Genomic DNA, 48,557 nt, shown 5'->3' with positions numbered 1-48,557 from the left:
TTTTCATTCTTTTTTCGAAGCCCTTTCGGCTTCTGTCTCTTGCGTGGCCCGGCTTTCCGCCGCGCCGCCGCAGCGACAAGTAATAATTTATCACGGATCTTGTCCTGGGTCAAGCACTTTTTTCAATTACTTTTACCGGTGGATCGTTATCTTATACCTCCCATCCTTTTTCATAAAACATGACCGATCAAACTGACTGGTCGGTCATATCCAAGACCCGTGATGGATCAGGAGAATTCTCATTGAATGACGAGAACTTCTCCTCTTATTGTTTCCGAATGTATATAACAAGAATTCACTGGTTAACGAGGCTGAGCAACAATGCCATTGTGAACTTTAATGAAACCATGACGAAGAATATCAAATCCGTTTTCGTACACGTAGAGGCCCATCTGTTCAATATTCATTAATTCCCGGTACATATAATTCATCACATCCGCCATGACATGATAATAAAAGCGAGTTCTCCATTGATTGCGTGGGGTAGTGAGAATTGCATAACCACCTGGCTTTAGGAACTTACGGTGCCACTCCATAACTTCATTTTTAATTTCATCAGGGAAATGTTCCAGCAATCCTACACTGATAACAATATCAAACTCCTTCCCAAAGGAAAGGTTACGGATATCATCCACAATATAGTGGATGTTCATTTCGTCCTTATACCACACCTTTGCATTCCCTGTTACGGGATTACTTCCTAAGAAAGGATACGTATTAGGGAAATCCCCATAGCGATCCGTTTTACAAAATTCATCATAATCCACGAGGACAACCTCTCCCCCTGGATACATCGCTGTTAATTGCATCGCTTCGTAACCCTCTGCTGCACCTAAGAAGAGAATCCGAGGTTTATGAACATCCAGCCCTTGAAATAACGCGCGTTTTCCACGGGGATCCCATACACCATCTTCAATACGCTGCGCATAATTCCAGAGGGAGAGACGCAATGTCTCACCTAATCCTGCCTTCACTTCCTTTAGATTAAAACGAAGCAGGTGGCGGGCAAGGGAGGATCGATTTTCTTTAAACTCTTTGGGTACATCTTTAACAAACCATTCATGGAAGGACCGATTAAAGTGCTCCCAAGAGTGATGCACAGACATCGTTTTTTGATGGGATGACTCCCAATCGGTTCTTGTTTTAGCCATCTCCTCTACACGGTGAGGACGTCCAACATCCTTCCAGGTGAGAAGGGACCAGTCATGTACTTGGTTTGCTTTAATGAAACGATCGAGCCCAGCGGGATCTGGATTTCGTAGGTCCATCCGGAAGTCCGGTAAAAGCTCTGTCATCCCAATATGCTCCTCCGTAAAAGGACGAGCCTCTTTTTGTTCCAGCCTTTCGGCGGATGGCATCTTCATAGCCATACGATCTCCTCCTGGTTCATCCAAATTCGAATTATTCTATACCTATTCTGTTTATTCCAATAAAAATCCTGCTGTTACTTTGTTACCAATGGATCAGAAATGGACGCCACTTTTTTCATTCCTATGTCACAAAACCCTCCCCTTATTCGTCTACGAGTGTGAACGCTAAATACAAATAGGAGTGATTCTTCATGAATACCCTGGACAATAAAAACTTTAACCCTTCATCTGACGATCAAAAACCATGGGACCTGACCATAATTGGAGCGGGATTGGCAGGGCTAACCGCTGCCATCACCTCCGCCCAGGCCGGTTTAAAAACCCTTCTTCTAGAAAGTGGCAAGCGCGCTGGAGGAAGAGCTGGAACAGTCGAAAAAGAGGGGGCTCTTTTTAACTTGGGTCCCCATGCCCTCTATAAGGAGGGAGTAGGCCTAAAGATTTTGCACCAACTTGGCATTCAGCCGCAAGGAAATATGCCGCAAGGAAACGGAAAGCTTGTCACCAATCAAGGTCTTTACCCCCTTCCCTTTTCACCTTCCTCCCTTCTCACACATTCCTTCTTTAATTGGAAGGATAAAAAAGAAATCATTCGCTTGTTTAGCCGGCTTTCTAAAATCGACACTGTACCCCTCAATCACATTAGCGTCAAAGATTGGGCAAATTCTTTCTTTCAGAGAGACCGGGCACGACAGTACTTCTTTATGATGTGCCGACTCAGCAGTTATTCCAACTCTCCAGATATAGCAAGCGCCGGGGCAGCACTTCGTCAGCTTCAAGATGCAAACGGTGGCGTTATTTATTTAGATGGTGGGTGGCAAAGCCTGGTTGATCAAATGACAGAACGCGCACTGAAAGTAGGTGTCACCATCGTAAAGGAAGAGACCGTGCATTCAATTGCTGGTTTCTTTCCACAGATGACGATCACGACCAAAAACCATCCACAACCTATCGAAACACGCTATGTCGTGTCGACCATAAACCCCAAGGCAACCTGTGCCTTAATGGGAGAAAAAGCCCCTGCTTCCTTCATGGAACTCGCGGAATCCTTACTGCCCATCCGGGGTGCAAGCTTCGATCTTTCTTTAAAAGGCCTTCCCCTACCCAAGCAAACCTTTGGTATTCATTTTGATCAACCGTTCTATTTTTCTAGCCACTCTCACTATGCCAAACTAACCAAAGATCCCAGTCATTTCGTTGTTCATGTCTATCGTTATCTTACAACAGGTGAAACCCTTCAAGCTGTCGAACTCAAAAAGGAACTTGAACACTTTCTCGATCAACTACAACCGGGGTGGCGCGACCGCGTGGTCACGAGCCGGTTTATGCCCCAGATCACCGTGACTCAAGGGTTACCCACCGCCTCCACCCTATCCAGTGATCCTGAGGTTCATGATTACCCGGGTCTGTATATGGCAGGAGACTGGCTCACGCGTGATGGGCAATTAGCTGATGCTTCAATTTCTAGCGCTCAACGTGCCATTCAAAAAATCCTCAACCATCAGCAACAAGGAGGGGCTCCTCATTCAACTCGAAAATCTATATCAAACGTATAAACCACTCTTGTTTTCCATCGCTTATCAAATGTTAGGCACCGTCTCTGACGCTGAAGATATGGTACAAGATACGTTCCTTGCCTTATCGCGAGTCCCTTCTGAAAGGATTACCCATTGGAAAGCCTACTTGTGTAAGTCATTGACGAATCGTTGTCTAGACCGTTTAAAATCGGCATCTTCACAAAGAGAACAGTACATCGGACCCTGGCTACCCGAGCCCATCGTGACGGAAGCAGGTCCTGAGGAGGTCACGTTGCAACATGATCACCTCTCCCTTGCTTACCTTCACCTTCTAGAACGATTGTCCCCAATCGAACGAATTGCCTTTGTATTACGGGAAGCACTGGGGCTTGACTACCCACAAATTGCAGAGATGATGGGGAAAACAACGGCTAATTGCCGCAAGCTCGTCAGTCGAGCCAAAGGAAAAATGGAGCAAAAAATTACAACAAAGGCCCCTGGCCCGAACCGGGAAACCCTCCCTTTTTTCAAACAATTTCTCGATGCACTCTATAAAGGAGATGCGCAACAACTTACCCATTTACTCGCTGAAGAACCCTCCCTTTATTCCGATGGGGGAGGAAAAGCTCGTGCAGCCCTTCGTCCTCTCTTTGGCCAACAACGGATTACAGCCTTTTTACTTGGCATCAATAACAAAATGACAAAGCCATTCAATGTGACACTGGTTAATGTTAATGGTCAACCGGGAATTTTAAAGCAGAGTGATGATGGGATCGATTGGATCATGACTTGCCACTGGGAGAATCATCAAATTAAAGATCTCTATTTTTACCTCAACCCTGATAAAATGAAGCACATTTTCTCCTCCTATGAAGTTACTGGAACCACGATCACGATTCAATGACCAACAAAAGCAGAAAATGAACATCACATCCATCCCATGAACAAAGCCCCCTTTTCTAAGAAGGGGGCTTTGTTCATGGTGTTCAATCGATTTGGTTAGGGAGTACCCGTTTTTTGCGATTCCTTATCCGCATCCACCCGCTTTAACCAGTCGAACCACCGTTGTTCCAATGTCGGTAACTTGGCATGGTAAACCTTTTCCACTGCGGAACGGGTTCGTTGATTAATTAGGGGTAGCTTCTCGGCACTATCCTGATCGATTGTTGAATGCAATTTCAATACACTAAAGAGTTGCTTCATCTTGGCGTAACCTTCTTCTTCGATTAAAAAACGATAAAACTGATAGCATTGTGCATAGTAAGCCGTCGCTTCTTTCGAAGGCAACCGTTCCAAGTTCAATGCTTCAAGCTGGGTCATTGACCAATGGGGTTTGAAGTCCACCGCTTCTTCTTCACTACGAATTCCTGGGAGGAGATGGGATTGAAAATATTCCGCAGCCCCTTCTTGTAACCAGTATGCCGCATTATCTCCCGATAGTTCACTAACCATCTGATGGGTGACCTCATGAACAATACTGGAGGAGAATAGTTTTGAGTCGGTTACCTCCGTCGATCCTATCAATTTGACAGCTTGCCCTGCTTCATGCCAACCACCCGCCCATTGCGGCAATGAAAGTTTTACGGATTGTCGGAAGATCTCAGGGCGAGAATACAACTTCACTTCCACCCTCTCTTGAGGGTGCCAACCAAAGCGTCTTCCCAACACCCCCACACCTCGATCCGCCGCTTCCAAAGCAATATGGGCTTGTTCCTGTAAAGTAGGGTCAGAATAACGAACCAGAATGGATCCCCGCCGTAGATGCTCAAAGGGAATATCCGCCTCTTTCCATCCCTTCTCGGTCTCTTGATAAGTAACGGGGAATTTGACCGTATAGACCTTTCCATGATGAGAGTATTGCTGTTCTAGCAATGCACGCACTTGATGATCTTTTTTATCAGGAATAATGGAGAGCAATTTTAAATGATAGGACCCTGAATCCACCCAATGAATCGCATCGTCGAACCAACGCTTTTGCTCCTGACGAAAGGTATTCATTTCAGGATGAAGGCTAGCAAGAAAAGCTTTTCGGTCATGATGGTTCACTGCAAAAGCCTTTCTCGTGATTAATTGTTTCACTTCCCGTTCAACCAGGGATGAATCTGCAACAACGACACTCGATCCAAGACTCCCAGGTAAGAAAGCGCTACCCAATAAAGAAAGCAGCAAGGTACCAAGTACCAGTCGATGATGATGTTTTCTAAATCCCCTAATCAACAAAATCCCTCCCACTGAAACCATCATCGATTAGTTTCATTCCATGAGGGGGGTCTTTATACACGGCTCCAACAAAAAAAAGGTCTAGACCTGTCCAAAATAGTGAAAGCGTCCAATCACTCTACTTTGCCAATCATATAATAGAGTAGCGTTATAGAGAAAAGAGGTGACTCTTTTGAACAAATGCTCCTTTAACGCTAAAAGTAGCAATGCTAACACTGCAAGCTGTGGCTCATCCAAAGGTTGTTCCTCCAAGAAGTGCTGTTGCTGTAAATGTTGTCGCTGTGACTGTTGTTGTAAATGTTGTTGCTGCAACTGGTGTTGGCGCCCCTCCCCATGCGGTTGGTGGTAAGTCGTAGATAACCTATGGTCATCTCAATTGTTCCTATTGGTCAGCCCCCCCACTCACCCTTATTCAGCTGATTCTGATGTTCAGATATCAGCTTTTTTTATGATGACATACTCCCTCGCCGTGCCCCCTCTCATTTATGGCAACTATAATACCGTGAAACTTTTGGGGACATCCCACACGAGGAGGATCAGGTCGATGGCACAGAACCATATTATTCGTGTTCCACAAGATGTCCGGACGATCCAAGGAGCCATCAATCAAGCAAAGCCATGTACTTTAATTAAGGTGGCACCTGGCATTTACCATGAATCGCTCAACTTTCGCAATCAATCCCGCTTAAAACTTCAAGGGGCTGGTAGAGGACGAACGATTATCGATGGAAAAGGCCTAAAAAACAGGAGTGGCATCACCCTCCAAAACACAGCCAGCCAGATCATTATTGAAGGACTCACCCTGCGAAACTTTGTCAACAATGGGGTCGAAGTATTGGGTACCCAGAATGTCCTTCGTCATCTAACCATTAGCAACAACGGGAAAGATGGTATCCTGATCGGTCAAGTAGTGACTCAAAGAGGCAATGCTGTCGTACTAGGAAATAATAACGTCGTCTATCAAAGTCAAATTGCCAACAACAGCGACGAAGGCATCGACATCCGAAGTAATTATAATCAAGTGATCCAATGCAACGTATCACGAAATGATGAAAGAGGCATCCAAATCGCTGCTGATGCCAATTTATTGGACGGTTCAGGCATCGGAAACACCCTTTATATGAATCAGGTCAACCGAAATGGTAGCGACGGCATCGATGTAAACGCCACTCGAAATACTGTTATAAGAAACCGTTGTAGTAACAATGTGAAAGATGGCATTTCATTAGATTTTGTAAACAATACCTCGATCGATAATATTGCACAGGAGAATGAAACGGGAATTGATGTAAATGATTCAGAGAATGTTTTGATCGGTAACCAAACCACAAGAAATCAAGACGGGGTTACGGTTGATATTACAAAACGATGCCTTCTCATTCATAATCGTTCATCCTTTAATAAGAATAGCGGCATCATCGTTGAATCAGAAAATAGCTTGATTGATCGCAATCGTTTTAATAACAATGGTCAGTTTGGAATTGATGCCTTCAAAGTGAGCAAAAATAACTGCTTTATTTCCAATACCACTAGAAATAATCCTGTAAATATTCGGGATCAAGGAAGCAATAATGTCTTTATTCCCCCACGCAACCAACGAGTGACACCATCACCCTCTTCGAAGGTCTCTGAAAAAAAACGTACGAAGAGCCCTTTCATTGGCATGAAGTGCCTTCAGCAACGTCCCTAAAAATCCAGATAAAAACCTTGATCGACGGAGTAACAAAAAAGGGCGTGCTGGATAACCCCTTCCTTGAAAGGTCTCCCACGCACGTCCCTAAAAACAATGAGAAAATACAGCGCTACATCTAGCCTTGTAATCTCCTTAATAATCACCCTTATTCCAAGATCATTCCCACTCAATCGTTGACGGTGGTTTGGATGTAATATCATAGACCACTCGGTTGACCCCATCGACTTCATTCACGATCCGGGTTGAGATCTTTTCAAGGACATCATAGGGAATTCGCGCCCAGTCGGCTGTCATCCCATCAATCGAGGTGACAGCACGGATCCCTACTGTATACGCATAGGTACGAATGTCTCCCATGACACCCACGCTCTTAAAGTCAGGAAGAGCGGTGAAATATTGCCAAACCTCTCCTTCAAGGCCAGCCAATGCAATTTCTTCGCGAAGAATGGCATCCGATTCACGGACGATCATGAGCTTTTCTTCGGTAACTTCTCCAATCACACGAATCCCAAGTCCAGGACCTGGGAAGGGCTGACGCCAAACGATTTCCTTAGGAAGACCCAGTTCCTCACCTACGCGACGCACTTCATCTTTAAATAAGGTATTGAGTGGTTCAACCAAATCCATCTCCATATCTTCCGGTAACCCACCTACATTATGGTGGGATTTAATAGTTTGGGCGGTATCGGTTCCTGATTCGATGATATCGGTATACAGGGTCCCTTGACCGAGGAAGTGGTGCTTACCCAGTTCTTGTACTTCGTGCTCAAATACACGGATAAACTCATTCCCGATAATTTTACGCTTTTGTTCTGGGTCGGTCACCCCTACTAATTTGGAAAGGAATCGTTCCTTCGCATCCACTTTAATAAAGTTCATTTGGAAGTGATCACTAAAGGTGCGCACCACACTATCGGCCTCATCTTTTCGCAATAGCCCATGGTCCACAAACATACAGGTGAGTTGATCCCCAATGGCACGATGGATCAGCGCGGCTACCACCGAGGAATCTACTCCCCCGGACAATGCACAAAGCACCCGCTTATCACCAATCTTATCGCGTAACTCTGTGATGGTGTCGTCGATAAAGGTCTCCATACTCCAATTGCCCTCACAACGACAAACTTCATAAAGAAAACGGCGGATCATTTCATTTCCATTCTCCGTATGTTGCACTTCCGGATGGAATTGAACCGCATACACCTGACGAACAGGATCACTCATCGCTGCTACCGGCGCTGATTGGGTGCGTCCATCCACGAGAAAACCTTCCGGGGGAGCTACAACCACATCGCTATGACTCATCCACACACGTTGTTCCTTGGCCATTCCCTTAAATAAAAGGGAATCGGATACTACTTCAACATTCGCTTTGCCATACTCCCGTTTTCCCGCGCGTTCTACTTCCGCCCCATAATGGGCAGAAATCATCTGCATCCCATAACAGATTCCCAAAATGGGAATCCCTAAATCAAAAATTCCAGGGTCACAAGTGGGGGATCCAGGTGTGTAAACACTATTGGGCCCTCCTGAGAAAACAATTCCCATCGGAGCCATCTCCTTGATTTCCTCCGCCGTCATGCTTGGGGAAATCAACTCACTGAAAACTCCTAGATCACGAATACGACGTGTAATTAGCTGATTGTATTGCCCACCAAAATCGATTACTACCACACGCTCCATCGGCTTTTCCATCGACAGTCCCACCTTTTCCCCCAGAAGTAACAGATTAATTAAAAAGACCGGTCCATGTACCGCTACTTACAAGCGATACAGGACGCCGGTCTTCGCTCCATACACCGGTGACCTACAAGCTCGTAGTCCAGCTTTTTACGGTAGCCGGGTAGAAACGTTCAGGCCCTATTCCTGAATATATACGAGATAACGTAAGCCTATAACAAGTTAAAATCATCCCAAACATCATAACAAGTGGTGAAATTAGGGTCAAGGGAAGGACTTTCCAGACATTGTTAACCCTTTCCCTGAACCATAGCCCATTCTTTTAGTTCTAATGTACGGGCTCCTTTTACGATATACGGATCTTCTAAAGCATAGCGCTTCACTTCTTCTTCCGTTTCTCCACGATAGATAATCATGCCACCCGTACCATCGACAAAGCGTCCATACCCCACAATCTGACCTGCCTGATTTAACGCTTCCAAATAGGATAAGTGCTCTTCACGATAATCAGCACTCTTCTTTTCATCCAGCATGTGAAGCCTTGCAACATACACCTTCATGAAAAAAGACCCTCCTTATGTTATGGTTTTTTTCATCAACTTCTCATCTTGTTCATCATACCTCGACCCCCTCCGATGAAGCAAAGTTGAGGGGATGCAAGTCTTTGTCGTCCACCCACGGATCCTTCCTTCTCCCAATACTCTTGCTATAGACCCACTCGCTATTCATCGATTACTCTATGAATGACCTTAAAACAGGGAAGGAAGAATCGGATGAAAAGCCAAGCAGAAGCTGGAGCATGGCTCAGCATCCTGGCGTATGTTCTCTTAAGCATCCTAAAAGTGTGGGTTGGAACCTCAACAAACTCACAAGCTCTTACGGCGGATGGATTAAACAATACCACCGATGTGATCACCTCCATCGGTGTACTCATCGGATTACGCATTGCAAAAAAGCCCCGCGATAACGACCATCCTTATGGTCACTCCCGCGCAGAAACCGTCTCGACCTTAATCGCTTCCATTGTGATGGCCATTATCGGACTGCAAGTCTTAGTCGATGCTGCATACGTCACCTTTTGGGGCCACCGAGTGGCACCCAATGGATTTGCTGGAATCATTGCCATCCTTGCTGCAGGTTTTATGTTCTTGATCTATCTCATCAATTCACATCTTGCAAAAAAAAGTAAGAGTCACGCCATTCATGCTATTGCAAAGGACAATCTTTCTGATGCCATCGTCAGTCTAGGAGCTGCGATTGGTATTTTTGGCGCTCGTCTGGGTATGCCTTGGCTTGATCCGCTTGCCGCCGCTGTTGTCGGTCTGATCATATTAAAAACGGCCTGGGAGATCTTTGCTGAAATGTCCCATCATTTAACCGATGGGTTTGAAGAGACAAAGTTAGCCGCCTATCGCATCACGATGGAACAAACAGAGGGCGTACAAACCGTCGTCGATTTAAAGGGGCGAATGCAAGGGGATCAGGTGATTGTCGATGTCGTGATCGAAGTCAATGCACAATTGAGTGTACAAGAAAGCCATCAGATCACCGACCGACTCGAACTAGAAATGCAACGCGTTCACCAGGTAAACACCACTCACATCCATGTTGAACCGGACTCGTCCCACTGTTCAACCTACAGATGATCCCATGGAAAAAAGCGTGCGGAAAAAATCCACATGCTTTTTGTCTCATGATTATGAAATGAACTTCCTGGTTTAAAGCACCTTTTTTGCCCGTGAACAATCTTCAAACTTTCCTTTATGTCCTCCATCGCAGAAGGGTTTATTCTCAGAGAGACCACAGCGGCATAGAGCAAATTGCTGCTTGGTTTCAAAGACGTTCCCCTCTGCATCCGTCAGTTCGACATTTCCCTTGACAATGAACGGTCCATGATCCATCGTTTGCACTTTAACATCAGCCATTTAACTGATCCCCTCCTAAAGTTTCTTACAATAATCCCTTTCACTTTTTCGACAAAGAGAGCCCAATTCCTTGATTCTTACCGAGTTCCCAGGGAACGGATACGATTTTCATATAAAATCGCATTTAATTGCCCCCCCATAATGAGGATCATCGCGGATAGATAAAACCATACAATCAGAATGATCAACCCTCCGAGATTGCCATAGATAAGTGAATAGTTCCCAAGCGTCACATAAAAAGCAAACCCCAAGGAAATTAACTGCCAACCAATTGTCGCAAAAAAAGCTCCTGGTGCCGCTTCTGCAGGTTGAAGACGTACATTGGGGGCAAAAAAATACAAACAAAAAAACACTAAGAACAAAACAATTCCTGATAACACCCAACGAAAGAGGGACCATAGCGAAGTTGACCATGCGGACAAACCTAATTCAGGCAAAAAGAATCCGCGAAGGATTTCTCCAAAAACAGGCAGAAGAAGTGTCACGATCACTGCAATGAATAGCCCTAGCATTAATAGAGCTCCTTCGATGACTCGATACATAAATGGACGACTTTCATCAGTAGAAAACGTTCGATTTAACATACGGATGATCGATTGGATACCAATATACGTTAACCATAAGGTTACCAAAATACTAAAGGAAAGTAGGTTCCTTCGTTCTACCCCAATAATGCTGATCAACGTATTTTTAATCAATTGATGGGTATGTGCAGGTGCGTATGGCTTAATAAACTCAAGGATATTTTCCGGTGAGATCGGTAAGAAACCAAGCAAAGTAATGACAACGAGCAAAAACGGAAACACCGATAAGAGAAAATAATAGGCCAACTGGGCAGAAAGGTCGAAAACTCCTTCCCGATAAAAGCGAAGACTCATCTCTTTTAATACATCCCATAAACCCATCTTTTTGCTCCTTTATCTATCCCCTCATAGAGAACCTGTACAAAAACCATATGATGTGAAATTCTGTAACATACCCTTCGTAGCGTAATAGCATGGGGGGTGACCAAGATCATACGGTCTGCATCCGGAGGGATGTGAGAGAAATGTAAAAAGGCTACCCTTTAGGATAGCCTTTTTACAAGGACCTTACCCATGGTGCTTATTAAACGGGTTGGGGTACAGTTCATCCCCATCTGATCAGCAGATGGGGATGAACGGATTGAACAAGGTTGTGGAACCCGACAGGTAACGGGTAGGGAGTTTTGCGCTTAACTCTTCGCTTTTTCTCAAACCCCATTTTAATCAGGGGTCTCTTTCACTTTGAGTGAAAGATACTTGATTTCTAAATACTCCTCTAAACCGTATTTACCACCTTCACGTCCCAGGCCACTCTCCTTTAAGCCTCCAAAAGGAGCTTGAGCCGCAGAAGGCTGGCCATCATTAACCCCAATGATCCCATATTGTAAGCTTTCTGCTACACGAATCGCACGTGAGATATCCCGCGTGTAAAAGTAGGCCCCTAATCCATATGGAGAATCATTGGCACTTTGAATGACTTCTTCTTCTGTTTGAAAGGATTGAATCGGTACCACCGGACCAAATGTCTCTTCATGTGTGATTACCATATCATTTGTTACATTGGTTAAAACAGTTGGTTCATAGAAGAAAACATGTTGATCGGCTTTTTCAGGTTCATGGAACTTACCACCTACTGCAACCACTGCTCCTTTATTGACCGCATCCTGCACTTGTTGATCCACTTTTTCAGCAGCAGCTTGATCAATGAGTGGCCCAATATCCACATTGGGTTCCATTCCATTTCCCACACGCAAGTTTTTTACAACCTCGACAAATTTGTCTGTAAACGTATCGATAATGCGCTCATGCACATAGATCCGATTGGTACAGAGACAAGTTTGACCCGCATTTCGAAACTTTGATTCCACAACCTCTTTCACAGCCTGATCAATATCCGCATCCTCAAATATAATTGAGGGAGCATGTCCACCTAACTCTAAGCTTACTTTTTTCATCGTGTCTGCCGCTTTTTTCATAATGATCTTACCTACCGGTGTTGAGCCGGTAAAAGTGACTTTTTTGACACGATCATCTTTTAACAATACGTCTCCAATTGCACTTGCACTTGAACCCGTGACTAAATTGATCACCCCAGCAGGCACCCCAGCTTGTTCAAATACCTCTACCAATCGACAGGCCGATAGGGGTGTCTGCTTTCCAGGTTTTACAACAACTGTGCAACCTGCAGCAAGAGCAGGAGCCACTTTTCTTGTAATCATCGATGCAGGGAAGTTCCAAGGTGTAATCGCCGCTACAACACCGACGGCTTCTTTGATCACCATGATGCGTTTAGAAGGATGAGAGGACGGAATGGTGTCCCCATATATCCGTTTGGCTTCCTCACTGTACCATGAGACAAAATCAGCAGCGTATTGGATTTCATTTCGTGCTTCATGTAAAGGCTTCCCTTGCTCTAATGTCATGATTTTAGCAAGATCTTCTTTTTGATCCATCATGATATCATAAGCATTCCGTAGAATCTCCGATCGTTTGGGCGCAGGAAGTGAAGACCATGATTTAAAAGCGTTATCCGCAGCTGTGATCGCAGCATCAACATCTTCGTCGCTTGCATCTCCAACTTGTGCAATTAAATCCCCTGTAGCTGGATTAAAGACGTCAAATGTTTTTTGATTTTGCGAATTTACCCACTTGCCATCAATATAAAGCTTATAATTTATCATTTTTCATCTCCCAATCGAAGGGTCATTTCAACAATTTGATCACTTCGTTTGCTACTTTTGTACTCGATTGTGGGTTTTGACCCGTCACTAGATTGCCATCGACTTCTACATGTGGATGCCAATCTTCAGCGGTATGAATCTGCGCACCCAGTTCACGTAATCTGCTTTCTAACAAAAATGGCATGTACTCTACCATTTGTACAGCAGCTTCTTCTGAATCCGTAAAAGCAGCTACATTTTTCCCAGCTACAAGTGGCTTCCCATTTTGATCCTTCACGTTGACCAGCCCAGCAGGACCATGGCAAACAGCAGCAATTACTTTTCCTGCTACTGCATAGGATTCAATCGCTTGAACCAAATGGGGATTATCAGGAAAATCAAACATGGTACCATGTCCACCTGGTAAGAAAATGGCGTCATAGTCCGCTGTATTAACCTCATGAAGTGGCAAAGTGTTTTCACATCGATCAATTACTTCTTTTGATTTTCTTAACTCCTCTTCTCCACTAATGCTTTTAGGGTCAATTGGAACTTTTCCTCCAAGGGGACTTGCCAAAGTAAGTTCATACCCCTGTTCTTTAAATGCATAATACGGGGCTGCTAATTCTTCCAACCAAAACCCGGTCACGATATCCTCTGTAATTTTGTCATGACTTGTAATCACAAATAGAATTTTTTTCGACATGAATAACAACTCCCTGTTTTATATGAATACTTTTCTACTTTTGAATCAAGATTGGCTACAGTAAAAGCAATGGGTTATAATGATAACCCGTTTATCCATTCATCATTCTATCCACTCTACAATTTCAGTAAGTGGCAGCCTTGTTTTAGGACGTGGTTCTTTCATACGATAGCCAAAAGCAACCATCACGGCTACGCCAAAATGTTCGGGTGATATCACTTTTCTTTCAGTCAGAATGGCTTCCAGTTTTTCCTTATCAAATCCTTCGATCGGACAAGAGTCTATCTCCATTTGTGCAGCCGTATTCATCATATTGGAGACTGCAATATAAGTCTGCTTACATGCCCAGTCAAACATGCGGCGCTCGTCTTCCAATAGCTTAAAATCGGATTCTTGAAAATTCCGGAAAAACGAATGCCGTGCCAGTAATGCTTCTTCTGGAAGGTGATGGATATCTCTCATCATATGCATCACATAATCTGAATCGTAGCGTAAATCTTTTGCCGTTCGTGCTAGCGCAATGATAAAATGACTCGCTGTGGGGAGTTGATTCTTCGCTCCCCATGCATAAGGGACTAGCTGTTCCCTTAGTTCTTTATTTTGGACGACAACAAATTTCCAGGGCTCAAATCCAAAAGAAGAAGGTGCTAGGCGAGCAGACTCTAGAATCAAATTAAAATCATCTTCTGCAATTTTTTTATTTGGATCGAACATCTTCGTAGCATGACGAAAATGCAAAGCTTCCCTGATCGTTGTATGAATCGTTGTTTTGTCCAATTTGTACACCGACCCCCTCTCAGTCAATCTTACTCAATGGATAAACTTCTCGCTCATCGAGTAAATCACTCATCTTCTCTCGGTATCTTAAAATGTGTTCCGATTGCGTATGTGCCTGAAACGCTTCTTCTGACGCCCAAACTTCATAGAAGAAAAAAGCCTTGGGGTTATCCGGTTGTCGATGTAAATTATAAAGAATATTCCCATCTTCTTCTTGTGTCGGCTTAATCAACTTTTTCAATACCTGAAAAGTTTCTTCTTCTTTTCCTTCTTTCGCAATCATTTTAGCTATAATCGTTAGCATCGGTACTCTCTCCCTATCATATGAGATATAAAATAAGCGTGGTGCTGGTTAATTACAATCCATGTTCAAAAGCGATTAAGCACATTTGTTAAATGCTTGAAATCCTATTCGTAACAGGGATGAAAATTACTAGCACCACGCGTACAGAATTTATTTCTTTTCCATTTGGTAGAGTTCCCAGGATTCAACGATATCCCCAGAAACTTTACCCCACTCTTTTAGGTGATCGGCTTCCATATGATTTTCCCATAGCTCTTTTGACTCCCAATTTTCATAGAAGATAAAGACAGCAGGGTCCTCGATAGACTGATGCAAATCATATTGAATGTTACCTTCTTCAGCGCGTGTCGGTGCAATTAATTTCTCCAATTCTGCCTGCACACGGTCTTCCATTCCTTTTTTCGCGACCATCTTCGCAACAATTGTAAGCATGTTATTAACCTCCATTAATTACGAAAAATTTTCAACGACGGTTTTTCCAATCGCATTTTCTTGTTCAAGCAGTTGATGCGCTTTGCGTAAATTCTCCGCATTGATTGGTGAAAGTCGATTGGTGAGTGTCGTTTTAACAACCTTGTTATCCACTAAATCCGCCACTTTATTCAATAAGTGATGCTGTTCAATCATATCCTCTGTTTGATACATGGGCCTTGTAAACATCAGCTCCCAAGCAAACGTTGCACTTTTACTTTTTAGAAGCGTCAAATCAAGGGGGGTATCCGTTTCAACGATGGAACAAATTTTACCTTGGGGCGCAATTACTTTGGCCATATTTACCCAATGCTTATCCGTCGCATTTAAGCAGAGAATATAATCCACCGTCTCGTGTCCTACTTCTTGCAACTGGGGGAAGAATTCCTCATAGTGATTGATTGTATGATCAGCGCCCTGCTCTTTCACCCAGGCAATGGACTCTGCTCTTGAAGCTGTACCGATCACCTTGAGTCCCGCCCACTTTGCAAGTTGTATTGCGATAGAACCAACGCCCCCTGCAGCACCAATGATCAACAAGGATTTATTCTTATTCTTCGTTGGTTCGGAAGGGATATTCATTCGATCAAACAGCGCTTCATATGCTGTGATCGTCGTCAATGGTAACGCTGCGGCTTCCGCATCGTTTAACGATGAAGGTTTTTTTCCCACAATCCGTTCATCCACCAAGTGGAATTGGCTGTTCCCACCTGGGCGAGTAATATCGCCGGCATAATAAACCGCGTCCCCTGGCTTAAATAAGGTCGTATCGGGACCGACTTCTTCGATTACCCCGGCAACATCCCAGCCTAAGATTTTAGGGCTTTTCTCTACCTTCTCTTTGGGCGATCGAACCTTATAATCTACTGGATTCACCGCAATGGCGTTCACTCGCACCAATACGTCTCGGCCCTTTGGACGGGGTTTTTCGATCTTAAGATCTAATAAACTTTCCGGGTCTTCTATCGGAAGATACCGATAGAAACCCACAGCCTTCATCATTTCCATTTCTTTGTCATCCTTTATCGTTACTTGCTGGTTTTGCAATTAAAAGGTTTCCTTCACAATCATTTGCTCCACTGGGAAGCGACCTGAACCATGGGCAGCAGCCGCAGCTTTACCGATGGAAATCAGCATTACGGGTACATAACGCTCAGGAACCTTAAATTCCTCCACAAACTTCACTGGGTCATAACCACCCATCGCACACGTATCATACCCTTTGGCCTTTGCTGCAAGCATCAATTGCATCGATGCGAGGGATGCATTTCGAATCGCTTCATCTCGTGCGATTTGAGGATTGGCTTCATAAGCGCCATTGATCTGACCGACCAATCCCTCTTTTACCTCTTGATTCATAAACCCGTGTTCCACTGCTGCAGAATAAATAATTTCGGCGTTGGTGTTCGCTTCTAAATCACCGAGAACCGCGACGACTACCGAGCTATCTACCACTTGTTCTTGATTATAAGCAATGGGTAACAAGCGCTCTTTTGTTTCCTGGTTTTGGATCACGAGAAACTTCCAATGCTGCAGGTTCCAGGAAGATGGAGCCATCACAGCACTTTCCAAAATGGCTTGCAGATCTTCCTCAGGCATTTGAATACCCGGTTGATATTTCCTGACTGAATGACGATCCTTGATTACTGAAAAAAAGTCTTGTTCATTGGTATTGATAGTCATTGTAATTCCTCCTTATAATGAAACCATGGGGTCATTGCTATGCTAGTACCATTCCCTTTGTTGGGATTGGTTCATTCGTACATATCAAGTACCTATGGAATGATTGCCCCTCCGCGGATTACTGTAATTATATATGATACAGTTTAAGATTTGCAAGGGGGGTTCCTTGATCTTTTTTGTTTATTAATCCATGTTTTAAAAACGAATTATTTTATTAAATTGATTAATAAATATAAAAATAACATTAAATATTAATTTTTTACTTTATTATATACTTTTTATTTTCTTGTATTTATTATTTAATAGATCATTTCCACTTTATTCATTCAGGACATCACGTCAAAAGGGGGCGGATCGAAAAAATGACCCGTCCCCTTTAAACATCACGCTTGATCATCCTCTCATTATGGAAAAGTTCCCGCCACAGCCAGTCCATTGAAACTAATAGGACCATCCAAAAAGACATCCGTTGCCGATTGCGCTTGAACAAACAATCGATACACTAACTGGCCATTCGTTGGAAAAGTGGGTTGGAAGTCGGCGGCTGTAAACCCTGTAATAACATTAGCGCTACCTGCTATCACTTGATTCCCTTGAAAGACCACCGTGGTCACCCCATTGGAAATCCGATGCACTCGTAGCGTAACAATATCCCCCATAGTTGAAGACATCCCCACGCTTGCATCGAGTTCCACCCGAATGTCATTTTTGTTGCCCGCTAACACATCTTTTACAATGAGACCCACTCCACCTACTTGGGTACCCGGTGAAGTATTGGATACAAGTTCACCGGTATTTAACGGCAAACCATAACTAATAGCCTGGGAGGTTCTCAAATCCAAAAACTGAATCGACACCTTCTCACCCTCTCTCCCTTCATGGCGATGTCCCAGTCGCTGCTGTGCCATTAAAACTAACAGGTCCATCTAAATGAATCACGTTTGCCAAGTTTGCCTGTACATAGGTTTGGTAGACAATTTGCCCATTGGTAGGAAACGGTGGCTGAAAATCTGAAGCGACAATTCCTGCGATAATGGTTGCAGGCGGTACGACCTGATTTCCTTGAAAGATGAGGGTGGTCACTCCATTTGAAATTCGATAAACACGAAAGGTAACAAAATTTTCGCTAATCTCAGAAGTAACTCCCGCACTCAGACGCAATTGTACACGAATATCATTTTTGTTCTGTTGTAAAGCTCCCTTCGTGATTACACCGATCCCCCCTAGAAAGGTCCCAGGTGCCACATCAGAAATAAAGGAACCCGTACCAGAGGGCACCCCATTGCTAATGGCTTGGGAAGTACGAATGTCTAAAAATTGAATCGGCATACTGATCTCCCTTCTAGGAAAAGGTACCTGCCGCTGCACTACCATTAAAGCTGACAGGTCCATCTAAATGGACTGTATTGGCTGTCGTCGCTTGCACAAATGCTTGGTATACCAACTGTCCATTGGCAGGAAGCGTAGGATGAAAGTCCGCAGCAGTAAAACCGGCGATAATCGGAACGGAAGGAACGATTTGATTTCCTTGGAACACCAGTGTCGTCACTCCATTGGCGATTCGAAAAAGACGAAAGGTAACATAGTCGACGGTTTCACTGGGACAAGATAATCCAATACTCGCTCGTAGCACGACACGGATATCAGTTTGATTAGCCTGAGAGACTCCCTTTGTGATCACGCCAATACTCGCCACCTGGGTACCTGGTTCAGTGATAGGAACTACAGGGCCCGTATTATAAGGGAGCGAATAGCTATTGGGTTGTGATACCCTCATATCCAAGAATTGAATAGACAATCAACCGATCTCCCCTTTCCGTCACCGTTCAAAATAAGAATAGTTCATTATATATCGGAGAAAACTCCGTTATGAACGATCCTTTTTCATGATGCATACACAGCAAATTCAACATCTGGTTAGCACTTTTCCACACATGTACTTCCGATTACTTCGCAATCCCAACAATTAAAATGGTCCTTCATTCGTATCACGTGATGAGGGTCATTTTTTCCCTCTACCAAAAAACCTTATACCATCCTATTTTGCTAGATTCCAGCACAAGCAAAACCATCACCTCTTGCATCTACTAGAAAAAAAGAGGTGATGGTTTTTATGCCAAATGGTGTTGAGGTAAGGAAGAATACCTTTGTCTTAAAGCAAAAACCCATTAGTTTTTGTGGTTTCCGGTGTCTTCCCTTACCGTTCCCAACATGTTTTTTACGAACCCAATGCTATTGTGTCTCTCCTCCAGTATGTACAAATAGATCGCCTTCTCTCATATCGAATGCGCACATTCAAGTAAGACCCGATGGCGAATTCATTTTTCGTCCGACTCGATTTGTCACATTCTCCATCTTAAGCAGCCCGAAAGTTGGACATTTGAATATCCTAACGTTTCGATATCCTGGCATTAAAAACACGGACCAAGCGAATTATTTTGTTCAAGCCCTGGCTAGAGGATCGAGATTAGAAAGTTTTAAGGTTCCCTTTAATCGCCAAAATGCTTCTTGTAAAAATCCAGGATCATTAAAGCCCTCACTTCTAGCATCTCTTAAAAGAAAAGAAGATAATCCAACATCAAATGCTGTGAGTGTGAAGAGGCGGACGTTTAACTTGAGGACTGTTTCTGCCTCATGCGAAAGAAAGGGTTGTTTTCCCCCTTTTAGTAATTGCGCTCGTCCTTGTGATTGCGTACAAGTATTCCCCACTGGAGAGTGTCGCCATTATGGGGTCATTTCAAACGCAAATGTGAATTACTCCTCTCGTAACAATGCAGTGCTGTTATCACCCAGTGAAAATATTCAATTTACCATTTTCAATACACCGAGAAATAATCTAAAATCGTTCACCACATTTGTGTTTCCGATTAAAAACACCAATAAACGCCTAGCCTTTGTTGAAAGTCAAAATCGTATTGGGAATCTACAAACCGGTAGAGTCCTATTTAACCAAGCCGGTACACCCATCACCTTGAATCCAAGTTAATGTAGAGACTAATTCCTCCTAAACAATAGATTTGGAACAGCTTCACTCACCCTCTTCTTTACAAACGAAAATGCTCTTGTAAGATCGCTCTCGACACAGAGGATTTTTTTCACTTTGATTCTATCCTATATAACTTCCTACTGCCTCTGCGATATTTGGACGCCGCTTTCTATTGTTTAGTCTCAAGCACAAGCAAAACCATCACCTCTTGCATCTACTAGAAAAAAAGAGGTGATGGTTTTTATGCCAAATGGTGTTGAGGTAAGGAAGAATACGTTTGTCTTAAGGCAAAAACCCATTAGTATTTGTGGTTCACGGTGTCTTCCCGTACAGTTCTGTTTTACTGGACCCGATTGCTATTGTGCCTCTTATCCAATATGTGGAAATAGATCCCCTTCTCTCATATCGAATGCGCACATTCAAGTAAGACCCGATGGCGAATTCATTTTTCGTCCGACTCAATGTGTCACATTCTCCATCTTAAGCAGCCCGAAAGTTGGACATTTGAATATCCTAACGTTTCGATATCCTGGCATTAAAAACACGGACCAAGCGAATTATTTTGTTCAAGCCCTGGCTAGAGGATCGAGATTAGAAAGTTTTAAGGTTCCCTTTAATCGCCAAAATGCTTCTTGTAAAAATCCAGGATCATTAAAGCCCTCACTTCTAGCATCTCTTAAAAGAAAAGAAGATAATCCAACATCAAATGCTGTGAGTGTGAAGAGGCGGACGTTTAACTTGAGGACTGTTTCTGCCTCATGCGAAAGAAAGGGTTGTTTTCCCCCTTTTAGTAATTGCGCTCGTCCTTGTGATTGCGTACAAGTATTCCCCACTGGAGAGTGTCGCCATTATGGGGTCATTTCAAACGCAAATGTGAATTACTCCTCTCGTAACAATGCAGTGCTGTTATCACCCAGTGAAAATATTCAATTTACCATTTTCAATACACCGAGAAATAATCTAAAATCGTTCACCACATTTGTGTTTCCGATTAAAAACACCAATAAACGCCTAGCCTTTGTTGAAAGTCAAAATCGTATTGGGAATCTACAAACCGGTAGAGTCCTATTTAACCAAGCCGGTACACCCATCACCTTGAATCCAAGTTAATGTAGAGACTAATTCCTCCTAAACAATAGATTTGGAACAGCTTCACCTACCTTCTCCTATAAAACGAAAATGTTTGTGTAAGATCCCCTCAACACAGAGGGTTTTTTTTCTTGATTGAACGACACCCTCATCTGCCCCCAACTACATTAATTCAATCACACGTGGTAATTATCCGAAATTTTGGTGATCGGAGACCGCCTGGGTGCACAAGAGACTTACCACTGACTAGGACGGCTAAAATGCACTGTCCACTTCGGGTTGCTAAGGACGGGCAGGGGGCAAACTCCCCTTCGAGAAGCGAATTCGAGCCCCTAAACGCTCGACCTCGAACCCTCCGCTTTGTCCATGACAAAGCTCTTTTGTCCCTCACACAGCTCCTCTACACATCCAAAAACAGCTTAATCAACACACCTGTGATTCAATGATAAAACTAAAATCTATCGCTTGTTATATTAAATAATTATAATAAAAATAACTTAATTTTAAATTTAACAGCTTCATATCATCTTATTCATTCAAAAAATAACCATCCTAATATACCGAAAATCATATATAATAAAAAGTATTGATTAGGTGAACCGACATCACATTCATCTGGAGGGGGAAAATTGAACACATCGGATCGAGAACAATTGGGGTTCTTATCTGTCGTATCCATCGGAATTGGTGGGATGGTTGGCGGCGGGATTTTTGCCGTATTGGGTCTTTCTGTTGAATATGCCAAAGGAGGAACACCCGTTGCTTTTCTACTGGCAGGGATCGTTGCCTTGATAACCTCCTACTCATACGCCAAACTTTCCGTTCGCTACCCATCCGAAGGCGGAACCGTTGAATTTTTAATCCAATCCTATGGAAAGGGAATTTTTAGCGGGGGCTTAAACATCTTGCTTTGGGTGAGTTACATCATCATGCTGTCCCTTTACGCCAGTGCCTTTGGCAGCTATGGGTCCGTTTTTTTCTCAGGTGACCATCAGGAACTATGGAAGCATGTCCTTATCACCGGGATCATTATCTTATTAACCATCGTAAATGCCTTAAGCGTGAAAGCAGTGGGAAAAGCCGAAGAGTGGATTGTATTTTTTAAAATTGCTATCTTGCTCTTTTTTGTGTTCATCGGTATCTGGTTCATACACGGATCCAACTTGCATGTCGACCAATGGGCGAATCCGATTCAATTGATCGCAGGCGGCATGATCATTTTTCTTGCCTATGAGGGATTTGAACTGATTGCCAATACAGCCAAAGACGTCAAAAATGCTCAAAAAACGTTACCGCGCGCCTATTATACAGCAGTAGGCTTTGTGATTATCCTTTATATCCTGATTGCCATTGTAACGGTGGGTAACCTTTCATTATCAGAAATACTCCATGCAGAAGATTACGCGTTAGCGATGGCGGCCAAACCATTTTTAGGGGATGCGGGTTTTATTCTCATCGCAGTAGCCGCCTTATTATCCACCGCTTCTGCAATTAATGCGACCTTATATGGCGCATCACGCGTCAGCTATATTATTGCGAAAGAGGGAGAGCTCCCTAGGATGTTAGAGAAGAATATTTGGCACCGCCCCATCGAAGGTCTTCTCATCACGAGTGTATTTACCATAATGGCTGCTAACTTTTTTGATTTATCCAGTATCTCAACGATGGGAAGCGCCGGATTTCTGATCATATTTGCTGCGGTCAATGGAGCCAATGTTCGTTTGAACAAGGAAACCGATTCGGTTCAATGGATTTCCATGACAGGATTGGTGTTTTGTTTACTGGCACTCGGCATTCTCCTCTGGCACACTGCGGTCAACCATCCGAATCAAATATGGGTACTGATTATCATGGTTGCCTTCTCCTTTGTCATCGAATGGCGTTATTTAAGGAAAATGCGCCAGATTAAAAGTAATATGACAGACAACTTTTAGAAAATACATAGAAAGAGGCTTCCCAAAAGTTCACTGAACTCATGAGAAACCTCTCACTTATAAAAAGCGTTCCCCTCATGGCCGTTAGGAATGGGGGGAACGCTTTTTATAAAGCATAATATTTAATAAAATTACAATTTCGAAACCACTCCATGCCCCTCGGTGTGGGGTTTTTGTTTTTTGAAATTATTAAAATTTATTATTTTCATAAATATATTGTATTATCACAAAAAAAGATATACTTTATCTCGTTCTTATTACATTTCAAGGGAGAGATGGGAATGAAAAAGGTTGGTGCATTAGCAATCGCTGTAATGGTAGGGGCTTCGGTATTTTCGTTTGGGGATTTGGCATCTGCATCTCCTAATGAGCCATATGTGGGCCAGATTGTTAAAATGCAACCTGGGTTTAGTGGCGACCAAGTGGTGAAGGAAGCGGAGCGAGTTGCAAAAATGCAACACAGGACAAAAGAGCAAGTGTTAAAGCAAATGTACACAGAACTAAAAAAAGATTACGATCAGGGTAAAAAAGAGGAAAAAGCTATTGGTGGACTAGGTAATAGCGATGGTGATTACAAAATTAGAGCGGGAAAAAAGGGAGATATTTATTATACCGATTCAAAAACAGGTGGCGTTAATCATGGCCATGTCGGAATGTATTTAAAAAGTAATGTATTTGTAGAATCTACACCTGATAAAAAGCATCCTAAATTGGATGGCGTTCATAGAAAATATATTTATAATAGAACAGTCCGTAAAGGCGCCATTGAGCAGAGAGTAAAAGTAAGTAAATCAAAAAGGTATAGTGCACTCAAATGGGCAGATAGCCGAGTCTCTAAGGATAAATATTCTAACAACTTTTCCACAAACCGTCTCACTAGTCACTACGGGAAAAAGAATTGTTCAAAATTGATCTGGTCAGCGTATAAATTAAAAGCGAAAATTGATTTAGATAAAGATAAGGGAGCTGGCGTTTATCCACGGGATATACGCGATTATAAGAAGGTTTATAAAATTAAAACAATAGCATACAAGTAAATGAATGTAAGCAGGTAGATTTCTTACCTGCTTTTCCCATTCATTCACTTCCCACTTGGAGAGGATGTCTATCATGAAAAAAAAGATTGTAATTATACTATCTATCATCATCGTATTAGCAATAGGATTCTTTTATATTTTCGTGAATAACGTATTCGTGGAGAATGTATTTTTAGACGCAGATGAATTAAAAAAACCCGATTTCTTGAATGACAAAAAAGCCGTAATTTATTTTTCTTCACCCGATTATGAAAACATCGATGGAATGGGAGCCAGTTATGCAGTCTTTGTTGACAAAAACGGACAGGCCACAGGGGTTAGAATGAACGGACTGGACAATGGGATGATGGCTAAAGATGGTCATCGAGTATTTTTAGAAGAAGAGGACAAAGTACGAATTATCGGGGATCATTATAAGGAATTTCGATTTCCAGATGAAGAAGCTCAGAGTTTCGGAGAACTCTCTGGTTATTTAAAAAAGGATAATATGTTCTTCAGTATCTATAATACAGGTCAAGGAAAAAGTGAAGATGAGTACTATTCCGATGTCCGATATGGCAACGAAAAGGGATTTCATACAGTAGGGACGATTCCCCATTTTATAGTAACATCTGGTCAAATTGATGACCATATTTATATCATAACGGACAATGATAAAAATGAAGAAGACGGCCGCAAAGTTGAGCTAAGAGAAGTACATATCAACAAAAAAGGGGTAAAGGTGAAGTTAATAACTAACCTGAAGTTCAAAGATAACCCCTCCCCTATCACGATCCAAGCGGATGAAAAGTATGTGTATGTCATTATGAATTTGCAAAAAGACGACCATAATGGAAAAACGCTTGTCATCCGAATTAATAAAAAGACACATCATCAGGATCGATTCACCCTTGCCAAATACAAAGGAATGGCTGATGTGAACTATATAAGGCCATTAGATATTAAAAAGTCAACCCATATGTTGGGGGATGAATTGTATTATGTTAATATGTTAGGTGACGTCTATACCTTTAATACGAAAACAGAAAAAAGTAAAAAGAAGCTTTCACTCCAAGGATATCAATCAGGTGACAGAGCCGCCTTTCATGGTAAATATTATTATGTTTACAAATACAATGAGAAGACTCATAAATATAGCATTAACCAGTACGATCTAAAAACAGGTGAATTAGTCAAACAACAAGAGATCAAAGGTATGAAGAAAATTTTCTCGATGAACTTCTTCGGTAAAAGTATTTTTTCAAATGATTTTATGATTTTGGATTAGTCCAGGAGTTGTATATATAAAAAAGTTGAAACAAATGAATAAAGACTTATGGGAGAAAATTACAATACACTTTAAAGGAGAGATGGAAATGAAAAAGATTAGTTATGTTTTAGCCGTAGCCGTGGTAGCCGTGGTGTCAGTTGTAGCATTAAATGTGGTATCTGCGTCGCCAGAGCCATCAGAGCCATACGTCGATGAGATTGTCAAAATGCAACCTGGGTTTAGTGGCGACCAAGTGGTGAAGGAAGCGGAGCGAGTTGCAAAAATGCAACACAGGACAAAAGAACAAGTGTTGAAGCAGATGTATACGGAGCTTAAGCAAGATTATGAACAGGGGCAAAAGGAATGGGAGGAACTCGGCTTAGACTGACGGGTGACGTTAATTTTGAAATAAATGATAGAAAAGCATCCATATTATAAATATGGATGCTTTTAACTAGTTCAATTTGATTATAATGTTATTATAGTAAATAATAATACAAAAAACTGCCCTTAATTCCTAACTAGCGGCAGTTTTTGTGTTATTCGTCTTCATTTCTAATTAACCGCTACCTGGGCGTCCAACGTCGAATGATGAATAACTGATATTATCAATAGTTTTTTCTGTATCGTGTAAATATAATATAGATAAAATAGCCACTATAGAAAATGCGATGAGTCTACTCTTTTTCAAAAATATCATCCTCTCCATTTTTTAATTCTAACTGTGCTTGATATATATTCAGTAGGCACTTTTCAAATTCCTTCTGATCGGTGTCTTGATGGCACTGAGTAAGGCGAATGTATAACTGGCTTTCTGCCCGCTTATAATTAAACCGTTTGGCTAGTTCCAGAGCGCTTTTATAATAAGAGATTGCTTCAAGTTTTTCACCGTTGCTCTTCCAGAAATCCCCCATGACCCGTAATGCATAGGTAAGCTTGGGTGCATCATCATGCTTTTCAGCGTTTTCAATTGCTTTTTTAAATAGTTCCTTCGCTTCATGTTGTTTATCCTGTTGGATTTTTAGGATACCAAGACCGATATAGTTATCTGTAAGTGACTCCTTACGGGGTAATAAGTGGCGAGACGCAAGACTATTATTAAAGCAAAGTTCTGCCTTACTCCATTCCTCTATAGTCGTATATAGATTTCCGAGTATAGTCAATAATTCAAAAATAGATAAATAGTGTTTATTCAGCCGAGCCAATTGTAAGCCTTCTTTTGCAAAGCGAATGGCATCGTCAATCAGTTCTGTTTTCCTTAGAAGCTCAGCCCGGATTATGTAAAAAGTTAGGACTGTATCTGTATTCCGGTGTTTTAAGATATCGTCCCAAATGTCTTGTATTACTTTGAGACCTTCCGCCAACCTTCCCAACCGTTCCAAGAATACAATCTTATTTCTGATTAATGTAAATTTAACATATTGTCGTTCTTCTTCGTCTCTAAATGCTGCTAGACCACTATTAACAAACTCCAAGGCTTTTTCAATGTCATTTTGATAGTAACAACAAAAGCTTAAATCAAGAAATGAAATTGCTTCAATGTTTTCTTTGCTATCATTTTGATTGCTCAGACTAATAGCAAGACCATAACATCTTTCTGCTTTTATCCAGTTTTTTGTATAAAGATAGGCTTTTCCTTTGATGTACTGTAAAACGGGCGCATAAAGGTGGTTGTCTTCTATTTGTATGTTATCCAACATAGAAAAGATTGTGGTAGGTTCACCTTCCAATTCAATGAGGGTTTCAATAGATTCCAAAGTAAATTTAAGTTCATTATTTTCCTCTTCTTGTTCGATAATAAGATTTGGTACTTCGCTAAAGCTTAAACCTAATTTCTCTACGATATAATATATCTTCGATATATTAACATGGGCGAGACCACGCTCGATATTGCTGATCGTGGCCGGTGATATTCTTTCATCTGCCAAGTCTTCCAGTCGAAGACCTTTAGATTTCCTTACTTTTCTTATAGCTTCACCAACATCTTTTAATTTTGTCGGCTCCATTATGACACTCCTTTTCTATTTTTTGAGTATTACACCTAATTCTACACTAGAATTGACCGGAATGGGAGTGTTTGGAGCAACTTAAAATTTACGATTATTTCAAAGATAATTTTTATTCTTCATCAAAATGAATTTCCATATATGTTTTTTGCAAAAAATAGCCCCTGCATGCCTATCCCCTAAGATCGGATACAATTCGCCACCCCTTATCGAAATTCCCCAACATTTTAAACATAAAGGGGGGCACACCGTCGTGGTCGTTGTGATTGTAGACGGACGCTGGGGCGCGCCCTGTCAGTTCAGAAACGGTTAGGGGTCAAGCCCGCTACCAGAGGCGGGGGTTAGCCTTCCGCAACAACAAAACACGTATACCTTCACATGACAAAGTCAATGCGAAAAGAGGCCTCCCATAAGTTCTCTCTACTCATGGAAAGCCTCTAAATTTTCGCCACCTAATGTTACCTTTTTGTTACCCTACAAGCGTTATCCAGATTGATAACACTTGTATTGAAAGGCTATTAGGGAAGCTCTTACATCATGCCGCCCATACCGCCCATGCCGCCCATGTCAGGTGCGCCCATGCCGCCTTCATTTTCTTCGGGTTGGTCAGCAACTACCGCTTCGGTGGTCAATACCATCGCTGCTACGGAAGCTGCGTTTTGCAATGCAGAACGGGTCACTTTCGCAGGGTCTACGATCCCTTCTTTGATCATATCAACCCACTCACCGGTTGCTGCGTTGAAGCCAATACCCACTTCTACGTTTTTGATGCGTTCAACGATGACAGAGCCTTCGAGACCCGCGTTGAATGCGATTTGACGAAGAGGTTCTTCAAGCGCACGACGGATGATTTTAATCCCTGTCATCTCATCGCCGGAAGCTTCCAGCTGCTCAACTGCACGCAGAGCGTTCACGAGAGCCGTACCACCACCGGATACGATCCCTTCTTCCACAGCTGCACGAGTGGAGTTGAGGGCATCTTCGATGCGTAGTTTGCGCTCTTTGAGTTCGGTTTCAGTCGCTGCCCCAACTTTGATCACAGCGACACCACCGGAGAGCTTCGCCAAACGCTCTTGCAGTTTTTCTTTATCAAATTCAGAAGTGGTGTCGTCCAATTGCTGACGGATTTGCTTTACGCGACCGTCAATCTCTGCACGATCCCCTGCACCATCCACCACGATGGTATCTTCTTTGGAAACACGGATCTGACGAGCGCGACCCAGGGTACCAAAGTCAGCCGTTTTTAGATCCATTCCGAGTTCTTCGGTGATCACTTGACCGCCTGTTAGGATCGCGATATCTTGTAGCATGGCCTTACGACGGTCACCAAAGCCAGGAGCTTTAACCGCTACAGCATTGAAGGTACCACGCAATTTATTCACAACGAGGGTCGCCAATGCTTCCCCTTCGAGGTCTTCCGCGATGATCAACAACGGCTTACCTTGTTGAACTACTTTTTCCAACATCGGAAGTACTTCTTGTACGTTGGAGATTTTCTTGTCTGTGATCAAGATGTACGGATCCTCAAGAATCGCTTCCATCTTGTCATTGTCCGTTACCATGTAAGGAGAAATGTAGCCGCGATCGAACTGCATCCCTTCTACAACTTCCAATTCGGTAACAAACCCTTTGGATTCTTCGACAGTGATAACACCATCGTTGCCCACTTTTTCCATGGCTTCAGCGATCAATTGACCCACTTCTTCATCGTTAGCAGAGATGGCTGCTACTTGAGCAATGGAGTCTTTCCCTTCGATCGGCTTGGAGATGGATTGAATCTCTTCTACAGCTTTTTTCACTGCTTTCTCGATCCCTTTACGTACAACCATCGGGTTCGCACCAGCAGCGACGTTTTTCAAACCTTCACGGATCATGGCTTGTGCAAGAACCGTTGCCGTCGTGGTACCATCACCTGCTACATCGTTGGTTTTGGTAGCCACTTCTTTCACGAGTTGAGCACCCATGTTTTCGAATTTATCTTCCAGCTCGATTTCCTTCGCGATGGTCACGCCATCGTTGGTGATCAAAGGAGAACCAAACTTTTTCTCGAGTACGACGTTACGGCCTTTTGGGCCAAGGGTTACCTTTACCGCGTTAGCCAACGCATCCACACCATTGAGCATGGCACGACGGGATTCTTCGCTAAACTTAATTTCTTTAGCCATCGTTTGCATTCCCTCCTATGTAATGTTTATAGGGTAATCGGTTGTAAAGCAAGTGTCAGTTAACGATTGCCAAAATGTCGCTTTCACGCAAAATGAGCAGTTCGTCTTCGCCAACCTTTACTTCAGTGCCCGCATATTTTGAGAAGATAACACGGTCGCCCTCTTTCAATTCGAGTGCTACCTTTTGTCCGTTTTCATAACGTCCAGTCCCAACAGCAATCACTTTGCCTTCTTGTGGCTTTTCTTTAGCGGATTCCGGCAAAACAATCCCGCTGGCGGTCTTTTCCTCTTTTTCAATCGCTTGCAATACGACGCGATCTCCTAACGGTTTAATCACGAAAGGTACCTCCTTCATAAGGTGGAGTTTCTTCTGTTAGCACTCGGCATCACTGAGTGCTAACAACAGTAATAATGATATCCTGACTGCTCCCTTTTTGCAAGACCCGCACAAAAATTTTCCCTTTTTTCTTCCAGAAACCTTCCTATTTAGGGGCCAAACGCCTATAACAAGTATCCCCAGTAGTTCCTTCCATGGCTCTACTGGGGATTAACCAAATCACTTCAGGCTTAACCATCAAAGGAGCTTCCCCACTCCTGCTGATCTTCTTCACGCCATTCTCTTTCCTGCGCTGCATCCTCGATTGCCATCTGTTTTGCCACGCGAACCGCTAGGAAGATGCTCGCCTCATATAAGAGGATCAAGGGAATCGAAACTAAGATGTTCGAAATAAAATCAGGCGGCGTAATCAAAGAGGATAAAATTACCATCGCAAGCCATGCATAGCGCCGTCCTCGCCGTAACAAATCAGGGTTTAAGATCCGGAGCCGAGTCAAGAACAATATAATCACAGGAAGTTCAAATAACAGGGCGACAGGGAAGAGTATCCGAAAGATAAAACGAAAAAATTCATACATTCCATAAGTCTCCTGCGCACCTAAACGCGAAGTCAAGATAGTCATAAAGTGAAGGATAAATGGAATGATCAAATAGTAGGCAAAGACAAGCCCACCTGTAAAGAGAAGGACTGCTAACGGGATATACCGCAAGGTTGCCCTTTGTTCCTTCACCGTTAAACCTGGGGAAACAAAGCGCCACAGTTGATAAAGTCCGACAGGCAGAGTAAAAATCACCGCAAGTAAAAAGGCAAATTGCATATAAATCGAGAGGGATTCCCCTGGAGAGAATACATGGAGTTCCACCCGCCGTTTTAAGGTTCCACTGAGGATATCATGAATTACCCAGTCGATAATTGGCTGAGCATAGTAAAAGCCAATCCCCAGAGTGACAACAAAGATCGCCAGAACGACCATGATACGTATGCGTAGCTCTCCTAAGTGCGTCGTCCAATTTTGGTACTTGTCGGACATGCTCTGTTCCTCCCTAGTGCCTGTTGTCAGTTCTCATCAATCGGTTCTGGAAGATCTAATTCAGGAACGCCCTCATCGACAGGAAAGTTTTTCAGGAAATAGATGAGTGTTTGTAATTCAATCGTAAGGTCAATATTGTGAAGTCGAACATGACGAGGAATCGTGAGACGAGCGGGGGTAAAATTTAGAATCCCCCGTATCCCTGCCCGTACAATTTCATCGGCAGTCGATTGGGCCACGTTCGCCGGTACAGTAAGAATTGCCACTTCCACATGGTGAAGATCACGAACTTCGCTAAACCGCTCCATGGAATAGACAGGAATTCCATCCACTTCTCGCCCGACTTTCCCCGGATCAGCATCAAAACCAGCAACAATCTTTGTACTATTGCTCCGATAAAAATTATAACCGAGCAGTGCGGTTCCAAGATGGCCTACACCTACGAGAACCACATTGCTTACTTCGTCTTGCCGTAAGAAGTCCCGTAAAAACTGCAAAAGATAGTTTACATTATAGCCATAGCCCTTCTTACCCAACTCACCCAAGTAAGAAAAATCCCGACGAATGGTAGCCGGATCGATTTGTAAAGCATCCGCTAGTTGAGCAGAAGAGACACGCTTCTTTCCAATTGCATGGAGTTTTTCAAGGTAGCGATAGTAAAGGGGTAGCCGCTTTGCGGTTACCTGTGGGATTTTTTGTTCAGACATGCTTAGCCTCCAACCCACGGGATTGATCCCGGCTGGAATTTATTAAATAAACCCTCTGATACCCATCTAACGTGTTTTGTTTTATCATCAATCACACACCGTCTTCCCTTGCCAAATCAGCATGAATGAAGGCCACCATATCCTAGGATGGTCACTTCTTCCCGTGAAATTCTCTCTCCAGCTAACAAACGCGGGAGAAACACATCAAATGAGGTCTTCTTATCATGAATTACACAACCTGGTAAGCCTAAGATTGGGATATGGCCCATGTAAGCAATCATCAACATCGATCCTGGAAGCATGGGCGTTCCATAACTCACTACTTCCGCCCCCATCTCCATAATCGCACCTGGGGTGCGATCATCTGGATCCACTGACATCCCCCCGGTTACCAAAACCATATCCGCACCTTGCTCAATAAAACTTTCGATCTGTTGTTGGATCTGACCACGATCATCACCTGCAAAGGTTTGACCCAGAATGTCGGCACCATAACGGTGAACTTTTTCATGTAAAATCGGCCCAAATCGATCGGTAATTCTTCCTTTGGCAATCTCATTGCCCGTAGTGACAATACCAACTTTCGCCGAACGATAGGGGAGTATTTGCAAAACAGGATCTCCCTGTTTTGCAATTTGCTCTACCTTCTCAATCCCTGACTCAGGGTAAATCAGCGGAATTACCCGGGAAGCAGCAATAACCTCCCCACGTTGAACAGGAACCTTCGTTTTCAATGTAGATAAAACCACTTGCTCTATTTGATTAATTGCGTGAACGCGAGGGGCATCGACTAGCAGAAGACCATCTTGTTCAGCAAGGAGAGATACTTTCCCTTCTTTTGGTTCCGAAAGCGATAGGAAAGAGCCTTGCACCGCGGTGGCAATACGCATCGCGGCAATATCTTCATGCAGTTCACCCTCCACCCACTCGATCACATAAATATGCTCTTTTCCAATGGATAAGAGGGCTTCCATATCTTCTTCGCGCACAATATGTCCTTTACGAAATAGCGGACCTTTCACTTTCCCAGGGATCACCTGAGTAAGGTCGTGTGCAAGGACAAGCCCGATAGCTTGGGAGAGTGGGACTTCTTTCAGTGAACTTTTCATCCTTATTCTCCCCTTCCACGCCTTTGACTCACTACCTTCATTGTAACAACAACCCTAGTGAATGTGTACTCCTTCACAAAATGAGTTTACAGGTTTGTTAGAAAAGCCCTTCACCTATTTCTTTCTCGACAATCCCTTTACCCACACCCTTTCTATTAAAAGCGAATAGAGTTGTATAAACCCTCTATTAAACCAGTAAAAGTGGTGATTCATGCATGGCTTCATCTTATGATCGCAATAAAGTTAGAATTGCAAGATTACTAGGCCCCCATCCTGCTACCCAATCAGTGATGCCGACCACGGTTCTTTTTACTCGGCAAAACTTACAACAAATGATTAAAAAACACCCCATGTTGTATTTAAAACCATCTGCTGGATGTCAATCCCGTGGCGTCATCCGAGTGACTCGGGGTGCTAACGGATATATCATCCGTGGATTGTACCGAAGAAATTCTGTTTTAACATCTTCTGAACTATACACCACCCTACAACGACAAATTAATGGGCAACGATACATTATCCAGCAAGGAATTGATAGTGAAGATCGACAAGGAAACCATTTTGATATCCGTGTGCATCTCTTTCGTATCAACCGTCAGTGGAAGGTCGGTGGAATGGCTGCCCGTGTTGCAGAGCCAAATGGAATCGTAGCGGGTCTCCACCAAGGAGGTACAGCGCTTACTCTCCCTCGCTTTATGATGAACCATCTCGGATATGGTCCCGGTCAGCAAAACAACGTCACTGCAAAATTAGAAGATGCCGCTCTCAAAGCAGTAAGAATTGTCTCCAAAACAGTGCCTCGCAAAAGTGAAATGGCTGTCGATATGGGAATCGATCGTTCCCATCGGGTTTGGATTTTTGAAGTGAATTACGCACTGCCTGCGATCCGCCTCTTTCAATTTGCAGATAAGGACTTATTTCGAAAACTGCTATCTCTAAGGAAAAAAGCGCAATAACTTTGTAAGGGGGCTTTTTTCATGGCATGCGAACCTCTCCTACACAACTTATCCTACATGGATGTACTCGATGCGTGGAGTACGTTAAGGGGTGCAATCCATCGCACTCCGGTTTTCACATCCTCTTCCTTAGATAGTCGAACCGAGCAAAGTGCCTACCTTAAATGCGAACACCTGCAACATACCGGTTCCTTTAAATTTCGTGGTGCCTATCACCTCTTGAGTCAACTCTCCCCCAGGGAGCGTTCCAAGGGAGTGCTCACTTTTTCCTCTGGTAACCTAGCACAAGCCATTGCCCTCGCTGCCCACCTCAACAATACCCATGCAACTATCTGTGTGCCGCGGGATACTTCTCGCGTAAAACTTGAAGCAACCAGAAAATACGGTGCGGAAATCCTATTTTATGACCGACATAAAGAAGATCGCACATTTTTTGCACAACAAGCCGCCGCTGAACGAGGAAGTTACCTTTTTGCCAATGACCATCCCGCCATTATTGCGGGAGCTGGCACTGCGGTCTTGGAATTACTAGAAGACGTACCGGATCTTGATTCGATTGTTGTCCCAGTGAGTAGCGGCGGACTTGCAGCAGGCGCATGCCTTGCAATACAAGGACACAAACCTTCGGTTCGCATCTATGGCGTTGAACCCGAGGGGGCAGGCGATACCTTACTTTCACTCGAACGGAAAGAGCGCACTCGAATTCCTCCACCCAAAACGATCGCCGACGGTCTTCGCTCCGACATCCCAGGGGTTCATTCCTTCCCTGTCAATCTGCAATACCTCAAAGGCATTTTACTTGTTTCGGACGAGGATATTCTCGCTGCGATCCGCTACGCAGCTAGACACCTTAATATCCTTCTAGAACCTTCTGGAGCCGCTACTCTTGCCGCACTATTACAAGGCAAAGTACCTGGAAAACGAATCGGAGTTCTATTAAGTGGAGGGAACATTCAAACCCAATTTATTGAGACACTTTGGAACTCCGATAGGACCCCTATTTCTCCTCACAGAACCTCTGAAAAACGCATATAGTAAACTATCAAATTGATTTTGAAAGAAAGGTAGATTTTTTATGAGTAGACAGCCTTACCCTCAGAATAAATGGAAACAGGCCCAACTTCTCCGACAGCACCCCCTCACTGCCAACCATTTCCCTGCTACACAAATTGCACGTGGACCTAGTTTACTTGCCTTTCTTCGCCGTTATCCAATCGTTTATATCAAACCCCAGGGAGGCGGCCAAGGACGCAACATCATCCGAGTGGACCGGAATAAGAATGGCACCTTCCGTGTGCGTAAACAAGGAGGAACCGAAGTTACATTACAAAACCTCACGAAAGCAGGAAACTACCTCCAACGCCAAATCGCGGGTTGCACTCATGTGATTCAACAAGGCATTCACTGTATCACCCGTCAAGGGATGCCCTTCGATATCCGTGTCCATATGCAGCATGTGGAGGGAGAATGGGTGGTAGGAGGAATGGTTGGCAAAGTCGCACAAGCCAATCAAATTGTGACGAACCGCCATCGGGGTGCCACCCCTACCATGATGGATGAACTCCTTGGACGCCACCTTGGATTTGGGCCAGCACAGAAACAACAGGTGCTCGCTACCCTCCGTGCTATTTCCATTCGTACAGCGACTTTAATGCGAAAAGGCTACCCCGGTTGGCGTTCCTTTGGCATTGATTTTGGCCTCGATCCATCGGGAAAACCCTGGATTTATGAAATTAACATTTACCCAGGTGTCCATGTCTTTCGTGCGCTTCCCGATAAAGGACCCATTCGGCAAATTGAAGCGAATCGCAGAAAGAATCTAATGCGTAGGGCAAAGCGGTCCCTGGCTTAATCCCCGCTTGCCATTTCAAATGAAAAACACAAACCTTTAGTTAAGCTACGCACTTGGGTTTGTGTTTTTTGCTGTTTCCTCTACCCCTCCTTCATGGCAAAACATATAATTTTTCTGAAATTTTGTTGCAGAGCAGGAAATCTCTTACGTATGGTATAAAGTGTAAAGTGTATCGACCTATCTGCGGAAGGAGTGAGTACATTGCTTCAATCGAAAACAATCGAACCGTTGTCAATCGACTTTTTCGCCCCAGACTTCAAAGAACATGCGTTGACGATCTACCAGGGGCTACGCGATCAGGGAGCCATTCATCCGATTCAAACACCATGGGATGAACCCGCTTGGTTCATTGTCCAATATGATGCCGTACAAATTGCATTAAAAGACCAAAAATTTTTAATGAGTCCTCAGACTGTCGCACCGGAACATGATGCAAATCATCTTCCCGAAGAACTCGATTATTTCAGCCACCATCTTCTCACCACCGACCCTCCTGAGCATTCGCGTCTACGAACCCTTGTCCACAAAGCCTTCACTCCACGAATGATCGCCCGCCTGCAAACCACGGTTGAAACGATTTGTGATCAATTGTTAGATGAGGTGACACGTTCTTCTAATCACACAGCCGATTTGATTACACAGTATGCCTTTCCCATTCCCATCATCGTCATTAGCGACATGTTAGGCATTCCGCAAAAGGATCGCGATTTATTTCGCGAGTGGTCAAAGGCCATGCTTTCTGTTGTTAATCGTCCCGAGGTGCAAAAGGAGGTACGTCCTCAACTCATCGCGCTACGAAACTATCTAACCGACCTCTTTGTTGAACGGCGAAATCACCCACAGGAGGATCTTGTAAGCGCTTTAATTGAAGCCGAAGATAATGGCGATCGTCTAAGTGAAGAAGAGCTCTATTCCATGATTATGCTATTAGTCATCGCCGGGCATGAAACCACTGTTAACCTTATTGGTAACGGCATTTATGCCTTACTTCAACACCCTGATCAACTCACGCTATTAAAAAAATCTCCCTCATTAATCAACAGTACCGTTGAAGAAATTCTGCGATACTATAGCCCTGTGGAAATGGCTACAAACCGTTGGGGAGGCGAAGCATTTTCCTTTGAGGGACAAACCATCTCTCCAGGGGATTTGGTGCTCATCTGCATCGGTTCTGCGAATCGAGATAAGCGCCGTTTTACCAACCCCGATCAATTTGACATCACGCGCCATCCCAATCCGCACCTAGCCTTTGGAATGGGAATTCATTATTGCTTGGGGGCTCCACTTGCTCGACTCGAAGGACAAATCGCCCTCCCCCGCCTCTTTGATCGCCTTCCCAACCTCCAACTTGACTTCAAGGAAGAATCCCTTCCTTGGCAACAAGATTTCTTGATGCGTGGGTTAACCCATCTGCCTGTCCATTTCTAACGACCGACCATCCTTTATCACCCTTTAAGATTGCCCTTGGCTATCGCATCGGCAACCTTAAGGGGTGATTTTTATTTGGGGATATCTCGTTGAGAGAGAATGAGTCCATCTGGTTTCACAACCCCATCCATCGGGATGTCATGCCCTTCTGGATACACTGAATTCACCCACTGAAAAGAATACGCCACTCCATATCTTACAATTGAGCTACCCTCCCCAGCGAAGAAGCGATCATAATAACCCCCTCCATACCCTAACCGATAACCGTGATGATCAAAAGCCACACCGGGTACGAGGGCCAAATCGAGCACCTTTGGATCGATTCGAGCTTCTTCCTTTGCCAGCGGCTCCTGGATTCCATACACACCGATTGTTATATCACGAAAATGATTCACCTCATAAAATGACAAGGATCGCTTTGCTGGCAGCGCTCGTGGCAACACTACTTTTTTTCCCATTACCCAGGCCTTTTCCATCAATGGCCGTAGATCCATCTCCCTGCGATGAGGCATATAGGTTAAAACATAGTTGGCATCCTGCCATTGCGGCAATTCCATAATCCGCTGGCATACTTGTCGGGATTCTTCCGCTATCTGAATAGGATCAAGTGCTTCTCTTGTCGCGAGTAACTGACTACGTAATCGTTTCTTTGGTGACGGCATATACGCCTCACCTCCTTTCAGTTTCAAACAATCTCTCATCATGAAAAGGGAGTCCCTTTTCCTTCCCCCCTCGTATCAGCTACAATGGAAATGGCTTGCAAAGACGAGGTGATTGGAATGACCATTTTACAAGCAAGAGATATTTATAAATCCTTCGGTGGTACATCGATTTTAGAAGGAATCGATCTTCGTGTGGAAGATGGGGAACATATTGGCCTCATTGGGCCAAACGGCGCAGGAAAATCGACGCTTCTTAAGATCTTAATCGACAAATTATCCGCTGATACTGGTGTCGTATCCATTCGCAAGGGGGCTTCCATCGGGTACTTGGCCCAAGAAACCGATCTGAACACCAAGCACTCGATTTGGGAAGAATTATTGGAATCCTTTACGGACCTTCGTGAAATGGAAGCCCGTTTACGTACATTAGAAAAAGAGATGGGCCAAGAGGCGGTCTGGTCCGATAGTAAGCGCTATGAACAAGTATCCGAACAATACAACCAATTACAAGAACGCTTTGATCGGGCAGGTGGCTATGGTTATGAAGCACGAGGAAAAAGTGCCCTTAACGGCCTAGGACTTGGATCCCTCGATTGGGAACGGACCCCGGTCCATGCCTTAAGTGGCGGACAGAAAACACGACTGGCCCTTGCAAAGCTTCTCCTCTCCACCCCTGATCTTATCATTTTGGATGAGCCAACCAACTATCTTGATATGGATGCGCTCACCTGGCTAGAACAAACCTTAGATCATCATCCGGGGGCCTTACTGATCGTCTCCCATGATCGTTGGTTTCTTGATCGTCTGGTCACGATTATTTATGAGATTGATGGGCATCAGGCAACACGCTATCCTGGAACCTACTCGGATTACATTCGTACAAAAGAAGCCCGATTGGCACAATGGGCCAAGGAATATGAACAGCAACAAGGGGAAATTCGCCGGATGGAGGAGTTCGTGCAGAAAAATATTGTACGTGCCTCCACGACGAAACGCGCCCAAAGCCGCCGAACGGCCCTCGATAAAATGGAACGGATCAACCGGCCACCATCCGAGCGGAATCAAGCGCACATTCGTTTTACACCCGAAGTTACAAGTGGGCGTCACGTACTCAACGCTGCAGATCTTAAGGTCGGCTATCATTCAGATTCGCCTTTGATTTCAACAGAGTCCCTTTCCCTTTTGCGGGGGCAACGCATTGCCTTACTTGGCCCCAATGGGACTGGAAAAACGACCTTTTTGAAAACCATCGCCAATCGGTTACAACCCCTATCCGGTACAATTACCTATGGCACAGGGGTTCAGCCGGATTATTACGAACAGGAACTCGAGGAGTTTCACGGGGGAACCACCGTCCTGGACGAGATATGGAATGCACACCCTACATTAAATCAAACGGAGGCTCGTTCCTTTTTGGGGCAATTCCTCTTTAGTGGCGAAGACGTCTTTAAACCGATTGGTGCTCTGAGCGGGGGAGAAAAAGCACGCCTTTCCTTAGTTAAACGTCTGCTTAATCGCGCCAACTTTCTCCTGATGGATGAACCGACCAACCACCTTGATATGGATAGCAAAGAACGACTGGAAGAAGCGCTCGAGGGCTTTACTGGTACGTTGCTATTTGTCTCCCATGACCGTTACTTTATCAATCGATTAGCTACAGGTATCTGGGAAGTGCAAGATAATCGTATTCGGGTGTTCCCAGAGGGTTATGAAGCTTGGCTTGAAATGAAGCGGGGTGAAGAACAACAAATGAAAGAATCATCCACCTCCCCTTCATCTGCCGCCTCCTATGCAGAAGCGAATCGATTACAAAGACAACAAGAGCGCGCCGAACGGCAACGACTTGAGGAAGTGAGTCGTTTAGAAGAAGAAATCGCAGAAATTGAAAATGAAATTGCTACAATTGAAAAAGAGCTCTGCCTCCCGGAAATATACGGTTCACCTGAAGAAAGTGTTAAGCGACAACAACGCTTGACCGAACTTCAAACGTCGCTAGAAAAGAAAACCGAACGTTGGGCAGAAATCTGCGACTAACCAGTATTACGTTGTATATGGGGATTGTTTTCCTTTTGTTCTAAAGGAAAACAATCCCTATTTTTTAACGGCCCGCAACCTCCAAACGACGCAGGAAATGCTCTTGCTCCCTATATAGCCGATGCGCTTCCTCCACATCAATGGGTGCAAAGGTGACTTTGTGACCGGGAGAGGCTTGGGCTAAGATGGAAAGATCCGTTGAAATCACCGTTGCAATCTTTCCGTAGCCCCCTGTCGTTTGCCGATCAGCCATTAAAATAATGGGCTGACCCTCTTGGGTAACTTGAATCGAACCCGGTGCAGTCGCGTCAGAGAGAATGTCTGCTCTCTCTTGATAAGACAGAGGCGATCCTTTTAATCGATAACCCATCCGATCGGCATGGGGGGTAATTTCAAAAGAAGTAGTGAAGAGGGTTTCCAGTGCGCCCTTTACAAACATGGATGCTTGTGGACCAAGGACCACACGCAGTCGGATCGATTTTTTATAATGGGGTCGTTCCCCCACTGCTAACCACCGTCGAAAGGATCTCATCACTTTCGCGCTCCCCAAAGGAATCTGATCCCCTTGTTCCAATGCTCGCCCCTGCCAGCCACCAATCCCCGCCTTTATGTACGTGGATCGACTTCCCATCACTGACTCGACCTCAAATCCTCCAGCAACTGCGAGATAGGTACGAATGCCTTGACGCGCCTTTCCAAAGGAGAGGCGTTCTCCCCCCCTAATGAAACAGCTTGACCACATCGGGATGGGCTTTCCATCTACCTGAGGTGAAAGGTCCCCTCCCGCTAAAGCGATCCATGTATCCTCTTCAAAACGAAGTACCGGGCCCACCATCGTGATCTCCATGCTTGCTTCGTCACGAAGATTTCCCACTAGACAGTTCGCCACCTGATGCGAAAAAGCATCCATTGCCCCCGCAACCACCATACCAAACTGCTGGTAACCGGTACGACCCCGATCCTGAATGGTTGTAAGAAGTCCTCCTTTTTCGATATGAAGATAGCGGCTCATGGTTGGCAAACCCCTTTAACCGAAATTCCCTCGGTTCGAAATGCATTCAAGAGGTGCTCAATAAACGTCAGGGCATCAGGATGATCTCCATGTATACAGACAGTATCCGCATTCACAGGGATCTTCGCACCATCCACGGTGATCGTTTGCTTTTCTGTTACCATCTGTATGACACGTTGTGCCGCCTCGGTCGGGTCTTTGATAACCGCATGGGGATGAGATCGAGGCGTTAAGCTCCCATCAACTTGATAGGTGCGATCGGCAAATACTTCCTCTGCCACCGAAAGCCCGACCTCTCTTCCCGCTTTTACTAACTCACTACCTGCCAGACCAAATAAGACGAAGGACTCATCCAATGAAGCCACGGCTTGCGCGATCCCACGAGCCAGTGCTGCATCCTTCGCTGCCATATTAAACAATGCACCGTGAGGTTTTACATGTTGCAGACGGCCCCCTTCTGCTTTAGCAATTGCTGCTAGCGCTCCCACTTGATACAAGGTCATGGTATAGGCATCCTCTGGTGTGATCGCCATATCCCTCCGCCCAAAACCAATAAGATCCGGCAATCCAGGATGCGCACCTAAGCCAACTCCCTTCTCCAAAGCAGCCCTCACAGTCCTACGCATCACATTCGGGTCACCTGCATGGTATCCACAAGCAATATTTGCTGAAGTAATGTGGGATAACACTGCCCGATCCTGTCCGATCTCATAGGCACCAAAGCTCTCCCCCATATCACAATTTAAATCAATCCGATAACGACTCATTTACATCCCACCCCCTTATTTGTGTACACCACCCGATCCTCGTTCTTCACTGGTAGTCATCTCGTCATACTCCTGCACGGTGATCGGAGTAAACGTAATCTGATCCCCTGTCTGTAAGAACATCGGTTGCTTACGATGGGGATCATATAAACGGATTGGGGTGCGACCAATGAGTCGCCATCCTCCTGGTGTCTCCAACGGATAGATCCCCGTCTGCCCTCCAGCGATTCCTACAGAACCGACAGGGATGACGGATCGAGGCTTCTTTAAACGGGGGGTCGCAATCGTAGGGTCCATGCCTCCTAAATAGGGAAAGCCGGGTACAAACCCCATCATATATACAAGATAAGACCCCTGGCTATGAATCGCAATGACTTCATCGGGAGTTAATCTAGCATGACGGGCGACAGCGTCAAGGTCTGGTCCATACTCTCCCCCATAGACCACAGGGATGTCCACACTTCTTGACTCGCCTTCAGGAAGGGATGTAGCTTCTTCCTGGATGGAAAGCAATTTTTTCTTCAATTGTGAAAAGGAGATCTGATCCGGCCGATAATAGACACTGACTGCCGTATAAGAAGGAACCCATTCAATGACTCCCTTTAACCTCTTTTCCTGTAATGCACCGCAATAACGTTGAATTTGTTTATGTATTTTCTCATCAATTTCTTCACCAAAGTGGATACGGACCCCGGTATCTCCAAGCGCCTGCATCTCCATCAATCTTCCCTCCTTTGTAATCCATTTCCCTCCCTTGGTATGGCCCAAGCAACGGATACCCATTTTATTCCCGATGAAGTTGCAATGAAAAGCTTTCACTTCAATTACTTTCAATTCCTTCTCCTTATATATTATCGCCTCGCCTCTTCATCCTTGCTTCATGATTTCCACCACTTTTTCCCTTTTCGCAAAAATAACTTGCCTAATGTGAAACATTACGACTAAAGTTGTAGTTGTTATTAATGATGCTCCACCAATACAGAGAGAACGGAGCACACAGAGGGTTAACTCGAAGGAGGTTTATATAGGTGGATTGGATCCTTAATTTGATCACTCCTCAAGGGTGGACTTGGTTTCTCGCGATCTTTTTCATCGCCATCGTTCTTGTAACATTTGCTTCGATGGTATTAACGGAGAAAATAGAACGCCGACATAAGCAAGAGTTTGAACAAGAATTCACCGGTCGGTTTGAACCTGTCACCGCCGAAAAAGACTCTTAATATGAAAGAAAAGGCTGTTCCTAATGGCACATCAGCGATTAGGGACAGCCCTTTCTTTATATCTCAGCCTGTATCACCGACCCTAGAACCTCCATAGGATCTATTCAATGTAGTTCTTATGAACTATAGGATTCATTCTAATCCAAATCGCAATACCATTCTCCCTCCCCTTTTGCAATCCCCCCGAATGGATAAAACCTTGTAAAACCACTGATCCAGCACCCATCGTTTTTCTACACATTTGTCCACAAAACATCCCCATCGTCATCCACAACATCTTCCCTTGCTAACCGGTTATCCACAATACTTATCCACATAATCCACAAGTACTAGGGGTGAACTATCCACAATCCTACTTTCTATGAAGAAAAAACCGGTGAATATATATAAAAAAGACACGGATATCTCCGCATCTTTCCCCAATCCCCGCTAAAACCGATCCACTGTCTTCCCATCACGATTGTTAAGCTAAAGGTAGGTTTGCGATCGCATTCATATCCAATCCTGCAAATTGACCATCCCGAAAACGATAGCTTCCGGCAGCAGCGATCATGGCTGCATTATCTGTGCACAAGTTTAGCGGAGGAACTCGCAAGGTAATCCCTTCTTCTTGACACCGGGCAGCCAACGCTTCCCGCAGCGCAGAGTTTGCAGATACCCCGCCTGCGAGTACCAACTCAGACACTCCCTTCATCCGAGTGGCACGTACGGCCTTCTCTACCAAAACTTCGACAACCGAGGCTTGAAAACTAGCAGCTAAATCCGCCTTCTCAATCTTCACGCCTCGTTGCTCGGAATTGTGCAAAAGGTTAATCACTGCCGATTTTAAGCCACTAAAACTAAAGTCCAGGGAGTTCGGCTCTAACCATGAACGAGGAAGATTAAGGTGAGGGGACCCTTCCTTTGCCAACTGATCAATATGGGGACCTCCTGGATATGGAAGATCCATGACTCGTGCTACTTTATCAAAGGCTTCTCCCGCTGCATCATCCCTTGTCCGACCCAATCGCTCAAATCGGTTGTGCTCAGGCATATAAATTAGCTCGGTATGCCCTCCCGAAGCCACGAGGGAAACTAAGGGAAAACGCAAAGGTTCCACTAAATGGGACGCATAGATATGACCCGCAATATGATGAACACCGATTAGGGGCACTCCTGTAGCAAAGGAAAAGGCTTTTGCAGCAGAAACACCAATCAGAAGTGCCCCGACTAGACCAGGTCCCTGGGTGACTGCAACTGCAGAAAGATCCTCCTTGGTCACCTTTGCTTCATCGAGAGCTTGTTCGATAATGGATGTGACTCGCTCCACATGCCGGCGCGAAGCCACCTCAGGAACAACGCCACCAAAGCGACGATGGATCTCCATCTGTGAAGAGATTACATTTGATTTTAAAAGATACCCATCTTCTACCACAGCCGCTGCGGTTTCATCACAGCTGGTTTCAATACCCAGCACCAGAGATTTCATTGTTTTGCTCATCCGATCCCCCACCCAACTCGGCCCACATAATCAGTGCATCTTCTTGGTTATCGGTATAATAACCAGGGCGTACACCAGTTGCAGCAAAGCCTTTTTTACGATACAAACGTTGCGCATGATCATTGGACACACGGACTTCCAATGTCATTTTACTCGCACCTGCCTCACAAGCCATTTCCATCAAAAAATCCAACAAATAATTCCCAATTCCTTGCCCGCGAAGCTCCGGGAGTATGGCAATATTGGTGATGTGTGCTTCATCTAGAATGAGCCACATTCCACTATACCCTATGATACGCTTCTCCCGTTCCACTACAACATAGTGAGCAAACTGATTATGAACCAATTCATTGTAAAAGGCTTGTCGCTTCCATGGAGCCGAAAAGGAAGCGCGTTCAACCTGCAACACAGCGGGAATATCCGCCACACTCATGGAGCGGATATCAATGGGTGGAAGCCCCATTTTCTTCCCCTCCGTTACCTTGTTTTTGTAGCCACTTCGCCTCTGCTTCAGCCAGTTGCAGATAGTTCGGAGCCCCGTCTTCTGGTTCGGGAGCGGCACCTTCTTGAAAACGCGTGTATGCCAACATGCCTAGAGCCGATGCCCGTGGAATATTCTCCACAGGTAAACCAAAATGGGCATCATCGCCAAGTACATGAAGTATACGCTCTTTAAAACGAATGGCATCCTCCCCAAGAAAAAGTATGGGGCCTCGCCCCTTCAATTCTTCTAACCAATAATCAATGTTGATCACGCGCTCAGGGAGTTGTAATGATACGCCTCCCTTGTCCATTCCATATAATCCGGTATAGACCCGGTCCCTCCGTGCATCAAAGAGAGGAATAATTTCTCCAGGAAAATGAAATCCGTTCATGGCGAGTACTGCTAAGCTCGACACGCTATACAAAGGAATCCCGAGACTCCATGCCATCGTTTTCGCTGAGGTATAACCAATACGCACGCCTGTATAAGATCCGGGCCCACCAGCAACTGCGATTGCCTCCAGCTCCTGAGGTGTCAGATCAAGGTCTTCCATGAGGCGAGCAACGGTTGGCATCAAGCGGACGGAATGATTTTTATGTAAATGTGTCGTCACTTCACCCAGAAGGCGTCCCTCATCTAGAATCGCCACTCCAAGTACCAGTGTCGATGTATCTACAGCCAACCATTTCATGCCTCTCCCACTCCTCCACAGATACGATCTGCCCACTCTTTGGGGGTCGTAACGGTAATTAATCGTCCATCTTGTTCGATGCGTTCAATTTGAATGTGAATGAATCGCTCAGGCAACCAGTCCTTAATCCGATCCGCCCATTCTACCAGCGTCACGGACTCACCGTAAAAGTATTCCTCCCACCCAAGCTCCTCCCCACCCTCATCCAATCGATACACATCCATATGAACAAAAGGGAGTCTACCTTGATCATATTCTTTAATTAAGGTAAATGTCGGGCTATCGATGGGATCGACGATCCCTAATCCCTTTGCGACTCCTTGGGAAAATGTCGTTTTTCCTGCCCCAAGATCGCCTTCCAAGGCAATTACATCCCCCGGTTGTAAAGCCGCTGCGACACGGCTAGCAATCTTCCTTGTCGCTTCTTCATCGTATGTTTTATATTGACAGGTTTCTATCATGTCGCATCACCTATTAAGCAAAATGATTATATCCTGTATAGGTTAATGGAGAGCGATGTCCTTCAATGATACAGTCAACACCAGCTTCCCCATCCTCCACCCAACCAATCTGAGTAAAGGTCATCCCCTTCGCTAAGGCGCAGCCTTGAAAATCTTTCCATTCCTGAGCAGGGCAGGTTGCGAGTAGTTGATAATCCTCTCCACCATCGAACGCCCACTGAAAGGGATCCACTCCACATTCTGCACCATAGGTTACCGTATCTTTGGAAAGGGGGACCTGGTCTCGATCGATCACCAGACGAACACCACTTGCCTCTGCAATCTCCCTTGCTTCTCTTCCTAACCCATCACTCACATCGTTCGCAGCCGCTCGCTCACCAAGGCGGTGGATCAAGCGTCCTGCTTCTATCTGGGGACAAGGGCGTTGATGCGCTTGTATGAGGGATGGAAAGCGTGCTCTCCACTCCTTCGCATCCTCACGCAACAAGATATGAAGTCCTGCCGCCGAAGCCCCTATAAAACCCGTTACAAAGAGGATATCCCCGGGACGTGCACTGGATCGACGAAGGGATGTGCCCTGCTCCACTTCTCCAACCAAGGTAATGGACACCATCAGCCCCTTCATCGAGCGGACGGTATCGCCTCCAAGAATGGTCACACCATAATGCTGAGTAGCTTCTCCTAACCCCTGATAAAGGCGAATCAACTTTTTTTCTGTCCAATCCTGTGGCACTGCCAGAGAGATGACCGCATGTTTCGGTATTCCACCCATTGCAATAATATCACTCACATTGGATGCAATCCCTTTCCATCCCGTATCCACCGGATCCATCGTCTGCTCGATAAAATGAACCCCTTCTACCATCGTATCACAGGTAATCACTTGGGACATTTCCTTACTCGGTCGATAAACCGCTGCATCATCCCCCACATCGACTTCTACTTCTTCATTGATGGGTGGCCGGTGTTGTAATAGCTTTGCAATTAGTTGAAATTCATCCTCCACATGCTACACATCCTCCCCTAACCAGCTTACACAAAAAAGCAAATGAAAAACCGTAGCCATCCGGCTACGGTCGTTGTTGGAGCGGGTGAAGGGAATCGAACCCTCGCATTCGGCTTGGAAGGCCGATGTTCTACCACTGAACTACACCCGCATAATAAAAGGGAAATGTATGGTCGGGGTGACAGGATTTGAACCTGCGACCTCCTCGTCCCGAACGAGGCGCTCTACCAAGCTGAGCCACACCCCGGTAGGAGATTGGTAAGAGGTCAGCGATCCAACTCGCAGAGCCAGCAATCATGCTCCTTATCAAGGGAAAACCATCTGGCATTATCCTCTAAATCATCGCTACACATCCGCGATTGTTATCTTAAAGTGTCGTTATTTCCGTCACTATCGCTTAGCGACAAAACCTATTATATAACCATATAGAAACAAAGTCAACAACTAATCTCAAAAAAATCTTGGAATAATTATCGATTGAAATAGATAAAACCACATTGTGATTCTCCCTATCATTGCATAACAGATAGCATGATGTGTTCATTAAATGCTAGACAATCGAGCCCTATTTGGACAAGCCCTTCTCTTGAGCCATGGATCATTTCATCATTCGACCTCCTATCGTTAAAAAAACGGTTTTGTTACCCGCGTTTTTTCCAATCGTTATAGAAGGTTACAACTATCATAATAACAGTTACTATCCCTAAATAGATACTTCCGGGTTCTCCATCTATAATTAGATCGATTCCTAAAAGTAAAACCAATATATAAAGAACAAATCTAATTTTTCTACCCACAAGAAACCTCCTAATATGTGCGTTTTGTAGTGTGATGGAATTGACCACTGTTCTGAGATCATTTGCTTACCTTCTTTACACTCCTTATTATACCTTTTATTTTTTACATATAAATATTATTTTTTCTTTTTCTTGTTTAATTTAACTTCAGGAGATTGATATAATCAGATATAAGTAACAAGGAGGAAAGAAAGCATGGGTAAATTTATGCCTCGTATTAAAAGGGTATTACTAAAGAGAAAGGAATCAGGCTCACCGATATCACAGACACAAATGGCGGAGATGTTCGATGTAAAAAAACAGCAAGTACTTTCATGGGTGAATGGACATTCGTATCCACGTACACCGACTTTGTTCCAATTCGCCCTCATTCTTGGCTGCAAAGTGGAGGATCTCTATGAACGGGTTGATGCGGATGCATAAAGGTCTATTTTTATCAATCGTTGCTGCTCTTTTCTTTTTGTCAGGATGTTATCCGGTGGTATCTGATCAAGGATCTAAAAATTATGACCATATAGCGAAGTTTCCGTCCAGCCGCTATCCTGAAACAGCAGAGCATATGAGGATAGCAATTCAAAAAGGAGAATCTTCGATCTGTACCATAGATCGGGACGGAGCAAACGAAAATAGAAAGGAGTCACTAGAAGGCATCCCTACACGCCGGGGTTATGATCGGGATGAATGGCCGCTAGCGATGTGCGAAGAGGGAGGAGAAGGGGCAAACATTGTCTATGTTCATTCGAGCGATAACAGAGGTGCGGGGAGCTGGGTAGGCAATGCCTTAAAAGATTACCCAGATGGTACAAAGGTAAAGTTTGTGGTACCTGAATCAGGGCAAGTAACATCAACCATGCAGATAACTAGTCCAAACGATCGTAGGGATGAGGACAAGGATTGTTCTGACTTCACTAATCAGAAAGAGGCAAAGAAGTACCTGCTTCCTGGTGACCCCCATCGTCTCGACCCAGATCGGGATGGAAAGCCATGTGAGAGTCTACCTCTTCGTTGATCGTTTTACATAAGAAAGGCAG

At 44.4% G+C, this 48,557-nt stretch carries 49 protein-coding genes, 2 tRNA genes, 1 pseudogene and 1 riboswitch; of the genes and pseudogenes, 18 read left to right on the top strand and 34 right to left on the bottom strand.

Annotated elements, in window-relative coordinates:
- On the top strand, positions 1-183 hold a 183-nt coding region (locus CHX35_RS17745), incomplete at its 5' end, for a hypothetical protein (protein ID WP_217895886.1).
- A 119-nt stretch (positions 184-302) separates the two neighbouring features.
- On the opposite strand, the gene CHX35_RS13695 is transcribed toward CHX35_RS17745, so the two are convergent.
- Positions 303-1,370, bottom strand: coding sequence for a class I SAM-dependent methyltransferase (locus tag CHX35_RS13695; protein WP_091838261.1), 1,068 nt, complete (start codon positions 1,368-1,370; stop codon positions 303-305).
- Positions 1,371-1,561: 191 nt separating this feature from the next.
- Between CHX35_RS13695 and CHX35_RS13690 the strand changes: the two genes are divergently transcribed.
- Both CHX35_RS13690 and CHX35_RS13685 read left to right on the top strand, forming a co-directional pair.
- Complete coding sequence (locus tag CHX35_RS13690) at positions 1,562-2,923, top strand: phytoene desaturase family protein (protein WP_091838259.1); 1,362 nt, start codon at positions 1,562-1,564, stop codon at positions 2,921-2,923.
- A complete protein-coding gene (locus CHX35_RS13685) occupies positions 2,820-3,788 on the top strand; it encodes an RNA polymerase sigma-70 factor (protein ID WP_091838257.1) in 969 nt (322 codons plus the stop codon). The genes CHX35_RS13690 and CHX35_RS13685 overlap by 104 nt, the downstream gene beginning before the upstream one ends.
- Positions 3,789-3,883: 95 nt before the next feature.
- Here CHX35_RS13685 and CHX35_RS13680 read toward each other — a convergent pair whose 3' ends face one another.
- Together CHX35_RS13680 and CHX35_RS13675 are read right to left on the bottom strand one after the other, a co-directional pair.
- Positions 3,884-5,101 carry a peptidase MA family metallohydrolase gene (locus CHX35_RS13680; protein WP_091838256.1) on the bottom strand — a complete coding sequence of 406 codons (1,218 nt, stop codon included), beginning with the start codon at positions 5,099-5,101 and terminating at the stop codon, positions 3,884-3,886.
- A gap of 84 nt (positions 5,102-5,185) precedes the next feature.
- Entirely contained in the window at positions 5,186-5,416 is a 231-nt protein-coding gene (locus CHX35_RS13675; protein ID WP_091838254.1) for a hypothetical protein, read from the bottom strand.
- Between the two features lie 232 nt (positions 5,417-5,648).
- On the opposite strand from CHX35_RS13675, the gene CHX35_RS13670 reads away from it, so the two are divergent.
- Positions 5,649-6,794, top strand: coding sequence for a right-handed parallel beta-helix repeat-containing protein (locus CHX35_RS13670; RefSeq protein WP_176392083.1), 1,146 nt, complete (start codon positions 5,649-5,651; stop codon positions 6,792-6,794).
- Positions 6,795-6,953: 159 nt separating this feature from the next.
- Here the strand turns inward: CHX35_RS13670 and guaA are convergent, their stop codons facing one another.
- Positions 6,954-8,492 carry a glutamine-hydrolyzing GMP synthase gene (gene guaA / locus CHX35_RS13665; protein WP_091838251.1) on the bottom strand — a complete coding sequence of 513 codons (1,539 nt, stop codon included), beginning with the start codon at positions 8,490-8,492 and terminating at the stop codon, positions 6,954-6,956.
- A gap of 103 nt (positions 8,493-8,595) precedes the next feature.
- Positions 8,596-8,697: riboswitch (purine riboswitch) on the bottom strand.
- A gap of 70 nt (positions 8,698-8,767) precedes the next feature.
- Positions 8,768-9,037 (bottom strand): YciI family protein, encoded by a 270-nt coding sequence (locus CHX35_RS13660; protein WP_091838249.1) that lies wholly within the window; start codon positions 9,035-9,037, stop codon positions 8,768-8,770.
- Between the two features lie 213 nt (positions 9,038-9,250).
- On the opposite strand from CHX35_RS13660, the gene CHX35_RS13655 reads away from it, so the two are divergent.
- Positions 9,251-10,123, top strand: a complete 873-nt coding sequence (locus CHX35_RS13655; RefSeq protein WP_091838247.1) for a cation diffusion facilitator family transporter — start codon at positions 9,251-9,253, stop codon at positions 10,121-10,123.
- Between the two features lie 72 nt (positions 10,124-10,195).
- Here the strand turns inward: CHX35_RS13655 and CHX35_RS13650 are convergent, their stop codons facing one another.
- The 12 genes from CHX35_RS13650 to CHX35_RS13595 all read right to left on the bottom strand — a co-directional run bounded on the left by CHX35_RS13650 (position 10,196) and on the right by CHX35_RS13595 (position 18,824).
- On the bottom strand, positions 10,196-10,402 hold the full coding sequence (locus tag CHX35_RS13650) for a CDGSH iron-sulfur domain-containing protein (RefSeq protein WP_091838245.1): 207 nt from the start codon (positions 10,400-10,402) through the stop codon (positions 10,196-10,198).
- A 77-nt stretch (positions 10,403-10,479) separates the two neighbouring features.
- Positions 10,480-11,307 (bottom strand): YihY/virulence factor BrkB family protein, encoded by an 828-nt coding sequence (locus tag CHX35_RS13645; protein ID WP_091838244.1) that lies wholly within the window; start codon positions 11,305-11,307, stop codon positions 10,480-10,482.
- A 338-nt stretch (positions 11,308-11,645) separates the two neighbouring features.
- Complete coding sequence (locus CHX35_RS13640; RefSeq protein WP_091838242.1) at positions 11,646-13,106, bottom strand: NAD-dependent succinate-semialdehyde dehydrogenase; 1,461 nt, start codon at positions 13,104-13,106, stop codon at positions 11,646-11,648.
- Between the two features lie 22 nt (positions 13,107-13,128).
- Positions 13,129-13,791 (bottom strand): type 1 glutamine amidotransferase domain-containing protein, encoded by a 663-nt coding sequence (locus tag CHX35_RS13635; RefSeq protein WP_091838240.1) that lies wholly within the window; start codon positions 13,789-13,791, stop codon positions 13,129-13,131.
- Between the two features lie 102 nt (positions 13,792-13,893).
- Entirely contained in the window at positions 13,894-14,568 is a 675-nt protein-coding gene (locus CHX35_RS13630; protein WP_281252090.1) for an NAD(P)H-dependent oxidoreductase, read from the bottom strand.
- A 19-nt stretch (positions 14,569-14,587) separates the two neighbouring features.
- Positions 14,588-14,872 carry a putative quinol monooxygenase gene (locus CHX35_RS13625; RefSeq protein WP_091838238.1) on the bottom strand — a complete coding sequence of 95 codons (285 nt, stop codon included), beginning with the start codon at positions 14,870-14,872 and terminating at the stop codon, positions 14,588-14,590.
- A gap of 150 nt (positions 14,873-15,022) precedes the next feature.
- Positions 15,023-15,304 (bottom strand): putative quinol monooxygenase, encoded by a 282-nt coding sequence (locus CHX35_RS13620; protein WP_217895885.1) that lies wholly within the window; start codon positions 15,302-15,304, stop codon positions 15,023-15,025.
- An 18-nt stretch (positions 15,305-15,322) separates the two neighbouring features.
- Positions 15,323-16,351 carry a zinc-binding alcohol dehydrogenase family protein gene (locus tag CHX35_RS13615; RefSeq protein WP_091838278.1) on the bottom strand — a complete coding sequence of 343 codons (1,029 nt, stop codon included), beginning with the start codon at positions 16,349-16,351 and terminating at the stop codon, positions 15,323-15,325.
- 39 nt (positions 16,352-16,390) lie between these two features.
- Complete coding sequence (locus CHX35_RS13610) at positions 16,391-17,026, bottom strand: nitroreductase family protein (RefSeq protein ID WP_091838236.1); 636 nt, start codon at positions 17,024-17,026, stop codon at positions 16,391-16,393.
- 404 nt (positions 17,027-17,430) lie between these two features.
- Entirely contained in the window at positions 17,431-17,952 is a 522-nt protein-coding gene (locus CHX35_RS13605; RefSeq protein ID WP_140413624.1) for a hypothetical protein, read from the bottom strand.
- Entirely contained in the window at positions 17,903-18,355 is a 453-nt protein-coding gene (locus tag CHX35_RS13600) for a hypothetical protein (RefSeq protein WP_091838233.1), read from the bottom strand. Before CHX35_RS13600 ends, CHX35_RS13605 begins: the two co-directional genes overlap by 50 nt.
- Before the next feature lie 13 nt (positions 18,356-18,368).
- Complete coding sequence (locus CHX35_RS13595; RefSeq protein WP_091838231.1) at positions 18,369-18,824, bottom strand: hypothetical protein; 456 nt, start codon at positions 18,822-18,824, stop codon at positions 18,369-18,371.
- A gap of 2,906 nt (positions 18,825-21,730) precedes the next feature.
- Here CHX35_RS13595 and CHX35_RS13580 point away from each other — a divergent pair.
- From CHX35_RS13580 to CHX35_RS13565, 4 genes are all read left to right on the top strand, one after another.
- Positions 21,731-23,035, top strand: coding sequence for an APC family permease (locus CHX35_RS13580; protein WP_091838228.1), 1,305 nt, complete (start codon positions 21,731-21,733; stop codon positions 23,033-23,035).
- 281 nt (positions 23,036-23,316) lie between these two features.
- Positions 23,317-24,072 (top strand): hypothetical protein, encoded by a 756-nt coding sequence (locus CHX35_RS13575; RefSeq protein ID WP_091838226.1) that lies wholly within the window; start codon positions 23,317-23,319, stop codon positions 24,070-24,072.
- Between the two features lie 73 nt (positions 24,073-24,145).
- Positions 24,146-25,339, top strand: coding sequence for a hypothetical protein (locus tag CHX35_RS13570; RefSeq protein WP_091838224.1), 1,194 nt, complete (start codon positions 24,146-24,148; stop codon positions 25,337-25,339).
- An 88-nt stretch (positions 25,340-25,427) separates the two neighbouring features.
- Entirely contained in the window at positions 25,428-25,709 is a 282-nt protein-coding gene (locus tag CHX35_RS13565; RefSeq protein ID WP_140413623.1) for a hypothetical protein, read from the top strand.
- A gap of 289 nt (positions 25,710-25,998) precedes the next feature.
- Here CHX35_RS13565 and CHX35_RS13560 read toward each other — a convergent pair whose 3' ends face one another.
- The 6 genes from CHX35_RS13560 to CHX35_RS13535 form a co-directional block, all read right to left on the bottom strand.
- Positions 25,999-27,327, bottom strand: coding sequence for a helix-turn-helix domain-containing protein (locus CHX35_RS13560; RefSeq protein WP_091838221.1), 1,329 nt, complete (start codon positions 27,325-27,327; stop codon positions 25,999-26,001).
- A 530-nt stretch (positions 27,328-27,857) separates the two neighbouring features.
- Positions 27,858-29,492, bottom strand: a complete 1,635-nt coding sequence (gene groL / locus CHX35_RS13555; RefSeq protein ID WP_091838220.1) for a chaperonin GroEL — start codon at positions 29,490-29,492, stop codon at positions 27,858-27,860.
- Positions 29,493-29,547: 55 nt separating this feature from the next.
- The gene (gene groES, locus CHX35_RS13550; RefSeq protein ID WP_091838218.1) at positions 29,548-29,829 is read right to left on the bottom strand and encodes a co-chaperone GroES; all 282 of its coding nucleotides are present in this window, start codon (positions 29,827-29,829) and stop codon (positions 29,548-29,550) included.
- A gap of 230 nt (positions 29,830-30,059) precedes the next feature.
- On the bottom strand, positions 30,060-30,860 hold the full coding sequence (gene tatC, locus CHX35_RS13545; RefSeq protein WP_091838216.1) for a twin-arginine translocase subunit TatC: 801 nt from the start codon (positions 30,858-30,860) through the stop codon (positions 30,060-30,062).
- A gap of 26 nt (positions 30,861-30,886) precedes the next feature.
- Complete coding sequence (locus CHX35_RS13540; protein WP_091838215.1) at positions 30,887-31,567, bottom strand: redox-sensing transcriptional repressor Rex; 681 nt, start codon at positions 31,565-31,567, stop codon at positions 30,887-30,889.
- 116 nt (positions 31,568-31,683) lie between these two features.
- Entirely contained in the window at positions 31,684-32,676 is a 993-nt protein-coding gene (locus CHX35_RS13535; protein WP_091838213.1) for a molybdopterin-binding protein, read from the bottom strand.
- A gap of 215 nt (positions 32,677-32,891) precedes the next feature.
- On the opposite strand from CHX35_RS13535, the gene CHX35_RS13530 reads away from it, so the two are divergent.
- From CHX35_RS13530 to CHX35_RS13515, 4 genes are all read left to right on the top strand, one after another.
- Positions 32,892-33,632, top strand: a complete 741-nt coding sequence (locus CHX35_RS13530; protein WP_091838212.1) for a YheC/YheD family protein — start codon at positions 32,892-32,894, stop codon at positions 33,630-33,632.
- A gap of 21 nt (positions 33,633-33,653) precedes the next feature.
- Positions 33,654-34,667, top strand: a complete 1,014-nt coding sequence (locus tag CHX35_RS13525) for a threonine/serine dehydratase family protein (protein ID WP_217895884.1) — start codon at positions 33,654-33,656, stop codon at positions 34,665-34,667.
- 40 nt (positions 34,668-34,707) lie between these two features.
- A complete protein-coding gene (locus tag CHX35_RS13520) occupies positions 34,708-35,484 on the top strand; it encodes a YheC/YheD family protein (protein WP_091838210.1) in 777 nt (258 codons plus the stop codon).
- Positions 35,485-35,685: 201 nt separating this feature from the next.
- Entirely contained in the window at positions 35,686-36,912 is a 1,227-nt protein-coding gene (locus CHX35_RS13515; protein ID WP_245838825.1) for a cytochrome P450 family protein, read from the top strand.
- A 71-nt stretch (positions 36,913-36,983) separates the two neighbouring features.
- On the opposite strand, the gene CHX35_RS13510 is transcribed toward CHX35_RS13515, so the two are convergent.
- Complete coding sequence (locus CHX35_RS13510) at positions 36,984-37,574, bottom strand: 5-formyltetrahydrofolate cyclo-ligase (RefSeq protein ID WP_176392082.1); 591 nt, start codon at positions 37,572-37,574, stop codon at positions 36,984-36,986.
- A 117-nt stretch (positions 37,575-37,691) separates the two neighbouring features.
- On the opposite strand from CHX35_RS13510, the gene CHX35_RS13505 reads away from it, so the two are divergent.
- Complete coding sequence (locus CHX35_RS13505; RefSeq protein ID WP_245838824.1) at positions 37,692-39,608, top strand: ABC-F family ATP-binding cassette domain-containing protein; 1,917 nt, start codon at positions 37,692-37,694, stop codon at positions 39,606-39,608.
- A gap of 64 nt (positions 39,609-39,672) precedes the next feature.
- Here CHX35_RS13505 and CHX35_RS13500 read toward each other — a convergent pair whose 3' ends face one another.
- From CHX35_RS13500 to pxpB, 3 genes are read right to left on the bottom strand one after another with little or no spacing between them, the layout of a single operon-like run.
- Entirely contained in the window at positions 39,673-40,620 is a 948-nt protein-coding gene (locus CHX35_RS13500) for a 5-oxoprolinase subunit C family protein (RefSeq protein WP_091838207.1), read from the bottom strand.
- Positions 40,617-41,387 carry a LamB/YcsF family protein gene (locus tag CHX35_RS13495; RefSeq protein ID WP_091838205.1) on the bottom strand — a complete coding sequence of 257 codons (771 nt, stop codon included), beginning with the start codon at positions 41,385-41,387 and terminating at the stop codon, positions 40,617-40,619. The genes CHX35_RS13500 and CHX35_RS13495 overlap by 4 nt, the downstream gene beginning before the upstream one ends.
- Before the next feature lie 15 nt (positions 41,388-41,402).
- On the bottom strand, positions 41,403-42,221 hold the full coding sequence (gene pxpB / locus CHX35_RS13490; protein ID WP_245838823.1) for a 5-oxoprolinase subunit PxpB: 819 nt from the start codon (positions 42,219-42,221) through the stop codon (positions 41,403-41,405).
- A gap of 194 nt (positions 42,222-42,415) precedes the next feature.
- Between pxpB and CHX35_RS13485 the strand changes: the two genes are divergently transcribed.
- Positions 42,416-42,607, top strand: a complete 192-nt coding sequence (locus CHX35_RS13485) for a hypothetical protein (protein WP_091838204.1) — start codon at positions 42,416-42,418, stop codon at positions 42,605-42,607.
- 463 nt (positions 42,608-43,070) lie between these two features.
- Here CHX35_RS13485 and tsaD read toward each other — a convergent pair whose 3' ends face one another.
- The 7 genes from tsaD to CHX35_RS13450 form a co-directional block, all read right to left on the bottom strand.
- Positions 43,071-44,087, bottom strand: a complete 1,017-nt coding sequence (gene tsaD / locus CHX35_RS13480) for a tRNA (adenosine(37)-N6)-threonylcarbamoyltransferase complex transferase subunit TsaD (RefSeq protein WP_091838202.1) — start codon at positions 44,085-44,087, stop codon at positions 43,071-43,073.
- Positions 44,050-44,550, bottom strand: a complete 501-nt coding sequence (gene rimI, locus CHX35_RS13475; RefSeq protein ID WP_091838200.1) for a ribosomal protein S18-alanine N-acetyltransferase — start codon at positions 44,548-44,550, stop codon at positions 44,050-44,052. Before rimI ends, tsaD begins: the two co-directional genes overlap by 38 nt.
- Entirely contained in the window at positions 44,531-45,262 is a 732-nt protein-coding gene (tsaB, locus tag CHX35_RS13470) for a tRNA (adenosine(37)-N6)-threonylcarbamoyltransferase complex dimerization subunit type 1 TsaB (protein ID WP_091838198.1), read from the bottom strand. The genes rimI and tsaB overlap by 20 nt, the downstream gene beginning before the upstream one ends.
- On the bottom strand, positions 45,259-45,723 hold the full coding sequence (gene tsaE, locus CHX35_RS13465) for a tRNA (adenosine(37)-N6)-threonylcarbamoyltransferase complex ATPase subunit type 1 TsaE (protein ID WP_091838197.1): 465 nt from the start codon (positions 45,721-45,723) through the stop codon (positions 45,259-45,261). The genes tsaB and tsaE overlap by 4 nt, the downstream gene beginning before the upstream one ends.
- A 13-nt stretch (positions 45,724-45,736) precedes the next feature.
- Positions 45,737-46,729, bottom strand: coding sequence for a thiamine-phosphate kinase (thiL, locus tag CHX35_RS13460; protein ID WP_091838195.1), 993 nt, complete (start codon positions 46,727-46,729; stop codon positions 45,737-45,739).
- Between the two features lie 77 nt (positions 46,730-46,806).
- Positions 46,807-46,880 (bottom strand) — tRNA-Gly (locus tag CHX35_RS13455).
- Between the two features lie 19 nt (positions 46,881-46,899).
- Positions 46,900-46,976 (bottom strand) — tRNA-Pro (locus CHX35_RS13450).
- Between the two features lie 745 nt (positions 46,977-47,721).
- Here CHX35_RS13450 and CHX35_RS13445 point away from each other — a divergent pair.
- The 3 genes and pseudogenes from CHX35_RS13445 (at position 47,722) to CHX35_RS17905 (ending at position 48,535) form a co-directional block, all read left to right on the top strand.
- Positions 47,722-47,949 carry a helix-turn-helix transcriptional regulator gene (locus tag CHX35_RS13445; RefSeq protein WP_091838194.1) on the top strand — a complete coding sequence of 76 codons (228 nt, stop codon included), beginning with the start codon at positions 47,722-47,724 and terminating at the stop codon, positions 47,947-47,949.
- Positions 47,936-48,349, top strand: a pseudogene (locus CHX35_RS13440) (NucA/NucB deoxyribonuclease domain-containing protein); the annotation flags it as partial. The gene CHX35_RS13445 and the pseudogene CHX35_RS13440, both read left to right, overlap by 14 nt.
- Positions 48,350-48,376: 27 nt before the next feature.
- Positions 48,377-48,535 carry an excalibur calcium-binding domain-containing protein gene (locus CHX35_RS17905; RefSeq protein WP_176392085.1) on the top strand — a complete coding sequence of 53 codons (159 nt, stop codon included), beginning with the start codon at positions 48,377-48,379 and terminating at the stop codon, positions 48,533-48,535.
- Positions 48,536-48,557 lie beyond the last annotated feature (22 nt).

The sequence above is a fragment of the Marininema halotolerans genome, assembly GCF_900116235.1.
GTDB classification, from domain to species: Bacteria; Bacillota; Bacilli; order Thermoactinomycetales; family DSM-45169; genus Marininema; species Marininema halotolerans.
The sequence above is the reverse complement of the archived record's forward strand: the minus strand, read 5'-3'. Positions and strand labels throughout refer to the sequence as shown.

Excerpts from the sequence above, each read along its gene's own strand:
- CHX35_RS13660 (WP_091838249.1), bottom strand. The coding sequence starts at position 9,037 with ATGAAGGTGTATGTTGCAAGGCTTCACATGCTGGATGAAAAGAAGAGT.
- CHX35_RS17905 (WP_176392085.1), top strand. The coding sequence starts at position 48,377 with ATGCAGATAACTAGTCCAAACGATCGTAGGGATGAGGACAAGGATTGT.
- CHX35_RS13670 (WP_176392083.1), top strand. The coding sequence starts at position 5,649 with ATGGCACAGAACCATATTATTCGTGTTCCACAAGATGTCCGGACGATC.
- CHX35_RS13495 (WP_091838205.1), bottom strand. The coding sequence starts at position 41,387 with ATGAGTCGTTATCGGATTGATTTAAATTGTGATATGGGGGAGAGCTTT.
- CHX35_RS13605 (WP_140413624.1), bottom strand. The coding sequence starts at position 17,952 with ATGGACCTGTTAGTTTTAATGGCACAGCAGCGACTGGGACATCGCCAT.
- CHX35_RS13615 (WP_091838278.1), bottom strand. The coding sequence starts at position 16,351 with ATGGAAATGATGAAGGCTGTGGGTTTCTATCGGTATCTTCCGATAGAA.
- CHX35_RS13600 (WP_091838233.1), bottom strand. The coding sequence starts at position 18,355 with ATGCCGATTCAATTTTTAGACATTCGTACTTCCCAAGCCATTAGCAAT.
- CHX35_RS13575 (WP_091838226.1), top strand. The coding sequence starts at position 23,317 with ATGAAAAAGGTTGGTGCATTAGCAATCGCTGTAATGGTAGGGGCTTCG.
- CHX35_RS13560 (WP_091838221.1), bottom strand. The coding sequence starts at position 27,327 with ATGGAGCCGACAAAATTAAAAGATGTTGGTGAAGCTATAAGAAAAGTA.
- CHX35_RS13635 (WP_091838240.1), bottom strand. The coding sequence starts at position 13,791 with ATGTCGAAAAAAATTCTATTTGTGATTACAAGTCATGACAAAATTACA.
- CHX35_RS13540 (WP_091838215.1), bottom strand. The coding sequence starts at position 31,567 with ATGTCTGAACAAAAAATCCCACAGGTAACCGCAAAGCGGCTACCCCTT.
- CHX35_RS13650 (WP_091838245.1), bottom strand. The coding sequence starts at position 10,402 with ATGGCTGATGTTAAAGTGCAAACGATGGATCATGGACCGTTCATTGTC.
- CHX35_RS13625 (WP_091838238.1), bottom strand. The coding sequence starts at position 14,872 with ATGCTAACGATTATAGCTAAAATGATTGCGAAAGAAGGAAAAGAAGAA.
- groL (WP_091838220.1), bottom strand. The coding sequence starts at position 29,492 with ATGGCTAAAGAAATTAAGTTTAGCGAAGAATCCCGTCGTGCCATGCTC.
- CHX35_RS13570 (WP_091838224.1), top strand. The coding sequence starts at position 24,146 with ATGAAAAAAAAGATTGTAATTATACTATCTATCATCATCGTATTAGCA.
- rimI (WP_091838200.1), bottom strand. The coding sequence starts at position 44,550 with ATGGGGCTTCCACCCATTGATATCCGCTCCATGAGTGTGGCGGATATT.
- CHX35_RS13510 (WP_176392082.1), bottom strand. The coding sequence starts at position 37,574 with ATGCCGTCACCAAAGAAACGATTACGTAGTCAGTTACTCGCGACAAGA.
- CHX35_RS13645 (WP_091838244.1), bottom strand. The coding sequence starts at position 11,307 with ATGGGTTTATGGGATGTATTAAAAGAGATGAGTCTTCGCTTTTATCGG.
- CHX35_RS13505 (WP_245838824.1), top strand. The coding sequence starts at position 37,692 with ATGACCATTTTACAAGCAAGAGATATTTATAAATCCTTCGGTGGTACA.
- CHX35_RS13530 (WP_091838212.1), top strand. The coding sequence starts at position 32,892 with ATGGCTTCATCTTATGATCGCAATAAAGTTAGAATTGCAAGATTACTA.
- CHX35_RS13610 (WP_091838236.1), bottom strand. The coding sequence starts at position 17,026 with ATGACTATCAATACCAATGAACAAGACTTTTTTTCAGTAATCAAGGAT.
- CHX35_RS13695 (WP_091838261.1), bottom strand. The coding sequence starts at position 1,370 with ATGGCTATGAAGATGCCATCCGCCGAAAGGCTGGAACAAAAAGAGGCT.
- tsaD (WP_091838202.1), bottom strand. The coding sequence starts at position 44,087 with ATGAGCAAAACAATGAAATCTCTGGTGCTGGGTATTGAAACCAGCTGT.
- CHX35_RS13640 (WP_091838242.1), bottom strand. The coding sequence starts at position 13,106 with ATGATAAATTATAAGCTTTATATTGATGGCAAGTGGGTAAATTCGCAA.
- CHX35_RS13445 (WP_091838194.1), top strand. The coding sequence starts at position 47,722 with ATGGGTAAATTTATGCCTCGTATTAAAAGGGTATTACTAAAGAGAAAG.
- tsaE (WP_091838197.1), bottom strand. The coding sequence starts at position 45,723 with ATGATAGAAACCTGTCAATATAAAACATACGATGAAGAAGCGACAAGG.
- CHX35_RS13500 (WP_091838207.1), bottom strand. The coding sequence starts at position 40,620 with ATGAGCCGCTATCTTCATATCGAAAAAGGAGGACTTCTTACAACCATT.
- CHX35_RS13685 (WP_091838257.1), top strand. The coding sequence starts at position 2,820 with ATGCTTCAATTTCTAGCGCTCAACGTGCCATTCAAAAAATCCTCAACC.
- CHX35_RS13565 (WP_140413623.1), top strand. The coding sequence starts at position 25,428 with ATGAAAAAGATTAGTTATGTTTTAGCCGTAGCCGTGGTAGCCGTGGTG.
- CHX35_RS13620 (WP_217895885.1), bottom strand. The coding sequence starts at position 15,304 with ATGCTTACAATTGTTGCGAAGATGGTCGCGAAAAAAGGAATGGAAGAC.
- CHX35_RS13520 (WP_091838210.1), top strand. The coding sequence starts at position 34,708 with ATGAGTAGACAGCCTTACCCTCAGAATAAATGGAAACAGGCCCAACTT.
- tsaB (WP_091838198.1), bottom strand. The coding sequence starts at position 45,262 with ATGAAATGGTTGGCTGTAGATACATCGACACTGGTACTTGGAGTGGCG.
- guaA (WP_091838251.1), bottom strand. The coding sequence starts at position 8,492 with ATGGAAAAGCCGATGGAGCGTGTGGTAGTAATCGATTTTGGTGGGCAA.
- CHX35_RS13525 (WP_217895884.1), top strand. The coding sequence starts at position 33,654 with ATGGCATGCGAACCTCTCCTACACAACTTATCCTACATGGATGTACTC.
- tatC (WP_091838216.1), bottom strand. The coding sequence starts at position 30,860 with ATGTCCGACAAGTACCAAAATTGGACGACGCACTTAGGAGAGCTACGC.
- CHX35_RS13535 (WP_091838213.1), bottom strand. The coding sequence starts at position 32,676 with ATGAAAAGTTCACTGAAAGAAGTCCCACTCTCCCAAGCTATCGGGCTT.
- CHX35_RS13690 (WP_091838259.1), top strand. The coding sequence starts at position 1,562 with ATGAATACCCTGGACAATAAAAACTTTAACCCTTCATCTGACGATCAA.
- CHX35_RS13655 (WP_091838247.1), top strand. The coding sequence starts at position 9,251 with ATGAAAAGCCAAGCAGAAGCTGGAGCATGGCTCAGCATCCTGGCGTAT.